Source organism: Pseudomonas sp. MWU12-2029 (assembly GCF_023242425.1).
GTDB classification, from domain to species: Bacteria; Pseudomonadota; Gammaproteobacteria; order Pseudomonadales; family Pseudomonadaceae; genus Aquipseudomonas; species Aquipseudomonas kribbensis.
The window spans coordinates 220,950-270,700 of sequence record NZ_JALJDY010000011.1 but is presented as its reverse complement, the minus strand read 5'-3'; the positions used below and the strand labels follow the sequence as shown (position 1 = coordinate 270,700).

Sequence of the window (49,751 nt, the reverse complement as noted above, 5' to 3'; positions counted from 1 at the left end):
CATTGCATAAAAAGGGGGCAGATTTATTCATAAAAAGTAATCAAAGTAAATCTGCCCCCTTTTCTCCTGATTTCGAACGATTTCGGTATCGAGGTAACATTGAAAGATGACTGAGTAGGTTTTATTTTGCCGCAGATGGTACTCGTTACCGTTGTTCCGCCCCCTTTTCTCTTTTTTAATTTTTAATTTTTAATTTAATTTAGAAAAATATTTCTTACAAACTCCATATCCGACTGAATCTCTCTTAACTCAGCCTCGTCAACACCGATCTCAACAAGGTCCTCGACAACACACTTACTGTATGCATCAGCCAAGATATCCAACATATCCGTTGCATGTGGGCTTTCCTTCGAAAGCTTTAAGCTACGACGATTACCCTCTACATAGATGGCGGTTTGAAGGATTGCATTTGGACCTGGCGCATCTGCTTTCATGAGGCTTTCGACCTCATCCTGAACATATGCAAAAGCTTGTTCCGGCCGAAAACCCCGTTCATCCATTGCATAGCTGTAGAGCCCCTCAACCATTTTTTTAGCCTGATAAAATAGACTATCTACTCGCATACTCAGTCCCCGACCGTAAGCACGCCCAATTGAATTTTCGGATATCTATCACGAAATTGTCTAATAACATCAGTACAATTAGGGCAAACATCCTTCCCAGAAATTAAATCTATCCTACCAGTCGCACCCTTATTACTCCCCAGCCTTTGGGCGACCGTTTTCCAGAACAAAAGGGGACAAGAACAAAAGGAACAAAAGGAACAAAAGGGGCAGATTTATTAAATCAAATAAATCTGCCCCCTTTTTTTCGCTTACTTTTTTATTGTATTTGAAGTCGTACCTTTAACCGAGTCAATTCAAGTCCGACCATTGTGCAAGATGGCTTTCTATTGATGCCATTAAAAAGCCTGAAAAGCTATCCCAAGCTTTAGCGGCCGAACTTTGACCTTCAAAGAATTGAAATACTGGCGGATCATCAGAGACGGGTAGAAAATAATTAATTTCATATCCTTGATGCATGCAGAAGACCTTAGCATCAGCAGGTAAAAGACCAGAGAGACTTAACTCATCAAGCAATTCTTCCGCCTCCAACTTCAGGTCAAGTAATCTCGGATAAAATATATCTACACCACAAAAAATCTTACCAGCCGAGCGTCCCGCAATCGTCAAAAAATCACGATATGCCAACGGAATTTCACAACCAAAATGTTGCTCGACTGATGCAATATCCACTTCGGAGCAACCAACAATATTGGACTCTGAAATCACTCCTCGCTGCACTAACTCGTGAAAAATATCCCGAACGTTCTTCATCTTGGCTTTCCTGTTTCTACGTTAACAATCACTCCAGGGAACCTTTGTTGAAACTGACTTATAACCCCGCTGCATGAAACGCAAACGAAAGGGGACAGATTTATTAAATCAAATAAATCTGTCCCTTTTCCTTTGGCTAATGGCTGTCTTCTTGCTTTTCCCGTTTGCGCTCAATATCCAACGGCAAAACTATGCTAAGAGCTTGCATCGAGGATTGAAAAATACAATGCCTCACTTGACCTGGGAGATCCGACAACTTTAAAGGAACGACCGGCTTAGCGATCAGCTTATATCCTCCATCATTAAAAACATCATAACTAAAGACCCCTCTACCGGCCATTTCAGAAAAAGACTTCAAATAACGTTGACGCTGTATATCGCTATTAAACCCTGGTAGATTTTTCTCAACAACTTCAACACCACAATCAGCAGATATTGAAAGAATATAATCATATATTTCTTCATAGGCTGAAATTGACCGCCTTACAAAATCCGGAACAAAACCGCGCCCACCTGTCGCGAAATGCAATATCGTTCCGTCCAGGCACGATGCAAACCAGTCCAAATCATGGAGCTCCAAAAGTTTCTGATCCATCTCCATCATTTTTCTCCGACCATATTGAAGAACTACCTCATCGATTCCAGCCCCCCTTCTCTTCGAAATCAAATGAAAAAAGGTGAAAAAAGGTGAAAAAAAGGAAAAAAGGGGACAGATTTATTAAATCAAATAAATCCGTCCCCTTTTCTTCGCGTTCTTTACTGGCGTTCCCGCAATGCGTTTTACACCATTTAGTTCACCTTAAACGGGTCAAACAATATATTTTTCCCTAAAGACTTCGCCTTAAGCATCAGATCCTTCATCAACTCAACTCCTTCGAAAACTAGCGGATTTATGCTTGCGACAGAAAACAGCTCACCTAAAAGTGAATCAATCTGCGAACCAGAAAACATATCGTAATCATCAAAGCTTAAGCTGGAAAGAATTGGATATTGCCTGGCATCCAGCCGAAAGAAAAATTTTGCCACATCCAAAGGAATCTCAATCTTATCAAGACAACCGTCTCGCCCGACGGATGCTAAATCTTTATCCCATATCATCAAATAATACATGATTAGAAAGTCTTTCCTGGAAAGGTGTTCACCAAATTCCCCTTTGAATCGGTAATCACCGTCATGAAATTAGTAGACTGCCCCCCGATTTTGGCATCAATTCCCATAGGCCGCCCCATATCAACTGTTCGAATAAAATTACCAGACGTTGGTGATTGGTACGCAGGTGTCTTGACGACCTGTGGGCTCTGCAGAACCCCCTTCAATTCATCCTTAGAGATCGTAAAAGCAGATTTATTCTCACCCCAAGCGCCACCATGCTTTTTCCAAGCGTACTCAAGTCCACTGCCAGTGACGTTTGCAGCGCCAGTCCGCACATTGACCCTCGAGGCAACAACTCCTTTCGCAGCACTGAGAGCGTCATTAGCTTCTGCTGCTACCGCTGCGTTCCCTTTTGCACCACCCGCAGAATAATCCGGAGGCAAATCACAAGGCCCAGTGTTGTGTACCCAGGTCTTGAGCTCGCCAACGTAGAACGTATGCCCCACATCGACCGTCAGATTGTATGTTTTGCCCTCGGGCAGGTACAGCTCAAGCGATTCGACTTCGGACGAGGTGTTTTCGGTGTCGCCATCAGCCAGTGACTGCAGCAGATCACCCCGTTCCAGATCTTTGACAGGAATGAAGTCACGTTTGGCGGGTACATAGAAGGGGTGGCTCGGCGTAACCAGCAGGGTTTCGCCTTCCGCTGCCCCAGCACCACGAACATTTTTGAGCTTGAGGCGGTAGATCGGCTGATCCGAACGCTGATGCGTTGCCAGAATGGCAGCGGCGAACGGTTTACCCCCTTTCTCAGGCTTGCTCCAGACAACATCTCCTACTTTGAGCGACTCAATAACGCGGTCGCCTTGCGGTGTAGAAACTTTCGTACCCGCAGCAAAGCAGCAAGGCCCCTTCGTTACTGGGGTTCCCGCTGTGCCTTTTGCACCAGCCGGATCCTTCCCGTCTGCCAAATGTGTAGCAGTTGTACCTTTTCCAGTAATCCTACCTGGGAAAAGTCCGGTACCCATCTCGATGACTAAGTCGCCCAATTTTGAAAAGAAACCACCCTCCTGTGCTTTCACACCAGAAGCCATTGATACGGCGGAGGTTAAATTCCCTGTTTGAACGGAACCTACCCAATAGGCTTCAGGCCCCTTGCCTTCATTTCTCAGCTTCGTTATGAGCGCCGAAAATTTTGCGTCATCGTCGGCCAGATCGCGTGCGATTTTACGGCAGGTATCGGCTGCTCCTTTACAAAACTCGTCTCGCTCCAACTCTCTTTGCTTGTCGAGCGCTTCGTATCTGTCTCTGACTGCTCGCTTTTCCTCATCGGTGAATTTGCTGTCTATTTCGGCCAGCATCTCTTTCACCTCACGGTGATAAAGATAGTTATACGTCGTCGCATTCCCAGCAATGGAGGCCCCCAGCTGGGTGTTTCCATCCACTGCTGCGGCCGCTAACACGCCCGTCAACTGCGACAGCATCACCTGCATCTGGTCGTTGCCGCCCGCGAACTTCACGAGGACGTTCATTGCCGCCTCGTTCAGTCCGGCCGCAGCCGCACCCGTAGCAAAATCCCCACCCAGCACCTGTGAAATCAAACCACCCATCAACGCATGTGCAACGACTTTTTCTACGCTGCCTTCGGGGAACTTGAGTGTGTTGTCGCCAACAAAATTGAACCCGGTCGCCATGGCAACGCTGCTCGCCTCTCCCAGCAATGCAGCGCCAAAATTGTCACCAAAACTACCGCCACCAATGGTGGTGGAAATGCCACTGGAAATGATTGCCCGGCCAGTCGTGCGGATGGCGACGTCAGTGATGTTGCTAGTGGTCAGAATGTTGGCAGTTTTGCTACCTCCGGCCGCAAACCAGTTTGAGTCCGCATAGTCGAGCATGCCCGCAGTAAACCCTGCGATAGCCGCATTTTTCAGGCTATTGGCGCTGAAGGTTTCCTTGAACGCTGCTCCCAGATTGCCTTTGTTATTGATCGTGCTGGTCACACCAGTGGTGGCCAGGCTTGTGACAAATACACCACCCGCTCCGCCACCGACCAGGCCTAGACCGGCCGGCCCCATAACGAACGACATCATGATCGCAATGGCTATTTGTGCTGCTGGGCCCACTCCAGAGTTTTCATACTTGAACGACTCATGGATTTCCTTGACCCGTCGCCAGTCGACATCACCACGAGACTCGGCATCTTTAAGCCATGCCAACTGCGGATCTGCCTTGACCATGGTGTCAATGGTCTGGCTGACAGACTCCTGGTTAACATCCTTGATATCGATCTTCAGCCCGTCAACGGCTTTGATCACGATGTTGCCCTTGGCAATCATCTGGGTCTGGCGCAGGGTTTCGTCGGTGTTGCCGCGGCCTTTGGCCGATACCCACGCGGCGTTGTTGTTGGTTTTGGTGTGGCTCTCGTCATGCAGATCCTTCACCCCTTCAAAGGTGATGGAACCGCCGCTGTCTAGGATGATGTCCTTGCCGCTGTCGAGCTTGGCTACCTGGTAGTGCTGATCGCCTTTGCTGACCAACGAGAGGTTGCCGCCGGTCTTGATCTCGGTGCCGACGTGGGTGATCTGGGTGACTTCGTCGCGCTGCAGTTTCAGGTTGCCGAAACCGCCCTTCTCCTTCATGTCGTAGAGGGTGTAGTCCTTGTTCTGCGCGGCCAGCAAATTCAAGTCGTTGCCGGCGTAGACGTAGGCTTCATTGCCCGCGCTGATCTTGCTCGCCACCAGCGTCGTGTCGCGACCGGAGCTGGTCTTGACGTCACCACCGGCGATGAACTCGGCGGCTTTCTGGACGGTGTGATTGTCTTCTTCGTGGACGCGTTTCTTGCCGTCCTTGCTGTGGGTTTCGACGTTGTGTTCGTCACCCGCCGAGGACAGGTAGATGTCGCGCTTGGCGTCGGCGGTCAGGTTGCCCTTGGCCTCGGCGGTGCTGGCCACGACGTTGAGGTCGCGGCCGGCGTCGAGCTTCAGGTTGCCACCACTGTTCACACTGGAACCGAGGTTTTCCACGGTGGTGGTGATGACTGAGCGATGGCCGCCCTCGAACGATTCGTGCAGTTCGCTTTCGTTGCGCGTCGCCAACAGGTTGATGTCGCGGGTGGCGCTCAGGGTGGCGTCGCCGCCGCTGCTGATGGACGAGGAGTTGACGAGGTCGTTGCCCGACTTGATGGTCAGCGTGTCGCGTGCGCTGATGTTGCCGCCGTCGTCCACCAGGGTGCGCATGCCGTGACCGTCGCGTACGGCGACGGCGGTGCGATCGTTGACGATGTCGCCCTTGAGGCTGGTGAGGCTGACCTGATTGCCGCGAATCTCGCCGGCCAGCGCGTTGCGGATGCTGTCGGTGGCCATGAGCGTGATGCGCTCGTTGGCTTCGACCAGGCCGCCCTGGTAGAGGCTGCCTTTGACGTCGACGGACAGATCCTTGGTCGCCTGCAACGTGCCGACGCTGACCAGATCATTGCCCGCGATCAGCTCCAGGTCGCGCCCTTGAATCAGACTGCCGCCGCGCACGTTACGTGATTCGGCCTGGGCCAGATAGAGCACCGGCACCAGCACTTTCTGGCCGTCGACGATGCGCTCTTCCATCCACACGATGTCGTGGGTCAGCGCCGCCACTTGCTCGGACGTCAGGCTCACGCCCACGGACAGGTTCAGCTCGTTTTTGCTGGCGAGCGCGTTATCCATCAGATAACGATACTGCTCGTAGTCATTGTTCAGGCCACCGGCGAGGAAGCGCTGGCCGGTCTGAGCCATCACTGCATCGCTGATCAGTCGCGTCTCGTAGCGGCCATCGCCGAGGCGGCGAGCCGCTTCATCGGCGCTGAAACTGAGTTTGCCCAGCAGGTAATCGGAACTCATGAACGGCGCGGACTGGGTCAGCTCCGGGTTGGTTTCGATCAGGTAATGGCTCTGCGGATTCGAGCTCTGCACGAACAGGCCGTAGGGGCCTTTCGGCAGACGGAACGTCGAGGAAGCTGTCGGATCGACTGCGGCAAACGGCACGCCCTTGAAATCGACCGGAACGAAGCTGATCTGCTTCACCCCATCTGCGTCGACGCGTTCGATTCGGGTGACGTCTTTCGGCGCCTGGGCGCTGGCGTCGGTGCTGTGTTTGCCCAGGTTGATGGTGACGCCGCCGACGGCGGTTGTCTGATCGCTGGACAGCTTGCCGGTCAGTTGGTCATAAGTGTTGTCGTAGAGGGTGCCGTTCTGGATGCTGTGAGCGACGTCCAGTTTGACCTTGCCTCCGGCCTGAAGCACCGACGAGTAGACTTTTTCGGGGGTATCGCCCGTCGTGGTGACATCACTTGTCTGCAAAAATCGTTCATCACTCGAACGACTGACCAACTCGTTGAAACGTTCCTCATCAAAGTGACCCGCCGCAGTCGCTGCGTTGAACGCCGGGATGTCGGTGAACTCCATCTTGTCCCAGAGGCTGTTGTCGATGTGCCCCGGTGTACCGATCTTCACTATCCGTTGGCCCGAGCGCGACATTGCGCCCTGGTTCAGCAGGCTGTCGGCCGTCACGGTCAGATCGCCGTTCGCCGCCAGCAGGCTGTAGCGGTTTTCGACGTTATTGGCATGAAGAGTGAGGTTCTTGCCGGCGACAAACCGCGCCGCCCGCGAGTCTTTCAGGACTTTGTCACTGAACTCGGTGGTAATCGTGATGTAGCCACGCTTCCAGCCATCCCCGCCGCCGCAATGCTGGGCGCAGACCCAGCTCAGGCTGCCGGACGATGGCCCCGAAGCGATTTCGAATTCGGCCTTGGCGTTTTCAAACGAAACGGCGTTGATGTCGATATCACCTTCGCCTTCGACGGTGCCCGACAGGTTACTGAACGACGCCGCCCGACCTCCGCCCACGGCGTCGAACGTCAGCTTGCCGCGGCTGTAGATATCGCCATAGAAGTTGCTCAGGCTGTTGCCGTGCAACTCCATGGTGCCGCCGCTGAACAACAGCGTGTCGGGGCCGTTGCTGATGCCATTGGTGGCGTTGAACAGCAGGTTGCCTTGAGCGCCCAACGTGCCTTTGTTGTCGATCCGTGCAGCGGAGACCGTGAGGTTCTGATTGGCTATCAGTCGACCGAGGTTGTCGAGAGTGCCGCGCAGGGTCAGCTCGGTGTCACCACCGCTGACCAGGCGACCGTCCTGCTGAATCAGGTCATTGGCGCCGATAACGAGTTTCTGTTTGGCGGACACGCGTCCGCTGTTGATCAGGTTGCCGCCGAGGTTCAGCGTCAGGTCGCCGTCAGTGGCCAGTTCACCGGCGTTGTTCAGACTGGCGACGTTGAGCTTGAGCGACGAAGCACTGGCGATGCGATCCCCGACATTGAGGTTCAAATCCTGCGCGCTGGTATAGGTCAGGCCACCGTTCAGTTGCCAGGTGCCCACGCCATTGACCGACGCGATATCCCAGACGCCGTTGCCCAGACCGGTGAGGCTGCCTTGAGAGCCAGTCAGGTTGGTCAGGTCCAGATCGAACAGCCCTTTTGCGGCGTGACGAACGCTGCCGCTGAGGTTATTGAGCTGGGCACCGCCAAGTTCCAGATCCTGACTGCCGATCTCGATGACGCCGTTCTGGTTGTTCAGGTTGCCGTTCAGTTTGATCTTGCTGGAGGCACCCCCCAGTGCGCGGATCTGCCCGCCGGCGCTGTTGTTCAATTGGCCGCTGATCAGTTGCAGATCGGTTGCCGATTCGATCAGCCCGCCCTGATTGAGCACCTGGCTGAGCGCTTCGAATGCCAGTCGATTGCCGCTGATCTCTCCGCCCGCGTTATCCAGACTGAAGCCATCAAAAATCACCTGATTTTTGCCGAAGAGCTTGCCGGCATGGTTCGTCAGGCGTGTCACCGTCAGCTTCAAGTCACCCAGCAGGCTGGAAATCAATCCGGCCTTGCCATCGACTGCGCTGTTGTCGAGATCGGCGCTGGTGATGTTCAGGGTGTCGGCCTGTAGCGTACCGCCCTGGTTCTGCAGGCTGCCGGTGCCCAGCGCCAGTTCTGCGTGGCTGCCATTGGCGAGGATCGCACCCTGCTGGTTCAGCAGGGTGTTGCCGACGATTTTCAGGCCATCGCTGCCGGCAATGATCTGGCCCGCATTGCGGTTGTCGATGGACGTACTGGCGATGTCCAGACGTTTGCCGCGCAATGTACCGCCGCGGTTGTCGAGTTCGACCAGTTGCTCGAACAGCAGATGTTGCTCACCGGCGTCGACTACACCCGTGACGTTTTTGAAGACACCGGCAATGTTCAGCGCAATGTCACCGCCCGTGCCGACGATGCCGCCCTTGTCGCTGTTGTTCAGCTGTGTTGCGGTGACTTCGATGGTTTTGCCGAGCAGGACACCGGCGCTGTTGTCGACCGTGTCGCTTTCAATGTAGAGGTCAGCGTCGCTCTGGATCCGGCCCTTTTGATTGAGCAGTTGCGCCTGGCCGGCAACAGCGTGCTTGAGAATCAACCGGGCACCGTCGACACCCGCCGCCAGCAGACCGCCCTCGCCGTTATCCAGGCTGGCGGCTTGCAGGTTGAGGCGATCGCCAATCACCCGCCCGCCACGGTTGTCGATGTGGCCATCGCGAGCGACCAGCAGCAATTGTTGCGCGGCTACCACGCCCTTGCGGTTGTCGATGCTGCCGGCCTGTACGTCCACGTCACCCTTGCTGGCTTGGAGTCGACCCAAGGCATTGTTCAGGTGCTTGTTGACCACCAGCGTGAGCTGGCCGGTTTCGGCGCTGATTGCGCCTTTGTCGTTGCGGGTGAGATTGTCCAGCGTTGCATCGACGACACCGCCGAGCAGTTGGCCGTTGGTGTTATCCAGATCGCGGGCGGTCAGGTTCAGGCTCGTGTTGCCCTGAATCAGGCCCTGGGTGTTGTCCAGGTCTTCGCTGGCCAGCACGCTGTCATCAGATGAAATCGTGCCCTGGGTATTGTCGAGTTTGCCGCGACTGGTGACCTCAAGGGTTTTGCCGGTCAGGCTGGCATTACGGTTGTCGATGCTCCGGGCCGCGACGCTCAATCGATCGGAGGCCTGAATCTTGCCATCGTGGTTGACGAGGTCCTGATCCAGCGTCAGGTCGACCTTGCCGTTTTCGGCACTGATGACTCCTTTGCCGCTGTTATCCAGCCGGGTGCCGGTGATCCGGATCGAATTGGCCGCCAATGTGCCGCCCTGATTGAGCAACTCGGCGCCCGATACAACGAGGTCGGTCTTTGCCTGGATCTTGCCTTTGCCATTGTTCAGACGTTCGTGGGCGACGACTTTGGTTTCGCCCTGGCTGGCAGCAATCAGGCCGCCAGCGTTGTCGAGTTGTCGGGTATCGAGATCCAGACGTCCGGCAATGATTTTGCCGTCGTCGTTTTGCATTGCCCGAGCATTGAGTTTCAAATGGCCGCCGGCGATTTCGATTCGGCCCTTGCGGTTGTCCAGACTGTCGACGGAGAGCGTTGCCGCCTGGCCGTCGGCGAAGCGGATCAGACCACTGAGGTTGACGATTGCCGGGACGTTGAAGGCCAGGCTGGTTTCGCCGTAAATCCGTGCGTCAGCCCCTTGGTTGACCAGTCGAGTGGCGCCCAGCGCAACGGTTTTGGCCTGGACGATACCGTTCTGGTTGTCGAGCAAACCTGCAGCACTGGCGCTCAGGGAGCGACTGGCCAACAGGCTGCCACGGTTGCTCACCGCGCCGCTGTTGATGGCAACATCGCCATTGCCGTTACGGCTGTTGTCCGCGTTCACCCCGGCTTCGATCACGCCGGCGTTGGTCAGCGTACCGCCGCTGGTGAGGCGCACGGCGTCGCGCGCGGCGAGGCTTTGCTGGTTCACCAGATCCTGCGCAGTCTGCACCGCGAGTTGCGTACCGGCGTAAACCGCCTGTTGGGCTTCAAGACTGTTGGCCTTGATGTCGATCGCATTGCTGGCCGTGGCCTTGGCCATTGTCAGCTGGCCATTGGCGTCGATCTGGATATCCCCGGCGCTGGCCGCCAGTTCGCCTGCCAGTTTCACGCCGACACCCGCCTCGGTGCCCACCAGTTTGATCGCGCCGGCATACATCCCGCCGAGTGCCGATGAGTCGATGGCCAGTTGCGGTTTGGCGCTGCCGTCGTCGGCCCGCGCAGTGGCGTTGAGCGTTTCGGCGTTTACATCGTTGCGACCGGTGGTGATGTTCAGGCGTTTGGCGTGGATCTGCGCGTTGATTTGCGCACTGCGGGTGATGATTTCAAAGCTGTCGACAGCGCTGGCGTCCAGACCTTTGCCGTCGATGGAAACGCTGCCCTGATCGACCTGAAAGCGATCCAGACGTCCCGCGCCATCCAGCACCGGTTTGCCGGTGGTCAGGGTCACGCGTGGCGTATTGATGAAACCGCACCCGTTACAGCTGATGCCATACGGGTTGGCGACGATCACCCGCGCCGATTGCCCTGCCACTTCGGTGTAACCGCGCAACTGGCTCGGGCTGCCGCCGTTGACTTCGTTGAGGATGGTTTGCGCTGCCGCTGCGCGCAGGTTCGGGTTGCCGAGAATGATCCCGCCCATCTGCGTCAGTTGAGTGCGACTGGTCGCGTTGTTGAGGATGACGCCTTGAGCGTCCACGTTGTAATCGTGGAACTGGTTGTGCGATAGCCCCGCGCCGTTGGGGGTGGCGATGTTGATGATCGGCACGCCGTTACCGGCCCGGTCGAGCGTGGTGCCGGGGGCACTGACCACGATTCCGTCCGCTTGCGCCCACATTGGCTGCCAGAACATGACGTTGGCCAGCAGGAATGCCAGACCACGTTTGGGCATGCCCCAGAAGTGATCGCGTTTTTCATAGGCAGCAGAAGGCTGCCTGGCCAGGAAGGCCAGGTGGCGAATGTTCATTTCAGAAACTCGAAGCAGGCGGAATTAGAGGAAGAAATCCATGCGGAAATAGATCGGCGCTTCGCGCTCGGTCAGCGCGGCAGGTCGTTCCAGGGAATGGGCGAATGTCACACTGGCTGCCACATGCTGGCCACGAGCAAACAACTCCAGCGAGTTGCTTGACATGCGGCCGTGCTGGTCACCGTTGTAGCGATCATTGCGAATCACGCCTTGGTCGTAGCCCAGGCTGGTGCCGTATTCGGCGAACACCGGACGCAGCCATTCGGCAGTCACCGGGCGAGCCCAGCGCAGGTCGTTGCGCCAGTAGCCGCCGCTGTCGCCGGACAGCGATTGGTCCTTGTAGCCACGGACCGATGACAGCCCGCCAAGGCTGGTGCGCTGCGGGCTGAACAGCACGTCTTCGCTGCGCTGCCCGGTCATCAGGCTACTGAAGGTGAGCGACTCGCCCCACAGCTTGAACGGCTGCAGATAACTCAGGGTCGCGGTGTATTTGCGGTAGCGCGCGTCCGGTTCGCCGGGGCCCGGATCGTGGCTGCCCTGGGCGTCGAATGCGCCGATGCCCTGCTGCATGCCGGCATCGAAGTTGACGAAGGCACTGCCGACACGGCGCCCGTGGTTGAAGCCGAACTGCGCTTCGCTGATACGGTTGCTGCTCAGGCGCAGTTTGCTGTCTTCGATGAAGTTGTTGCTGCGCAGGTACGACAGGCCAGTGCTTAAGGACGTCTTGCTGACGGCGTCGCGGTGGATCACACGCTCGGCGCGAAACTGGTGGTTTTCGCTGTCGCCGGTCTGCTTGAAGTTGTAGCCGTTGGCGGCGATCTGCGAGCGGTATTCGCTCTGGCTGTAGGTGTAGCTGAAGTTCCACCAGCCCCACGGCAGGTTGTAATTGAGCATGGCGTTGTTGGAAGTGTGCTGATGGTCGGTCATCGCATCGTGACCGCCGCGCAGGCTCAACTGGTCGGCCAGGCCCAGCGGGCTGTCCCAGTCGAACGTGGTGCCCCACTGCTGCTCGCCGGTGCTGCGCTGGCCGTCGTTGCTGCGCGACAACCCGACACGCCAGGGCTTTTGCGGGGTGTTGTTGACCAGCACATCACTGCCACCGACGTTCTTGCCCGGTGAAAGCTCCATCTTGGCCTGATTGGACGGCAGGCGATTGAGCTGATCGACCATTTGCTCGATCTCGCGCAGGTTGACCAGTTCGCCGGCCTTGCCGGGAAACGCCATCGACAGCTCACGCTCGGAGAGCTTGCTGTTCTCGGCACCTTTCAGACTTTCGAGTTTGCCTTCGACCACCAGCACTTTCAGGTGCCCAGCGGACAGATCCTGTTGCGGCAGATAGGCACGGCTGGTCACCAGCCCCTTCTCGATGTAGTGGTCGGTGATGACTTTGAGCAGTTCATTGAGCTGCGGCACGCCCAGGCACTGGCCGATGTAAGGCTTGAGCAGGCGCGCCTTGTCGCTCTCTGACAGGCTGTCGGCGCCTTTGAGTTCGATGTCCTTGATCGGGAAGCAACGGGTGTCGGTGGGCGCCGCTGGTTGAACCGGTCTGGCTTCCTTGCCGGGCAGATCCTTGAGTTCTTCAAGACGTCGCTGCTGCTCTTCAAGCAGGCGGTTCTGGCGGTCGCGAATCAGGTCGGTGTCACCGGGGGTGGGTGCAGCGGATACAGCATTAAGTGGAGAAAGGCACAGCAAAGCCAGGCACAACCTCGCCACGAGGGCGGGTGAGGACATGTTCGATCCCTCGAGACGGAAAGCGATATCAGAATAGTGGCGCCATGTTAAAGTGCCACTATTCTGACGTCAATTTAAGGATTTACCGAAATAGTGTTGCCGACGAACGGCATCGGTGAAATCGTCCGACTCCGACAAAGATGCAGGAGGTTTCGCAGATCAACCAAGGAAAACCGGCCACAGCATCGGCGAACGTTCCGAGAAGCGAAACATCCGACAGATCCGGCTCACTTAACCTCAATGCTCAACAGCCTGTTTCGTCGCCACATCCTCCGGCGCCAGTACCCGGCCATCGGCTGACAGCAACTCCAGCTTCCTGATCGGCTTCCCCTTCTGCGCATCGACCATCACCGACCCCGGCTCACCGGGCTCGAACATGAATTCCCCGCCCCACTGCGACAGCGCGACGATCACGGTTTGCAGCGCCCGGCCCTTTTCCGTCAGCACGTACTCCTTGTAAGCACTGCCATCGGACGCCGGCACCAGGTGCAGGATATCGCGCTCCACCAGGCCTTTGAGGCGAACGCTCAAGATGTTCTTGGCGATTTCCAGACTTCTCTCGAAATCGCCGAAACGGCGGATGCCTTCCAGCGCATCACGGACGATCAGCAACGACCACCAGTCGCCGATCAGGTCCAGCGTCCGGGCGACCGGGCAGGCATTGCCGGCAAGGCTTTTGCGCTTCATTTCGGGTTTCTCCAGCAATTCGGCAGGTTCGATTCGGTTGCATCTTACAACCCGCGCTGCAAAACCGATAACGCCATGCGCCCCGAACTTAGCACCTGCGTACAAGTGGCCGAGCTGCTTTGTCGCGATAGTGATTGCTGCCATCACGGCATCCACACAGGCCCATACCCAAGGAGTTTCCATGAGCACGTTCACCACCCAAGACGGTACCGAGATCTATTTCAAGGACTGGGGCAGCGGCAAGCCCGTGCTGTTCAGCCACGGTTGGCCGCTGGACGCCGACATGTGGGAATACCAGATGGAATACCTGAGCAGTCGCGGCTACCGCACCATCGCCTTCGACCGACGCGGTTTCGGCCGCTCTGCTCAACCGTGGACTGGCTACGACTACGACACCTTCGCCGACGACATCGCGCGGTTGATCGAGCACCTCGATCTGCGTGACGTGACCCTGGTCGGCTTCTCCATGGGCGGCGGTGATGTCAGCCGCTACATTGCCCGCCACGGCAGCGAGCGCGTTGCGGGGCTGGTGTTGCTGGGCGCGGTGACACCGCTATTCGGCAAGAAACCGGATTTTGCCGAGGGCGTCGACAAGTCGGTGTTCGACGGGATCAAGGCCGGCCTGCTGAAGGACCGGGCGCAGTTCATCGCTGACTTCAACGCCCCGTTCTACGGCACCAATCAGGGTCAGAAAGTCTCCGACGGCGTGCTGACGCAAACCCTGAATATCGCGCTGCTCGCCTCGCTGAAAGGAACCGTGGATTGTGTCACTGCGTTCTCGGAAACCGACTTCCGCCCGGACATGGCGAAAATCGATGTACCGACGCTGGTGATTCACGGTGACGGTGATCAGATCGTGCCATTCGAAACCACCGGCAAACGCGCCGCCGCGCAGATCAAGGGCGCCGAATTGAAGGTGTATGCCGGTGCGCCCCACGGCTTTGCCGTGACTCATGCGCAGCAATTGAATGAAGACCTGCTGGCGTTTCTCGATCGCTGAGTCCGTGTGATCCGAACACGCCTTGCAAAGGGCCGCCGACAACCCTGTCGGCGGCCCTTTTTTTTCGTTGTCCCGGATTCCGGTGCCATGGCTAGACCCTGCATTTACGGGGCTTTGAAGCCTCTGCATCACGTTTTTATCTTCACATGCCAGCTTAATAATATTTTACCGATAACCACCCCCTCCCTAGTCTGATCCCAAGCACAGAGAACAGGTCGACAGCGGCCTGAATCCAACGGCCTCGTGAGAAGGGATCAGAGATGACCACTGAAATAATAAAAACAGACACGCTTGTTGTCGGCGCCGGTCAAGCGGGTGTGGCCATGAGTGAACACCTGAGCAAACTCGGGGTTCCGCACATGGTGCTGGAGCGCAATCGGGTTGCCGAACGCTGGCGCACCGGGCGCTGGGACTCGCTGGTGGCCAACGGCCCGGCGTGGCACGACCGGTTTCCGGGGTTGGAATTCGATGATGTCGATCCGGATGGTTTTGCCCACAAGGAGCGCGTCGCCGACTACTTCGAGGCCTATGCGAAGAAATTCAACGCGCCGATCCGCACCGGCGTGGATGTGAAAAGCGTGGTGCGCAATGTCGGTCGTCCGGGCTTCACCGTCGAGACCTCCGAAGGCGTGATCGAAGCCGCCCGCGTCGTCGCTGCGACTGGCCCGTTCCAGCGTCCGGTGATCCCGGCCATTGCGCCGAAAGATGAACGCCTGCTGCAGATTCACTCGGCCGACTACCGCAACCCGCAACAGCTGCCGGCCGGCGCGGTGCTGGTGGTCGGTGCCGGTTCGTCGGGCGTGCAGATCGCCGACGAATTGCAGCGTTCGGGCAAGCAAGTGTTCCTCTCGGTCGGTGCTCATGACCGCCCTCCTCGCGCTTACCGCAACCGTGATTTCTGCTGGTGGCTCGGCGTGCTCGGCGAGTGGGATCAGGCCGCAATGAAACCCGGCCGCGAGCACGTGACCATCGCCGTCAGCGGCGCCCACGGTGGCCGCACCATCGACTTCCGTGGCCTGGCTCATCGCGGCATGACTCTGGTCGGCGTCACCGAATCGTTCAGCGACGGCGTGGTGACCTTCAAACAGGACCTGCGCGACAACCTCAAGCGTGGCGACGAGAACTACCTCGCGCTGCTGGATGCGGCCGATGCCTACATCGAACGCAATGGCCTTGATCTGCCGCTGGAACCGGAAGCCCGGGAAACCTATCCGGACCCTGAATGCGTGAAAAACCCGCTGGCCGATCTCGATCTGGCCGCCGCCGGCATCACCTCGATCATCTGGGCCACCGGGTTTGCCGTGGACTATTCCTGGCTGAAAGTCGCCGCTTTCGACGACAACGGCAAGCCGCAGCACCAGCGCGGTGTGTCCAGCGAATCGGGTGTGTATTTCCTCGGTCTGCCGTGGCAGTCGCGACGCGGCTCTTCGTTCATCTGGGGCGTGTGGCACGACGCCAAGCACGTGGCCGATCACATCGCCACCCAGCGCAAATACCTGGCCTATCGCGATGCCGAACAACGCGAAGCCGCATTGCACAACAAAGCCGCCGACACCGTCGACGCTTGATTTCCCTCTTCCATACCGGCGCTCGTCGCGCCGGGTCCGATTTCGTCAGGAGCCCCACATGAGTCAGCCAACCCACACCCGCATCCGCATGTTCAACACCAAGGACACCTACCCGAACCAGACCCTGGACAACGACTTGTGCCAGGCCGTGCGTGCCGGCAACACCGTGTATGTCCGTGGTCAGGTCGGCACCAATTTCGATGGTGAACTGGTCGGCCTCGGCGACCCGCGCGCACAGACCGAACAGGCGATGCGCAACGTCAAGCAACTGCTCGAAGAGGCCGGCAGCGACCTGAGCCACATCGTCAAGACCACCACTTACCTGATCGATCCGCGCTACCGCGAGCCGGTGTATCAGGAAGTCGGCAAATGGCTGAAAGGCGTGTTCCCGATCTCCACCGGGCTGGTGGTGTCGGCCCTGGGTCAGCCGCAGTGGCTGATGGAAATTGATGTGGTTGCGGTGATTCCCGAGTAATTCGACCTTAGCGAAAGGAGGCCACACATGACATTTTCCATCGCCGCCCGCTGCCCGGAAACCGGTCAGTTCGGCATCGCCATCAGTTCCTCCAGCATCGCCGTAGGCGCCCGCTGCCCGTGGCTGCTGCCCGGTGTCGGCGCGGTGTCGAGCCAGAACATCACCCTGCCCTCCCTCGGCCCGGAAGTGCTCGCCCTGATGGAGCAAGGCCTGACGCCCGAGGCGGCGCTGGACAAGGTGCTGACCCGCAATGGCTACAGTCAGTACCGGCAGATCACGGCCATCAACCACCTCGGCCAGACCGCGCATTTCAGCGGCGCGCAAACCCTGGGCGTGCACAACGCGGTGTCGGGCGAACAATGCGTGGCGGCGGGCAACATGCTCGCCGGACGCTCGGTGATCGAAGCCATGGTCAGCGCGTTCGAAGACGGCGAAGGTCAATTGGCCGATCGCCTGCTCAAGGCCTTGCACGCCGCCCAGGCCCTGGGCGGTGAAGCAGGCCCGGTGCATTCGGCAGCCGTGGTCGTGGTCGGCGAACTGACCTGGCCCATCGTCAACCTGCGCGTGGACTGGGCCGATGAAAACCCGATCGGCCAGTTGCAGAAACTCTGGGATGCCTATCGTCCGCAGCTGCAGGACTACATCGACCGCGCCCTCGATCCGGCCAAGGCGCCGGGCTACGGAGTTGCCGGAGACGACCGATGAGCGACAGCGTCGCGTTGCTCAAGACGCTGGTGGGGTTCGACACCACCAGCCGCGAGTCCAACCTGCAATTGATCGACTTCGTGCGCGACTACCTCGAACGGCTCGATGTGCCGTGCGAGCTGATTTACAACGATGAGCGCAGCAAGGCTAATCTGTTCGCCACGATTGGACCGGCGGATTTGCCTGGCATCGTGTTGTCGGGACACACCGATGTGGTGCCTGCCGATGGTCAGCCATGGACCGTGCCGCCGTTCGAACTCAGCGAGCGGGACGGCAAGTTGTACGGTCGTGGCACGGCGGACATGAAGGGCTACATCGCCTGCGTGCTCGCATTGGTGCCGTCGTTGATCGAAACACCGTTGCGCATGCCGGTACACATTGCTCTGTCCTACGACGAAGAGGTCGGTTGCCTCGGCGTGCGTTCGTTGCTCAAGGTGCTGGAGCAGCGTCCGGTCAAACCGCTGCTGTGCATCATCGGCGAACCGACCGAACTCAAACCGGTGCTCGGGCACAAGGGCAAACTGGCGATGCGCTGCGATGTCCAGGGTCACGCCTGTCACTCGGCCTACGCGCCGCTCGGGGTCAACGCCATCGAATGCGCCGCCGAACTGATCGGCGAATTGGGACGCATCGGCCGGCAACTCAAGGATGAACACGTCGACCCGCGTTTCGATCCGCCCTACTCCACGGTGCAAACCGGCGTGATCAGCGGTGGCAAGGCGTTGAATATCGTCCCCGCCGATTGCCGTTTCGACTTCGAAATCCGCGCCCTGCCCTCGCAGGTTCCGGCGATTGTCGCGCAGCAACTCAAGGCTTACGCCGAACAGCAAATGCTGCCGCGCATGCGGGCCGTCAGCGAGCAAAGCGATATCCGATTCAGCGAATTGTCGGCGTATCCGGGGCTGGCGACGGATGCCCGGAGCCAGGCGGCGCAATTGATCGCCACGTTCTGTGGCTCGGACGATTTCGGCACCGTGGCTTTTGGCACCGAGGGCGGATTGTTCGACGCAGTGGGGATTCCCACGGTGGTGTGCGGTCCCGGCAGCATGGATCAGGGCCACAAGCCGGACGAGTTTGTCAGCGTCGATCAGCTCAAGGCCTGCGATGAGATGCTGCAACGGATGCTGACGTCGATTCGCCTTTGAAAAAACGGTCTGGCTGCTGGATAAAAGTCCGCAGCCGAGCCGCAATATCACCGACAGACAGCTGCTCCAATGGAGGTCAGCTGCGTTGTCGTTCATGGCGCTGAAACGCCCGAAACAGAGCGTTTTCAGCTGACCGGAGAGCCTCGTTTTTTTAACGCCTGAAGCAACAAAACTACTAATTTATCTCTCCCCTTTCCTTGCCCATGATCGAACCCAACAAGAAATGCGCCGTCCGTGCCGGCGCTCACTGAAGTACGTCCACGTACTCGTCCTTGCCTTGGAGTTCGTCATGGCCACCTCTGCAACAACGTCCGCACCGCTCATTGAGAAACACACGATCGGCTACGTGCCGCCCGAAGATCGCCACGGAAAGGTTCGGGATCTGTTCACCCTCTGGTTCGGCGGCAACATCGCGCCGTTGCCCATCGTCACCGGCGCCCTCGGCGTGCAGTTGTTTCACCTGAATCTGCTGTGGGGCATCGTCGCCATTCTGGTCGGCCATCTGGTCGGCGGTGTGTTGATGGCGCTGCACTCGGCGCAAGGCCCGCAGATGGGCATCCCGCAGATGATCCAGAGTCGTGCGCAATTCGGCTCCCTCGGCGCACTGTTGGTGGTGTTGATTGCCGGCGTGATGTACATCGGCTTCTTCGCCTCCAACATCGTGCTGGCCGGCAAGTCCCTGCATGGCGTGGTCGACAGCGTTCCGGTGCCGGTCGGCATCGTCATCGGCGCGCTGGGCTCGGGGATCATCGGGATCATCGGTTACCGCTTCATCCACGTGCTCAACCGTATCGGCACCTGGGTGCTGGGAATCGGCATCGTGGTCGGCTTCGGCTACATCCTGACTCACGTGCAGACCGCCGACTTCCTCACCCGTGGCAGTTTCAACCTTTCGGGCTGGCTCGCGACGGTGTCGCTGGCTGCGTTGTGGCAGATTGCGTTTGCGCCGTACGTCTCGGACTACTCGCGTTACCTTCCAGCCAATGTGCCGGTGGCCGCGACGTTCTGGACCACTTACCTCGGCTCCGCGCTGGGCTCCAGCCTGTCGTTCATCTTTGGTGCAGTCGCCGTGCTGGCAACGCCGGTGGGCATGGACACCATGGACGCGGTGAAACTCGCCACCGGCTCGATCGGCCCGCTGATGCTGGTGCTGTTTCTGCTCAGCGTGATCAGCCACAACGCGCTCAACCTGTACGGCGCCGTGCTGTCGCTGATCACCCTGGTGCAGACCTTCGCCTACCGCTGGATTCCGACAGCCAAGAGCCGCGCAGTGATTTCGCTGATCGTGCTGCTCGCCTGCTGCTTCGCTGCGGTGGGTGCGTCGTCGGACTTCATCGGCCACTTCGTCGACATGGTGCTGGTGCTGCTGGTGGTGTTGGTGCCGTGGACAGCGATCAACCTGATCGACTTCTACGCCATCCATAAAGGTCAGTACGACATCGCCTCGATCTTCCAGGTCGACGGCGGCATCTACGGCCGCTACAACCCGCAGGCCTTGCTGGCGTATGCGATCGGCATCGTGGTGCAGATTCCGTTCATGAACACGCCGCTGTACGTCGGCCCGGTGTCGGCGCATATCAACGGCGCGGACCTGTCGTGGCTGGTGGGGTTGCTGGTGACGTCGCCGCTGTATTTCTGGCTGGCCAGTCGTGACAGTGCTTATCGTCGGCGGCTGATGACCGGGAAGCTGGCGGGCAGTCTCTGAGATAGATAAAAAAATGCCCGGTTCGGCAAACCACCGAACCGGGCATTTTTATCGAGTCACGCGTTCGATCAGGCCGGCACACCCAGAATAATGTGCGAAGCCTTGATCACCGCCGTGGCACTGACGCCAGCCGCCAGACCCAGTTCGTTCACGGCGTCGCGGGTCACGATCGAGTAGACCTTAGAACCGCCGGCAAGCTCGATCACCACCTCGGCGTTGACCGCGCCATCGGTCACGCTCAGCACCTTGCCTTGCAGGCAGTTACGGGCCGAAAGGCGAATGTCGCTGGATTCGGTCATCAGCATCACCCAAGGCGCCTTGACCAGGGCAACGGCTTCTTTGCCCACCGCAATGCCGAGGCTCTTGAGGCTGGCCAGGGTCACGACCGCAACCAGCTTCTCGCCGCCCGGCAGGGTCAGGACGACTTCGGCATTGACCGAGCCTTCCTGAACTTGGCTGACCTGACCTTTGAACACGTTGCGGGCACTGACTTTCATGATGGACGTCCTTTTGTTGACTTTTGAGTTAGGAAACGGCCTGCATCATCGAAGCAATCGCTATGTAGTTACAACTACAGCGCTGCACCTCTTTGAACATCGACTCCTGACTCTAGCACCGCCAATGTGAGTCAGATCAACAGGTCTTCATAGAACGCGCCGTAGGGAAGTTCAGGGTGTTCGATCTGGATTTCCAGAATCCACACACCAGCATTCGGCGCCTGATCGAAATCCCCGAGATTGCCGCCACGATAAATCGCATGGGGAAAATCGCTGACCCGGTGGCCCTTGATGTCCAGGTTCAACTTCCAGCCCATGGCCTCCGCCTGATCGGTGGCGTAGCGGTACAGTTCGACACCCGTCACGCCCTTGCGCCAGAAGGCTTCGACCTTGTCGAAGAGTTCCTTGGAGGCTGCCGCACAGGCGATCATTTGCGGATCGGACCCGGTGACGAACGTCGCCCCGGCATCGCCTTCGTGGCCTTCCCAGACCACGCCCATGTCGATGAAGAAAATGTCGCTCTCGCCCAGCACCGGATCGCCGTCGGAGCGCTCCTTGAAAGTCTTCAGCGTATTGGCGCCGAAGCGGATCAGCAGCGGATGCCAGATCCGGTCCATGCCCAGCTCGACAAGAATTTCCTTGCCACGTGCATGGGCTTCGGATTCGCGCATGCCGGGTTTGATCACCTTGGCGATCTCGTCCACGGCCTTCCAGGTCAACTGCTGGGCGTGGCGCATGGTCTCCAGCACAAAACGCTCACCTACTGCTTCTTTACCGCTCAGGGCTGTGGTCATCGCTGATTCCTTCTGGCTAATCGCTTGCGCTGTATAGTTTTTTATATTGCGAAACAGGACGCCTAAGATACAACCATGACACAAAGTGTCAATTCTCTTCTGCACGCACCACGCCGCGCTCCTCGAGCAAGCGCACAAACATACTCAGACTGCGCGACACCGTGCCCCGCCGCCACACCAGCCACGTGGTCAGATAACGAAAATCCGCCGCCAGCGGCCAGACACTTACCGTCGCGCAACCGGGCATGCTCTGCAGCATGCTGCGCGGCATCAGGGCCAGACCCGCCCCCGCGCTGACGCAGGCGAGCATGCCGTGATAGGACTCCATTTCGAAGATCTTGCCGGGCACCGCCGCGTCGGTGCTGAACCATTTTTCGAAGTGATGGCGATAGGAACAGTTCGAGCGGAACGCGTAAATGTTCTCGCCATTCACGTCCGCAGCGCGCTGGATCGGCCCGTGATGCAGCGGCGAGATGATGACCATTTCCTCTTCGAATGCCGGGATGCCCTCCAGCGCCGGGTGCAACACCGGGCCATCGACGAACGCAGCCGCCAGGCGCCCGGAAAGCACACCGTCGATCATCGTCCCGGAGGGCCCGGTCGAGAGGTCCAGATCGACCTTCGGATGCTGCTGGTTATAGGTCGCCAGCAAACCGGGAATGCGCACCGCTGCCGTGCTTTCCAGCGAGCCCAGCGGGAACGCGCCCTGCGGCTCCTCGCCAGCTACCGTGGCGCGCGCTTCCTGCACCAGATCGAGAATCCGCCGCGCGTACTCCAGAAAACTCCAGCCAGCCGGCGACAGGCGCAAACGACTTTTCTCGCGGATGAACAAGTCGACGCCCAGATCCTCCTCCAACTGCTTGATGCGCGTCGTCAGGTTCGACGGCACGCGATGGATCTGCGCCGCCGCCGCACTGATGCTGCCGTGCTCGGCCACGGCCTTGAAGATTTCCAGTTGCACGAGATCCACAGTCATTCTCCAATCGTGAAAGAAACGCTCTTTATTATTCAGTTTCCAGAAATCAAACGCCACCCTACTCTGAGCGCATCCACTGACCTCGCAGGACGATGCCATGAGCCCGATTTCCAGCCAGACCCACGCCATCTCGATCAACCCCGCCACCGGCGAGCAGATCGGTCACTACGCCTTCGAATCCGCCGAGGCCCTCGATGCCGCGCTGACCCGTGCCGCCTTCGGTTTCGGCAAGTGGAAACGCAAGCCGCTGCAGGACCGCTCCCGCGCCCTGACCGCGCTGGCCGGCGCTCTGCGTGACAGCAGCGAAGCCATGGCGACCATGATCACCCGGGAAATGGGCAAGCCGATCGCCCAGGCCCGTGGCGAAATCGAGAAATGCGCCAAGCTCTGCGAGTGGTACGCCGAGCACGGCCCGGCCATGCTCAACGCCGAGGCGACTCTGGTCGAAGGCGGCAAGGCGCGCATCGAATATCGTCCGCTGGGGCCGATCCTCGCCGTGATGCCGTGGAACTTCCCGATCTGGCAGGTGCTGCGCGGTGCAGTCCCGGCGCTGATCGCCGGCAACACCTACGTGCTCAAGCATGCGCCAAACGTGATGGGCAGTGCCTATCTGCTGCGCGATGCCTTCACCCGCGCCGGGGTTGCCGATGGCGTGTTTGAAGTGATCAACGTCACCCCGGAAGGCGTTTCGACTGCCATCGCTGACCCGCGCATCGCCGCCGTGACCCTGACCGGCAGCGTCCGCGCCGGCATGGCCATCGGCGCACAGGCCGGTGCCGCGTTGAAGAAATGCGTACTGGAACTGGGCGGCTCCGATCCGTTCATCGTGCTCAACGACGCCGACATCGATGAAGCCGTACAAGCGGCAGTGATCGGTCGTTACCAGAACTCCGGCCAGGTCTGCGCCGCCGCCAAACGCCTGATCATCGAAGAAGGCGTGGTCGAAGAGTTCACCCGCAAATTCGTCGAAGCCACCCGCCAGTTGAAGATGGGCGATCCGTTGTCCGCCGACAACTACATCGGCCCGATGGCTCGCTTCGATCTGCGCGACGAACTGGATCAACAAGTGCGCGACACCCTCGAAGAAGGTGCCACCTTGCTGCTCGGCGGCGGCAAGGTCGAGGGCGCAGGCAACTACTACGAGCCGACCGTGCTGGCCGACGTCACCGACCGCATGACCTCGTTCAAGCAGGAATTGTTCGGCCCGGTAGCGTCGATTATCACCGCCCGCGATTGCGCTCACGCCGTGGCCCTGGCCAACGACAGCGAGTTCGGTCTGACCGCGACGATCTATACCGCCAACGTCGCCCTGGCCCAGCAACTGACCAGCGAACTGGAAACCGGTGGTGTGTTCATCAACGGCTACTCCGCCAGCGACCCGCGCGTGACCTTCGGTGGCGTGAAGAAGAGCGGTTTCGGCCGTGAGCTGTCGCACTTCGGTGTACGCGAGTTCTGCAACGCGCAGACCGTATGGCTGGATCGCCGTTGATCCAATGAACAAAGCCCGGAAGCGTTTTGCGCTTCCGGGCTTTTTCATTTACGCCGCAGCCTGTTGAGGCTCCGATACCGTCCGGTCCTTGCTCAACAGCCCCAGCACCACGGTTGCCGACGCCAGCGTGATGAGCGTCAGGATGTGCAGCAGATACTGGAACGCCGAAGCGTAGCCTTGCACCAGACGTTCATTGGCCAACCCTGGAATCGTGTTGATTGCGTGAGCCATGTCGCCCGTCGTCACCCGGTGCGCGGTCTCGGCAATCAATGCAACGTCGGCGCTGCCGGCCACCGATTGCAGATCGGTATGCAACAGCGAGGCAAGCATCGCCGCCACGCTGGCCAGTGCAATCCCCTCACCCGCCACCCGCACCGTGTTGAAGATCCCGGCTGCCATGCCGGCGCGTTCTTTCGGCACCACGCTGACCGACAATCCGTCCATCAAGCCCCACGGCAAACCTGCGCCAATCCCGATCAACACCATCGGTACCACCAACGCGAATGTAGGCTCGCCGACGTTGTACAGACTCAGCCAGTGCAGCCCCACGGCGGCAATCAAGAAACCCACGCCCGATAAAATACCGGCCGAAACAAAGCGGGTCATCGAAGCCGCAAGTATCGGCACCACCAGCATCGGCGCCGACAGCGCCAGCAACAGCAGGCCGGCATCGATTTCACTCAAGCCTTCGACGCCGATAAACCGCAGCGGCAGCATCACCACCAGCACGATGTAGCAAAAGCAGGTGCCGATCGGCAGCATCTGCACCCCGATGAAGCGCGGAAAACGGAACAGCGTCAGATCGAGCATCGGGCGTTTGACACGCATTTCGATGATGACGAACAGCGCCAGCAACAACGCCGAAGCGCCCAACAGACCGATCACCAACGGACTGCCCCAACCGCTTTCGGGTGCCTGGATCACACCGAACGTGAACAGCGCGAGCATCGAACTGAACGTCACGGTGCCTAGCCAGTCGAGACCGCTGGCGTCGGGATCGCGGGTTTCACGCATGCGCGGCAGGCCGAAGACCATCGCGATCACACCGATCAGCGCGGTGAAGACAAAGATCGCGCGCCAGTTGAACGCCTCGATCAGCGCCCCGGCCACCAACGGCCCGAACGCCAGGCCGATGCCAAACGTGGTGCCCAGCATGCTGTAGGCACGGGTGCGCGCGTGGCCTTCGAACTCCTGCGCCAGCGCTGCCGAACCACTGGCCAGCGCCGCCGCCCCGGCCACGCCCTGAATCGCCCGAAGCACATCCAGCCAGAACACCGAAGGCGCCAGACTCTGGGCAATCGACGCCCCGGTAAACAGCAGCATGCCGCAGGTGAACAGGCGTTTGCGTCCATAGACATCGGCCAAGGCCCCCGCCGCCATCAGCAAACTGCCGAACGACAACATGAACGCATTGGTGATCCAGGTCAGCGCCACCGGGCTGCCACCCAGGTCACGGCCAATGGCCGGCGTCGCCACTGCGCCACCGGTAAAACTTAACGGAAGGACCAGTGCCGACAGGCAAATGGCCGCGAGGATCAGCAGTTTGTCGCGCGCGTCATGGTATTGGGAGTCGGTTTTCATAATTTCATCCAATGAAAAAAAATGAGGCTGCGATCAACAGAGCGCAGCCTGCGATGGCTTCAACGGGGGTTGTGTCAGTCCTTGAAATCCGTGGACAGCGCCAGCTCATTCCACTGCGCCAGCTCCTGCGCCACCAAGCGGTTCTTCGCCTCGATTCGCGCAATGGTGTCGCTGCCCAGCGCCAACCGTTGCGGCGGGTTCGGTGCATTGACCAGCGCCAGCATGGCTTCGGCAAACTTCACCGGATCGCCCGGCTGTGCATGGTTGGCGGCTTCGGCGAAGGTGCGCATCTTGCCCACGGTTTCGTCGTAATCCGGCAGCACCAGCGCGGTCTTGACCAGCGATTGTTCGTCGAGGAAATCCGTGCGGAAGAAACCCGGTTCGACCACCGTGGCATGAATGCCCAGCGGCGCCAGTTCCTGACGTAGCGCTTCGCTGATGCCTTCGACCGCAAACTTGGTCGAGCCGTAGACACCCCAGCCCATGTAGGCCTGATAGCCGCCGATCGAGGAGATGTTGATCACCCGTCCGCTGCGCCGGGCGCGCATGTGCGGCAGCACGGCGCGAGTCACGTTGAGCAGGCCGAAGACGTTGGTAGCGAACAGACGCTCGGTTTCGCTGGCGCTGGTTTCTTCGACAGCACCCAACACACCGAACCCGGCATTGTTGATCAGCACATCGATGCGGCCGAAACGCTTGATCCCCTCTGCCACCGCTTGGTGGGCCTCGTCTTCACGGGTGACGTCCAGACGCAGCGCCAGCAGGTTCGGGTACTCGCCGAGGCGGTCGGTGATGTCTTGCGGATTGCGGGCGGTGGCAATCACGGCGTCACCCGCACGCAGGGCGTGTTCTGCGATGAGGGTGCCAAAACCACGGGAAGCTCCGGTAATCAGCCAGGTACGCATAGCAACTCCTCCTGTCAGTGACCCTGGCGATATTGCCGGGCCTTCTCGATGAGTTGATGCGACTTTAAAGCCGTGTTACTGATGCGATAATCCCAACAAAATTACATGACTTTGTGAAAGGCGCTCATCAATGAAAAATCCGTCCACGGCGGATCTGTCGATCTTTCTGAGCATCGCCCAGCATCTGAATTTCAGTCGTGCAGCGGTGGATCTGGGCCTGACACCGTCGGCGCTGAGTCACTCGTTGCGGGCTCTGGAAAACCGCCTCGGCGTGCGCCTGTTCAATCGCACCACCCGCAGCGTGGCGCTGACCGAGGCCGGCGAGCGGCTTTACGCGCGGCTGAAACCAGCGTTTCGCGATATCGAAGATGCACTTGAAGACCTCAACCATTTTCGCGACAAACCTTCGGGCAACCTGCGCATCACCTCCGGGCGCCAGGCGTGCGAACTGGTGCTGCTGCCGATTGCCAGCGAGTTTCTGCAGGCCTACCCGGACATTCGTCTGGAAGTGGTCGAAAGCGATGCGCTGCTGGATATCGTCGCTGCCGGATTCGATGCCGGCGTACGTTTCGGCAATCGGCTGGAGGCGGACATGGTGTCGCTGCCCATCGGCCCGAACCTGCGTTCGGTGGTGGTCGGTTCGCCAGCATTTTTCCAACGCTGTCCCGCACCTCAGAAACCGGAAGACCTGCATGCCCTGCCCTGCATCCGCCATCGCTTCCCGAGCGGTTCGATGTACCGTTGGGAATTCGAACGCGGTGGCATTGAACAGGAAATCGAAGTCAACGGCCCGCTGACGCTGGGCGATGTCAGCCTGATGGTCGGCCCTGCGCTGCAGGGCCTGGGACTGGCCTATGTGTTTGAAGACATGGTTAGCGAACATTTGGCCGCCGGACGTCTGGTGCAGGTGTTGGCGGACTGGTGCCCGTACTATCCCGGGCTGCACCTGTATTACCCGAGCCGGCGCCATGTACCGGCGCCGCTCAAGGCTTTCATCGACTTTGCCCGCAATGTTCGCGACGGTAAAACGGGCTAGTTACAGGTACTTCAACCAGGCGATGTCGCGGTGCCGGGCCTTCAGTGCAGAGAACCATCTCACTGCCGGGAACAACGCAATCGCCAGCACCATCGCCGCCAGCCACACCGCCGCCACCGACGAGAAACCGAAATAGCTGCCCTGATTGAGCCCGACCAACGCCACGCCAATCAGGTACAGCATCTTTAGCGCATACAGGTGCAACAGATAGAAAAACATCGGCGCCGAACCGAACACCGTCAGCCAGCGAATCCAGCGTCGCTCCTGTGCACGCTCGAACACCAGCAACAGCAGAAGGCCGATGCTCACCGTCAGCGTGATGAACAACAGCGACGGCGGGTATTTGGTGATGTTGAAGAAACCCATCAGGGTTTGCACAGTGCTGTCATTGATCGACCACGGTTTTTCGCCGTAACCGTTGACCAGTCGCAGCGCCACAAAACCCAGCAGTCCGACGATGCCACCGATCAACAAGCGGCGCTGGCGCACACCTGAATCGGCAGCGCGAGCGAACCACGGCCCCAGCGAATAACCAAGAGCAATCACGCCGATCCACGGCAGCAACGGGTATGACGTACGCAAGCGCAAACTCTCGCTGACTTCGATCCAGCCCCGGTCATGCAGGATTGCCCACGGTACGTGCAGCGCCGACTCCGTTCCGAAATGCAGTCCGTCGAGCAGGTTATGCCCGGCAATGATCGCCAGGCTCAATGTCAACAGCAGCCAGCGTGGCAACCAGACCAGCAACGACAGTGCGATCATGCTCAGACCGATGGCCCAGATCACTTGCAGGTAGATCACGCTCGGTGGCAGCTGGAACGTCCAGGCGAAATTCACCAGGGTGAATTCGAGTACCACCAGGAACAGACCACGCTTGAACAGAAAGGCACTGACGTCAGCCTTGCCGTCGTACTTTTCCCCGAACAGCCACGCCGACAAACCGGTCAGCAGCACGAATACCGGCGCACACAGATGCGCCAGAGTGCGGCTGAAAAATAGCGCCGGCTCGGTGCTGGCGATGTCCATCGGATCGGACACCTGACGATGCAGCAGAAAGGTTTCGCGCACGTGATCCAGCAACATGAACAGAATCACCAGGCCACGCAGCGCATCAATGGACAGCAGCCGGCCAGTCGCCGGCGGGACGTTTCGGGGAACAGCAAGGGTCATGAAGGGTTCGCAATCGAGTGAAGAGTTCGATCGGGCCGCGTGCTGACAGCCCGAATATTTGCGTTACCTTATAACACGAAAAAGCGCCTCAATTGCCAACGGTTCTCAAGCAGAACGTAGCCTTTCAAGCAGCACCTGCAACGGATGACGCACCGTCCGGTCGGCCTGGCGCTTGACCTGGCTGCGGCAGGAATAGCCGGTGGCCAGCGCTTCACCCTTCTCCACCGGCGCCTCGATCTGCTTCGCCCAGGACTGTTCGTAGATCACCGCCGAGGTCTCGCGATTGCGCGCTTCGTGGCCGTAAGTGCCGGACATCCCGCAGCAACCGGTGGCCTGGGTCGTCAGCTTCAAACCGACCCGTTCGAACACCTGCTCCCATTGCCTGGTCGCGGCGGGCGCGTTGGTCTTCTCGGTGCAGTGCGCCAGCAGACGGAAGGTTTCCTCGCGGCGCTGATCGGCTTGCTCCGGCATGACCTTGAGCAGCCACTCCTGCACCAGCGCCACCTCCGGGCATTTTTCCATCCCCGGCACTTTCAGATATTCCTGGCGATAAACCAGCGTCATCGCCGGATCGAGCCCCACCAGCGGCACACCGATCTCGGCCAGTGCGCGCAGTTGCCCGGCATTGCGCAACGCCGCGCGATTGAACGCCGACAGGAAGCCCTGCACATGCAGCGGTTTGCCATTGCCGCTGAACGGTGCCAGATAAACCTGATAGCCCAGTCGCGAAATCAGCTCGATCAGATCCGCCAGCAATGGCGCCTCGAAATACCGGGTGAACGCATCCTGCACCAGCACCACGCTGCGCTCGCGTTGTGCTTGAGTCAGCGTCGAAAGCACCTCGACCGACGCCGGCTGAACCTGCCAGCGGCGCATGGCCGCGTGGAAATCGAAACGGCTGAGCAACGGCACATCGACCATGCCACCGAGTCGCTCGATCAAGCGGCGGCTGAACGAGGCGCCCATCAAACCGTTGTAGAGAAACGGAATCCGCGCCATGTACGGAATCGTGTACTCCAGCGAGGCAATCAGATAATCCCGCGCCGGCCGCAGGTAACGGGTGTGGTACAGCTCGAGGAACCGCGAACGGAAGTCCGGCACATTGACCTTCACTGGGCACTGCCCTGCGCAGGACTTGCACGCCAGGCAACCGGCCATGGCGTCGTACACCTCGTGGGAGAAGTCCTGTTCCTGCGCACGGCTGTTGCGCCAGCGCTGCAGCAACGTGCTGAAAAACGGCGGACGGCGACTGGCATCGGCCAACACATCCACACCCGCCTCGCCCTGCAAACGCAGCCATTCGCGAATCAGCGAGGCGCGGCCCTTGGGGGATTGCGCGCGCTGACGGGTGGCTTTCCACGACGGGCACATCGCATCGTCGGGATCGAAGTTGTAGCAGGCGCCATTGCCGTTGCAGTGCATGGCCGCGCCGTAGTCCTGCCAGACTTTCTCGTCGATCTGCCGATCGAGTTCGCCGCGCAGGGTCACTTCGTCGATCTTCAGTAGTGCAGCGCCAGGAATATTCGGTGTGGCGATCTTGCCCGGATTGAACTGGTTGAACGGATCGAACGCCGCCTTCAACGCTTGCAGCGCCGGGTATAACTCGCCGAAAAAGGCCGGTGCGTATTCCGAGCGCAGGCCTTTGCCGTGCTCGCCCCACAACAGACCGCCGTAACGCTGGGTCAGCGCGGCGACGCCGTCCGAAACAGGGCGCACCAGTGCGGCTTGTTGCGGGTCTTTCATGTCGAGAATCGGCCGCACGTGCAGCACGCCGGCATCGACATGGCCGAACATGCCGTATTGCAGATTGTGGCTGTCGAGGAGGTCGCGCAGCTCGGCGATGTATTCGGCCAGGTGTTGCGGCGGCACGGCGGTGTCTTCGACAAACGGCTGCGGCCGCGCTTCACCGGCGACGTTGCCGAGCAAACCCACCGCACGCTTGCGCATGCCATAAACGCGGTTCACCGCCGCATGACCGACGGCCAGCGTGTGGCCCAGCCGCTCGACCGTGGCATCGGTGCCCAAGTGCTGGATGAAAGCCTCGACCCGGCCTTGCAGCTCCTCGGGATCGTCGCCGCAGAACTCCACCAGGTTGATCCCCAGCGTCGGTCGTTCGGCGCTTTCCGGGAAGTATTCAGCGACGCCATTCCAGACGATGTCCTGCATCGCCAGCAACAGCACTTTGGAGTCAACGGTTTCAATCGACAGCGGCTTGAGCGCCATCAACGCCCGGGCATCGCGCAACGCGTCCATGAAACCGGCGTAACGAATGTTCACCAGCATGGTGTGCTTGGGGATCGGCAACACGTTGAGCTTGGCCTCGACCACAAACCCCAGCGAACCCTCGGCGCCGCACAGCACGCTGTTGAGGTTGAAACGGTTGTCTGCCTCGCGCAGGTGCGCCAGGTCGTAGCCGGTCAGGCAGCGGTTGAGGTCGGGGAAGGTTTCCCGGATCAGCTCGCCCTGCTCATCAATGATCTGCCGCGCGCAGCGATACACCTCGCCGGCCCGACCCTCACGGGAGCACTCCGCTGCCAGCTCGCTTTCTTCCAGTGGGCGGCCGTGCAAGCGCTCGCCACCGCGCAGGACCATGTGCAGTTCCAGCACGTGGTCGCGGGTCTTGCCATAGGTGCAACTGCCCTGGCCGCTGGCATCGGTGTTGATCATGCCGCCGACGGTGGCGCGGTTCGACGTGGACAGCTCCGGGGCGAAAAACAGCCCGGCGGATTTCAGTGCCGCGTTCAGTTGATCCTTCACCACGCCGGCCTGCACCCGCACCCAACGCTGTTCAACGTTGATTTCAAGAATGCGGTTCATGTGCCGCGACAGGTCGACGACGATGCCGTCGGTCAACGACTGGCCGTTGGTGCCGGTGCCTCCGCCGCGAGGTGTTATCACGACTTTCTGGTACGCCGGCTCGGCAATCAGGCGTGCCAGCAGCGCCACGTCGTCGGCGTCGCGCGGGAATACCGCTGCTTGCGGCAAGCGCTGATAGATCGAGTTGTCAGTGGCCAGCACCACTCGGCTGGCGTAGTCGGCACTGATTTCGCCACGAAAGCCAATGGTTTCAAGGGCTTTGAGAAACTGTTGGTAGTCGGTGTTCAGCGTGGTGGAAGGCGACAGCTGGGCAATCATCGGGCGTGCAATCTCGGTCAAAAACGGGCCGTGTGGCGGTGAACAGTTGTGCGCAATGAATGATTGCGTCACGCTCCCGCCATCTCATAGGCCTTATGTTCATTGCAGAGCGATGCCGGGACAACCGTAAAATCGACCCGCAATCCATGACTAAAACGAATGAATCCGCGAACTCTCACTCCCTCGATGTCATTGCTGCTGGCGTTTGAAGCCGCCGCACGCCATGAAAGTTACACCCGCGCCGCCCACGAACTGTCGCTGACCCAGAGCGCGGTCAGTCGTCAGGTGCAGATTCTGGAAAAGATGCTCGGCATGCGCCTGTTCAGTCGCGAAGGCCGGCGGGTGATCCTTACCGACGTCGGGCGCATGTACCAGCGCGAACTGTCCGAAGCCCTTGGGCAGATCCGCAGCGCAACGCTGCAGGCCATGGCGTTTGGCTCGGGCATTCACAGCTTGCGCCTGGCGACTCTGCCGACCTTCGGCTCGAAATGGCTGTTGCCACGCCTGAAGGATTTCTACACCGCGCACCCGGGCATGACCGTGCATCTGCATTCACGCATCGAAACCATCGACTTCGATACCAGCGAAATAGACGCGGCGATTTGCGTGGGTGGCGGTGACTGGCCGGGGCTGACTGCCCACCGCTTGCACACCGAAGAACTGGTAGTGATCGCCAGTGCGCAGTTGTCCGATACCGAACGTCGTGCGGCCGACGAAGATATCGCCGGGCAACTGCTGCTCAACGTCAGCAGCAATGCTCAAGCGTGGTCCGAGTGGTTCAGCCATCACGCCCTGCCCCATCGCAGCATGCGCATCGGCCCTAGCTTCGAGATGACCTCGCACCTGATCCAGGCCGTGCGCGCCAATATCGGCATCGGGCTGGTACCGAGGATTCTGGTGGAGGATGAGCTGCACAGCGGTGATCTGGTGCAACTGGGGGAACCGATCAGCAGTAGGCGCAGTTATTACCTGGTGTACCCGGCGCGCAATGAGTCGCTGGCGTCGTTGAAGGCGTTTCGGGATTGGTTGGTGCAGACGCTCTGACTTGGCGAGCCTGAACTGGAGAGCTGGCAACCGGGGCGAATAAACGCCCCTTGTATCGGCTAACGCTTCAGCGGTGGGGGTGCTTTTGGGCCCTTGATCAATGGTTTTTCCAACTGTTTCCCATCTGGCCCGTAGAACAGGCGCGCGATGTGCGGCGGCATTGGCTGTGGTGCTCTGGCGGTCATGATGAACCCTCTGAAATCGGATTGAATTCAACCCATTTAACCTTCGCGGAATCTATCAACAAAAATTCAGCACCAAAAGGTACGTCAGTTCCATCGCTATTGAGCCAACACGGAGATTGCAACAGAAACTGTCCACTCGAAGATTCGGGCGGCCACTCCACCGGCCAGCCTAGAACGCGCCTTTCATCATCCAGATGCAGGGTGATGACGCGATCATATTTCGCAAATGCGCTGAACCATTGGCTAGGGTAGGAAGATTGTTTCGTTACGTTTCTGCTACGCAACCAACCATGTAAGTTGCCACTGGCGGACACGCAACAAGCCAGCAACCCAAACGTCAGCGAAGCAAAAAACGCCCATGCTGTTTCAGCCTTGGAGTCCCACGTTCCTACAGAAAAGCCCTCCCTCCCCACCCACAAACAGACCTCACCAACGCCCAGAACGGCCCCGTGAATCACAAACGTAAAAATCAACGCCTGCACAATCTGCCCGAACGTATCCGGCCGCTTGAACGCCGTCAGGGTGTAGAAAGTCCAGGTCGAGACAAAACCCGGGATCAGATACTGCAACAGCGGAATCACCTCTTTCACCAGATCATCCATGATCGGTCGCTCCTTGAATCAAAAAACCAATCCTCCAGAAACAGCAATGCCGGCCCGTAATGGGCCGGCATTCAAAGGCTAGCGCAGGCTGGAGATCCGTCTGCGATCAAGTGTCACCGCGCATTACGCATCCTGCAGAATCAGATCCGCGCCCTTCTCCGCCACCATCAGCACCGCGGCATGGGTGTTGCCCGAGGTCACGTTGGGGAAGATCGACGCATCGACGATCCGCAACCCCTCGAGGCCATGCACCTTGAGGCGCTTGTCGACCACCGAAGTCTGCTCATCCGCCCCCATCGCGCAGGAACCGCACAGGTGATAGATCGAGCCGCAGTTGTCACGGAAGTACTGCAGCATCTGCTCGTCGGTTTCCACCGCCGGCCCCGGCAAGACTTCATCGACCGTGATGCCCTTGAGCGCCGGAGCGCCCATGATCTTGCGCATCAGGCGACTGCCCTGGATGACCTCGTCGATGTCCTTTTGCGTGCTCAGGTAGTTCGGGTCGATCAACGCGGCATCGCGAGGATTCTTCGAAGCAATCTCGATGTGACCACGACTGGTCGGGCGGCACGGGTTGAAGCACAGCAGGAAGCCTGAATACGGCTCGGGCTTGAGGCTGGCCTTGTTGTTTTTCGGAATCTGATACGACAGCGGGTTGAAGTACAACTGCAGGTTCGGATGGCTTTGCTCCGAGTTGCCCCGGAAGAATCCACCAGCCTGATTGACGCTCATCGCCAGCGCGCCCTTGCGGGTCAGCAGATATTTCACGCCGAGTTTGAACTGGCCGAACAGCGAGCTGAGCTCATCGTTCAACGTCGGAATATTGGCCTTGTAGTAGTAGCTGACGCACAGGTGATCCTGCAGGTTCTGCCCCACTGCCGGCAGGTGTTTGACCAGCGGAATCTGATGTTTGGCCAGCAAGGCGCGATCCGCTACGCCGGACAGTTGCAGGATCTTCGGCGTGTCGACGGCGCCAGCGCACAGGATCACTTCCTTGCGCGCTGTGAAAGTACGCACCACGCCATGCTGGGTGATGGAAATGCCGGTGGCGCGCTGCTGGCTTTCATCGAACAGGACCCGGTCGACCAACGCGTAATGCTCGACCGTCAGATTCGGCCGGCTCAATGCCGGATGCAAATGGGCAAAGCTGCTGGAGCTGCGCTGACCGTTGCGGGTGTTGACGTCATAGATGCCCGCGCCTTCAAATTTCGGACCGTTGAAATCGTCGCTGCGCGGGTAACCGAGCTCGTCGCAGCCCTTGAGGAACACGTCGCAGATCGGGTGGGTCTGACCGGCCATCGGGGTGATGCTGATCGGGCCGCTGCCGCCGTGGTATTCGCTGTCGCCCAGTGGGTGGTTTTCCAGTTTGCGGAAATACGGCAGCACGTCCTTGAAGCCCCAGCCGTCGTTGCCGTTGGCCGCCCAGTCGTTGAAATCATGGGCCTGACCACGCACGTAGATCATCGCGTTGATCGAGCCCGAACCGCCCTGGACCTTGCCGCGCGGGGCGTAGATTTCGCGATTGCCCAACTGCTTCTGTGGCTGGCTGTAGTACATCCAGTTGAAGGTCGGGTTGTAATACATTTTGGCGAAGCCGACCGGGATCTTGAACCACAGGGAACTGTCCTTGCCGCCCGCTTCCAGCAGCAGCACCGTGTGTTGGCCCGAGGCCGAGAGCCGGTTGGCCAGCACGCAGCCAGCGGCGCCTGCGCCAGCGATGATGTAGTCGTATGTCATGCACGGTTACCGCGTAAGTCTTTTTATCGAACCCGCCCGTTGCCGGGCGGGGAAATCCCGTCAGCCCTTGGCCGGCGATGTGTCTTTGACGTCGGCCGGGGTCGGGGCCATTTGCAGGTGCAGGCGTTCGCCGGTGTAAGGCGAATGCTTGCGCACCACGTCCATGTTCAGCTCCACGCCCAGACCCGGCTCGGTGGACGGGATGATGTAGCCGTCCTCCCACTGCAACGGCTTTTTCAGGACCTCGGCGTGGAAGCCGCCCCAGGTCTCGATGCTTTCCTGGATCAGGAAGTTCGGCGTGCAGGCCGCGAGCTGGAAACTCGCCGCTGCGCCAATCGGCCCGTTGTACAGATGCGGGGCGATTTGCGCGTAATAGGCTTCGGCCATGCTGGCGATCTTCTTGCCTTCGAGCAGGCCGCCGCAGCGCGCCACGTTCATCTGCAGAATCGACGCACCGCCGGCCTGCAACAGCTTGAAGAATTCGTACTTGGTGGTCAGGCGCTCACCGGTGGCAATCGGAATGCTGGTCTTGGCGGCGACTTGCGCCATGGCCTCTTCCTGGCCCGGCGGCACAGGTTCTTCGAACCACAGCGGGTCGTATTTCTCCAGGCGTTTGGCCAGGCGAATCGCCGAGGACGGCACCATTTGCCCGTGAGTGCCGAACAGCAGGTCGCACTTGTTGCCCACCGCTTCGCGGATCTTGCGGCAGAAGGTTTCGCAGCGTTCCAGCACTTCCAGCGAGATCTGGTGCCCGGAGTACGCGGTGTACGGCCCGGCCGGGTCGAACTTCACGGCGGTGAAGCCTTTGTTCATGTTGTCGATGGCGCACTCGGCGGCCAGGTCCGGGTCGTCGTAGTCGTACTCTCCACGGCTGTTGACCGGGTACAGGTAGGTGTAGGAACGCAGGCGTTCGTGAACCTTGCCGCCGAGCAGTTCGTAGACCGGTTTGTTCGCGGCCTTGCCGATGATGTCCCAGCAGGCCATTTCCAGGCCGCTGACCACGCCCATCATGGTCAGGTCGGGACGCTGGGTGAAACCGCTCGAATAGGCCTGACGGAAGAAGCGCTCGATATGGTGCGGATCCTGATTCAGCAGGTAGCGTTCGAACACGTCTTCGATGATCGGCAGCATCGCTTTAGGGCCGAAGGTCGCGGCGTAGATCTCGCCGACGCCTTCGATGCCGCAGTCGGTCTTGAGCTTGACGAACAGCCAGTACATGCCGCCGATGTGCGGTGGCGGTACGGCGACGATATGGGTTTCAAGGGCGACGATTTTCATCTCAGGCACCTGTCTTGTTCAAAGAGGTCTTGTTCAAGGAATTGCGATTGATCCGGGCACGCAGGGTCACGGCAGCCAGAGTGCCGATCAGACCGATAGTGGCGATGTAGCCGAAATAGAGCTTGTAACCGAGGGCGCCAGGGAAATGTTCAGTGAGGTAGCCGTTGATCAACGGGATAAAAGCATCCGGCATGTAACCCACCACCGAGACAATGCCGATGGCCAGGCCGGTGATCCGCAGCGGAATGTTGCAGCTGTCGAGGATCGCCCAGTACAGACCGCGAATCGCGTAGGTCATCAGGCCGATGAAAATCACTGTCGCGATCAGCAGCCCCATGCTGTTGAGCGCCGGGAACACGATCAGCCCGACAATTGCCAGACTCGCCAGCAACAGCGCAACGATCAGCACCGAGATGTTCGAAAACTTGTCCCCCAACCAACCGCCGCCGATGCCGCCGATAGGGCGCATCCACAGTTTGATGGTGGTGATGGTGCCGGCCATGACGGCGGTCAGGCCGCTGCCTTGCAGGTAGTCCGAGAAGCTGTAGGTGGCCCAAAAGATGTGATAACCGCAGAACACGATCGCGGTGACCAGCCACAGTTCGGGAATCTTCACCAGCGTCGCCAGATCAGTGAGCAGGTTGAACTTGCCCTTCTCCACCGGCGGCGTGTCTTCCATCGACTTCGGGTCCTTGATCAGCACCAGCACACAGCCGATGGCAATACAGGTGAAGGCGTAGAGGTAAACCACATGCTTGAAACCTTCGGCGGTGGACTCGCCACGGGTTTCGGTGGCGAAGGCGAACAACGCCAGGGCGACCGTCGCCAGCAGCGCTTCGACCAGCCCGCGACCGCCATCGAGAATGCCGAAGAACCGGCCCTGCTCGGTGTGATGGGCAATCATCTTCACCCGCTTGAGCACCGAGGCCCAGAACGTCAGGCCGGTGGTCAGCCCCCAGCAACCGAAGATGATCATCAACCCGGTCATCGACGGCGCCGTCGAATACCACAGGCCCAACGCGCCGGTTGCCACCAGCGAGAAGAAGATCAGGAAACGCGGCGCGATACGGTCGGCCAGCCAGCCGCTCGGCAAGTAGCTGAGCAGGAAAATCGTCCCCAGCATCGAGTACAGATAACCCAGCTCGCTGTGGTTGATCTGGAACACCTCGAGCATGGTGGTCTGGTAGACCTGGCGCAGGTACAGAATCGGGTAGATCGCACCGGCGGCGAGCACCAGCAACATCAGTTGGAAATAGCGACTTCCCTTGTCGCTGTGGCTTTTCGAAGCCGAATCGGAACCCTGAACAGCGGCAGCAGAGGATGCATGCTTGGACATTGAAGTGACCTCGGGCGACCCGTGCTCCGGGCGCCCCTGATAATTGTTTTTATAGGTGTAGCGTGAGGCGTGAGGCGGTGGATCAGTACTTCATGACCACGAGACGGGTCTGGGTGAATTCGAGCATGCCGTGCTTGCCGTCATCGCCGCCCAGGCCGGAGCGTTTCCAGCCGGCGTGGTAGCCCTGGTACGGATCGGCCGGGGTGCGATTGACGTACAACTCGCCGGCCTCGATGGCGTTGGCGACTTTCTGCGCGGTGCGATAGTTCTCGGTGTACAGCACCGACGACAGACCGAACTGGTGGTCGTTGGCCATAGCCAGCGCTTCGTCGATGTCGCGGTACTTGAGCACCGGCAGCACCGGGCCGAAGATTTCTTCCTGGACGATTTCCATGTCCTGACGGCAGCCGCTCAGCAGCGTCGGCGGGTAGAAATGCCCCGGGCCTTCCGGCAGCACACCGCCGCTTTCGAGGACGGCGCCATCGGCAATCGCGCGCTCGACCATGGCGTGGATGTTCTTCTGCGAACTGGCGTTGACCAGCGGGCCCATCAGGCTTGCATCTGTGGCGCGGTCACCGAACTTCACGGCGGCGATTTTCGCTTTGAGCAGCGCGAGGAAACGGTCGTAGACGCTTTCCTGCACGTAGACCCGCTCCACCGCCGTGCACAACTGACCACAGTGAGTGGTCTTGGAGGCGATGATTGCGCTCGCGGCCGCTTCAAGATCGGCGTCGGCCTCGATGATTGCCGGGGTCTTGCCGCCCAGTTCCAGCGACGGCTTGGCGATGTTGGCCTTGCAGTAGTCGAGAACAATGCGCCCGGCGTTGACGCTGCCGGTCAGGGTGATCAGGCCCACGGCTTTGTGGGTGCAAACTGCAGCGGCGGTGGCGTGATCCATGGTCAGGATATTGATTACGCCGGCCGGCATGCCCGATTGCTCCACGGCTTTGGCGATTTCGAATGCCGAGGTCGGGGTGTTGTTGCTCGGACGCACCACTACCGTGTTGCCGGCAATCAGCGCCGGAGCAATTTTGCGCAAGAGGGTGTAGACCGGGTAGTTGAACGGAATCAGGCACGCGACGACGCCAATCGGCTCGCGGTGCAGGAACAGGTTTTCGTCGGGGCTGTCGCTGGGAATGATCTCGCCTTCGATGCGGCGCGCCCATTCGGCGTGGTAACGGGTGATCTGCGCGGCATAACGGGCTTCGTTGCTGGCGTCGCTCAGGCTCTTGCCGGACTCGGTGGCCAGGGCGGCACCGATGGCTTCGGCGCGATCTTCAAGGGCCGCTGCAAATGCTCGCAGGTGTTCGGCGCGCTCGATGCTGGTGAGTTTGCCCCAGGTCTTTTGCGCCTTGGCGGCGGCGTCGACTGCCGTCGTGGCCTCTTCGGCAGTGGCGGCCGACACCTGGCCGATCAACGCTTCGGTGGCCGGGTTGTAGACCGCGATCAGCGCCGCGCTGGCCGGCTCGATGAAGTGGCCGTTAACAAAATTTCGCTCGACTCGCATGTGCATCGCCCATCGTTTGTTTTTATCGATGCCGCCAGTCTTGTCATCGACAGCGGGATCAACAAACGATTTATCCGGCGATCAAACATTCGAAAAATGCACGTTACTCAGAAAATCGCTTTCGAAGGCTCAAGTTGGCGCTGCGCCAGCCAGATCTCTTCCTGCAGCCACTGACTGAAGGCCTGCAATTGCGGCATCTGCGTCTGTTCCGGGCGGGTCACCAGCCAGTAGGACTGGTGACCTTCCACATGCACGTTGTGCACCTGGGTTAGTTGCCCGCTGGCCAGCTCCGAGGCGACCATGTGCCAGTCGGCAATGGTGATCCCCAGACCATCGACCGCCGCCTGAATCGCCAGGTCCAACAGGTCGAATTCATAACCGCCCTGGGTATCGACACCCGTGATGCGCGCCGCGTCGAGCCAGTGTTTCCAGGTCAGGTAGCGCTGATCCTCCCGGGCCAGCACATGCAGCAGCGTCAGGCGATTGAGGTCGATGCCCTGATCACCGCCCTCCCGCGCATACAGGGTCGGCGCGCACACGGCGATGTGCCGTTCCTGAATCAGCAGCGAACTGTCGAGCCCGTCCCACTCGCCGTCGCCAAAACGGATCGCGCAATCGAGGGTGCTGGTTTCCGCGAGGCTGTCCTGCAAGCGGGTGGTGATGCTCAGTTCCAGTTCCGGGTGCTGCTCGCGCAAGCGTCCCAGGCGCGGCATCAACCAGCGGCTGGTAAAGGTCGGCGGCGCGTTGATGTGCAGGCGGTTGGCGTGGGTTTTCTGCTGGATGCTGCGCACCGTCAGCTCGATCTTGTCGAACGACTGATGCAGCGCCCGTAGCAGAATCTTGCCAGCACCGGTCAGTTCGAGATGGTGATGGCGGCGCTCCAGCAGACTTTCGCCAAGCTGTTCCTCCAATTGCCGCACCTGACGGCTGACCGCGCTCTGGGTGACGTTGAGCAACTCGGCGGCGCGGGTGAAGCTGCCGGTGCTACCGGCCACTTCGAATGCTTTGAGCGCATTCAGGCCGGGCATTTTGCGTTTCATACAGGGCACTCGAAAACCACAGACAAGGTGCGAAGCATCCCACGACACTGGCGAATTGTCCTACAGGATTTTCCGAGTAACATGCATTCGATGCAGGTTTCCCTGACGTTTTTATCGTTTGTTCTGCAGCGGGCGGATGGCAAAACTGCGCGGCATCTCTAATAAAAACAATCGAGAGCCGCTCCATGCCCTTCCCTGCATCTTTGCGCCTGCGCACCACCTCCATCGCTCTGTTCTGCAGCTTTGCCGCCCCGGCCATGGCGGTCCAGGTCACCGACAATCTCGACCTTGGCGGCGCCATTCGTGCCCGTTGGGACGTGGACCCGGATCGCGACATCCAGAAGTTCGGCCTCGACACGGTATTCCTCAGCGCCAAGTACAACTCCGATTCGTGGATCGGCGAAGCGCAATACCGCTTCTACGGTCGCTCCTACCCCTATCAGTACACCAAGAACTACGGCGATATCCGCTTCGCCAAGTTCGCGTGGGTCGGCTACAAGTTCAATCCCGACCAGCAAGTGCAAGTGGGCCTGAACACCGTGCCGTTCGGCTTGCAGCCATACTTCGGCAGCACCTTTTACGAAACCCTGGGCAACGTCATCGGCCTGGAAGACGTGCAACAGATCGGCACCAAGTACATCCAGCAAAGCGGCGACTGGAACATCCAGGCCGGCTACTACCTGCGCCCGGCCTGGCAAGGCAAAGGCACCAGCAAAGGCGTGACGTATTCGAGCGTGGTGTCCGAAGCCGACAGCTATGTGGCCGACGGCAGCAACAACCAGGAACGCAACACCGTGGTGCTGCGAGTGGCCAAGTCGCTGGATCTGGGGCCGTGGAAATCCGAGGTCGGGATCTCCGGCCTGACCTCGAGCATCGAGAACAAAGACACCAACAACGACGGTCGGCGCAACGCCGTGGCCGTGCACTACATGGGCAAGAACGGCCCGTGGGGCGTGCAGTTGCAGGCGGCGCGGCAGCAGATGTCTCCGCGCAATCCCGGCAGTGATGAAGTGGTGACCCTCGGCGGTTACGACGGCACTTACAACGTCGCCAGTCGCGGCAATCTGTACGTGGCCGACCTGAGTTACGACGTCGGCGGCAAATACCTGTTCGACCAGATCAGCGGGATCAAGCTGTACGCCAACTACAGCGCCTTCGACAAATCTGCCAGCGGCTTCAAGACGTCCGAGCGGATGATCCTCGGCACCTCGTTCTCGGTCAGCAAGTTGTGGGTCGCGACCGAATGGCTGTTCGGCAAAAACGATCCGTACATCGGAGGCAGCAGCTACACCCAGAGCCTTGGCGCGGGGGGGCTGGATCAGTGGGAAAACCAGTTGTATGTGAACGTCGGGTATTACTTCTGACGTTCGAAAAAATCGCAGCCAGGGCTGCGATTTTTTTTGCCTGCCCGTTGCGAATTCACCTTGCATCCGCACCGTCCCGATAGTCAGATAGCCCTCACCCCAAAACAACAATAAACCGCCCGTTCCGGAGTTCCGCCTCCATGCGTCAACTGCCCTCGCTCAACACCCTGCGCGTGTTCGAAGAAGTCGCCCGTCATCGCAGTTTCAGTCAGGCCGCCATCGGGTTGAACGTCACCCAGGGCGCGGTCAGTCGTCAGATCAAACAGCTTGAAGACTACCTCGGCGTGGCGCTGTTCGTGCGCACGCCTCAAGGGCTGTCGCTGACCGAAGCCGGCAGCAACCTTTCCCCTCATCTGGCCGAAGCCTTCGACCACATCGAACGCGCCCTGCAAGCGGTGCGCGTGCCTAATCTGCGCCAGCGTTTGAAAGTGCTCGCACCGCCGACCTGGGCCACGCGCTGGCTGTCGCCACACCTGCGCGCGTTCTGTCAGCGCTACCCGGACATCAACCTCAGCGTCACCAACCAGATCGGCCACGACAGCCTCACGGAAGTCGATTGCCACATCCGCTTCGGCCTCGCGGCGGCGCCTCACTGCGTCAGTCAGTTGCTGGTGATGGAGCGCCACATCGCGGTGGCCAGCCCGGAACTGTTCAACGGCGATCAGCCACCGGACCTGCGGCAGTTTCCGCTGCTGCACATCCTGCACGACGGCAAGCGTTTGAAGGTCTGGGAAAACTGGCTGGCGGCCATGGGCCGGGATGACATCGATGCCGGGCAAGGGCTGGAATTCAGCACCCTGGACCAGGTGATCCACACCGCACTGGCTGGCGGCGGTCTGGCAGTGATCGACCGGCAGATGATCGAAAAGGAACTGGCCAACGGCAGCCTGCTGCCGATCACCCCGATTGAGGTGATCGGCCCTTATGGCTATTGGCTGGATGTGGCGAATGACAAGCAAGGGCTGTCGAAGGTGAAGCTGTTTACCGAGTGGCTAGGGGTTGTCAGCAACCCCTGACCTGTATTCCTCAGACGGGCGTGGCGACTTTGCCGACCGGTCCTACCCCGACGTCCACCGAACTCTGCGCCTTGCACGCCTGACTCAACGTCAACGACTTGGTCTCCGGCGCCCACGCCCACGACAACAACGCGCCAATCCCCAGGATCGCCGCAAGAATCCCCATGGTCGGGCTCAATCCGATCCCCGCCACACTCACCGGCAACAGGAACGTACTGACCGCCGACCCCAGACGACTCACCGCCGTCGCCAGGCCAATCCCGCTGGCCCGTACTTCCGTCGGGAAGCTCTCCGCCGGGAACACGCCCACCAGGTTGCTCACCGCCGACAACACCAGCGTGAACACACCGAACACCAGCACCATCAGCCACGCCGCACTACCCGGCAACACGGCCAGCAGAAACAACGCCACCGCCAGAATGATGAACGAGTTGATCAGGAACCCGCGCCGGGTGAATTTGATCGTGCACCAGATGCCGATCAACGCGCCGAGGATCAGCAGCATGTTGAGCATCAGCTCGGTACCGAAACCTTCGGCCAAGCCCATCTTCTGCAGGATCGACGGCAGGAAGGTGTAGATGGCGAAGTACGGCATGACGATGCAGACGAAGAACAAGCAGTTGAACGCCGTGCGCTTGCGGTACTCGGGGCTGAACAGCACCGCGTAGCCCGAGCGGGTTTCGCTGGAGCGGGTTTCATCCAGCTCGACGTTATCGCCGAGATGCTTTTTGACGATGGCACGGGCTTCCGCCACGCGGCCCTGATTGACCAGCCAGCGTGGAGATTCCGGGGTGCCGATTCGGGCGATCAGAATCAACGCCGCCGGGATCGCCGACGACGCCAGCATCCAGCGCCAGGCATCATCACCGAGGCTGAGCATGGCGGTGCCGACAAAGGTCGCTGCGACATAGCCGAAGGTCCAGATCACGCTGAACGAACCCAGCAGCACACCGCGATGTTTCTTCGGCGCGAACTCGGCAAGCATCGCGTGCCCGACGCTGAAATCCCCGCCCAGACCGATGCCGATCAGCACTCGGCAGAGGAACAGACTCATGGCCGTTTCGACGTAAAACTGCATCACCGAAGCGAGCGTGATCAGCACAAAACTGACCAGGAAGATTTTCTGCCGGCCGACCTTGTCCGAGATCCAGCCGAAAAACAGACTGCCGAGAAACAGGCCGATCAACGCCGATGCGCCGATCAGGCCCTGCCAGAACGCATCGAGCTGCATCTGCGGGCTGAGCAAGGTGAACGCGATGCCGATCAGGCCAAGGATGTAGCCGTCGGTGAAGTGCGCGCCGAAAGTCAGGCCGGCGATTTTGATATGGAAGCGCCCGATGGGCAGGTCATCGATCTTTACGGGTTGAGCGGACATGTTCGTCTCCAATTGTTGTTATTGACGGAGAAACGGAAAGCTCTGGGAGAAAACTGCGGGAGCGAACTCCCACAGGTTTCGGGGAGGCCTAGAGGCCGCCCATCAACAGGTATTTGATCTCCAGATAGTCATCCAGACCGTACTTCGAACCTTCACGCCCAAGGCCCGATTCCTTGATGCCACCGAACGGCGCCACCTCCGTGGAGATGATCCCTTCGTTGATGCCGACCATCCCGGCCTCCAGCCCTTCGGCCATGCGCCAGACCCGACCGATGTCGCGGCTGTAGAAGTACGCCGACAATCCGAACGGCGTGTCATTGGCCCGCGCCAGCACTTCGGCTTCGTCCTTGAAGCGGAAACATGCAGCCACCGGGCCGAAGGTTTCGTCCTGGGCAATCAGCATGTCGCCGGTGGCTTCGGTGAGGATGGTCGGCTCGTAGAACGTGCCGCCCAGCGCATGGCGACGACCGCCGCACAACAACGTGGCGCCCTTCTCCAGCGCATCGCTGACGTGGGCTTCGACCTTGGCCAGCGCGGCGGCGTTGATCAGCGGACCTTGCTCGGTCTCACCCTCCAGCGCACTGCCCACGCGCATCGCCGCCACGGCTTCGGCAAGTTTGCCGGTGAAGGCTTCGTAGACGCCGTCCTGAATAAAGAAGCGGTTGACGCACACGCAGGTCTGCCCGGTGTTGCGGAATTTCGAGGCCATTGCGCCTTTGACGGCCGCATCGATGTCGGCATCGTCGAAGACAATGAACGGCGCGTTGCCGCCCAGTTCCAGCGAGACCTTTTTCAGGGTGTCGGCGGCCTGGCGCATCAGCAGTTTGCCGGTGCGGGTCGAGCCGGTGAACGACAGCTTGCGCACCACGCTGGACGCCTGCAGTGCACCGCCGATAGCCACTGCGTCGCCGGAAACGATGTTGAACACACCCGCCGGAATCCCGGCCTGCTCGGCCAGTACCGCGAGGGCAAATGCCGACAGCGGGGTTTCTTCGGAAGGTTTGAGAATCATCGTGCACCCCGCCGCCAGTGCCGGGCCGACCTTGCGAGTGACCATCGCAAGCGGGAAGTTCCACGGGGTAATCGCCGCGACCACGCCGATGGCTTCCTTGGTCACGATGATCCGCGCATCGGCCTTGTGGCTCGGAATCACATCGCCGTAGGCACGCTTGGCTTCTTCACCGAACCACTCGAGAAAACTGGCGGCGTAGACCACCTCGCCTTTCGCCTCGGCCAACGGTTTGCCTTGTTCGCGGCTGAGCAGAGTCGCCAGTTCCTGCTGGTTGGCGAGCATCAGATCGCTCCAGCGCTTCAGGCGCTGACTGCGCTCCTTCGCGGTGAGTTTTCGCCAGGCCGGCAAGGCACGATTGGCCGCCTCGATGGCGAGATTGGTTTCCTCGGCGCCGGCCTTTTGCACGTCGGTGATCAACTCGCCATTGGCCGGGTTGCGCACCGGATAAGTCGCGCCACCGCTGCCCCACTGGCCGTCGATGAAGTTGCCGTGACGAATCAACCCGCTCATGCCACCGCCCCCTGCAACGTGAAGCGTTCCTGCCCCGGACGGGCCGTGCGCAGGATGCGTTTGCCGGCGGTGTAATCGTTGATCACGTCGCACGGAGTGTAGTTGCGCTCCAGCTCGTGCAGCTCTTCGGCGTCGAGCCTGGTTTCCAATGCCGCCAGTGCGCTGTCGAACTGCGCCGTAGTGTCGGCACCGACCAGCATGCAGTCCACGCCCGGATGGTTGGCGACCCAGGCCTGGGCGATCTGTGCGTTCGACACGCCACGGGCGCGGGCCACGCGCTGTACCGAATGAGCGATCTCGAACGAGGCTTCGTCGCTGTACATCTGCTGGGTGAAGAAGTCGGTCTGGTTGCGGGTCGACTGCACGTCACCGGTCAGCAGGCCACGGGCCAACGGGCTGAACACCGACACGCCGATACCCTGATCGCGGCAGAACGGGATCATCTCGCGCTCTTCTTCGCGGTAGGCGCAGTTCAGTTGCAGCTGCATGTTGATCGGCTTGACCCAACCGTTGCGCTCGCACGCCATGAGGATTTTCGCCAGTTGGCCGGTGAGCATGGTCGACACGCCGATGTAGCGCGCCTTGCCGGATCGCACGATGTCGTTCAGTGCGCCCATGGTTTCTTCGACCGGGGTGTTCACGTCGAAGTAATGCAGCATGAATACGTCGACGTAATCCATGTCCAGACGCTTCAGCGAGGCATCGATGCTGTCCATGATGTGCTTGCGCGAATGACCGCTGGCGTTGATCGCGTTGCGGGTGCCGTAACCGACTTTGGTGGTGATCACCAGGTCTTCGCGACGGGCCAGACGCTTGACGATGCGCCCCACCACTTCTTCGCCGACACCGGCGGAATAGAAGTCCGCCAGGTCGATGAAATTCACGCCGTTGTTCAGCGCATGAGCGACGATCGGCTCGCTTTGTTTTTCATTGAAGATCCACGGTTTCCAGTCCGGGGTGCCCATGTTCATGGTGCCCAGGCACAGGCGGGAGACTTGCAGGCCGGAGTTGCCCAAACGGATGTATTGCATGGCGCGGACCTCAGGCTTTTGGCGTGTAGAAAGGGTTGCTGATGTGGTTGACCACATCCTTGAGCTGCGCGGTTTCCGGCTTGCCGGTCAGGGCGGCGCGGATCGCGGTACGGCAGGCGTTGTAGTTGTTCAGGTAGACCGCATCGAGGTCATCGCAGGCCGGGTTGACCCAGTTGGCGGTGACGATCGCCCACTCGTCTTCGGCTTCCGGTGGCAGCGTGCCGTCGAGCAGCGCTTCGAGCACAGCCTTGGCGATACCGGCCTGGGAAGCGCCCCAGGTTGCGTTGCCGTGCAGGTCGCTGCTGATCGCAGCCTTGTTGACGTACAGGGTCATCGGCTTGACCGGGATGTTCGGCTGGGCGATCACCATGAACGGGCAATGACCCTGGCTCGGCGACGCCAGACTGTTGGCGAACGCCTGCCCCGCCGGACCGTTACGCGGGCCGATCAGGATATTGATGTGCGCGGCGTTCACGCCCGGGCCTTCGAAACCTTCACCGATGTACAGGTCGAGTTCTTTCATCAGTCATTACTCTTTGCGATGCAGAGGGATTTTTTGGGGTGATCGACAGCTCACGCGGGCCGGATGGCCAACGGGATCAATAACGGACACGGGGAGACGCGAAGGGAGAATCGGGACATGGCTGCAAACGCTCTCTGGTTGTTATTGATGAGCTGTGTTTGCGATTTTTTAACACCGGGTATCAGGGCACCCGTAACCATTAAAAATCATGGGGCAATGACTTTTAGTCATAGCCTTTTGTGATGACGAAAAAAATCCCGCACGAGAGCGGGATTTTCGAAGTGCGTCGATTACGCGACGACGGGGATCATCGGATCAGCAGCCGCCAGCGCAATGGCACGGTCAGCGGCCGGCGGGTAGATCCACTGGGTGTTGATCTGGGTCTTGAGCGACTTGCCCTCCTCCTTGACCAGTTTCACCTGACGATCCCATCCTTCGGTGTACACCGCACCCCAGGCGCCGAGGTCAAGGCAGGTCACGTATTTCGGCTGGCTGTACGGCGTCGGCTCGACACCGAGAATCTGTGCCGCCACGTTGTTGCCGGCATGTCGGCCGAGGGAAATCGCATGCTGGCAGGTCATCAAGGCGAAGTTGCCGATATCGTCGGTGGCCGCATAAGCCACGTCGCCGGTGGCGAAGATATCGTCCTGGCCAATGACTTTCAGGTGCGCATCCACATGCAGACGACCCTGACGATCGCGCTCGGCCGGAATCTGCTCGGTCAAGGAGCTGGCGCGCACGCCGGTGGTCCAGACCACGGTTTTCGCCTCGATGCGCTGGCCGTCCGACAGGGTCACGCCGCCTACATCGACCGACAGCACCGACACACCCAGTCGCCATTCGACGCCGAGTGCTTCGCTCGCTTCGGCAATCGACACGCTGATGGCCTCGCCCATGGCCGCGCCGACTTTCTGCCCACGGTCGACGATGATCACTTGGACGTCAGCCTGCTCGCCCAGCACTTCCCGCAGACGTGCCGGCATTTCGGTGGCGGTTTCGATGCCGGTGAAGCCGCCGCCGGCGACCACCACGGTGTTGCGTGCCTGGCTGACAGGCTGATCGGCCAGGGATTTCAGGTGGTTTTCCAGGCGAATTGCGGCCTCGATCTGGTCAACGTCAAAGGCGTGTTCTGCGACGCCCGGGGTATCCGGCAGCGCCAGGCCACTGCCGGAAGCCAGTACCAGTTTGTCGTAATGGAAAACCTGAGCGGCGCCGTTGGCGTCGGTGTAGCCCACGGTTTTGGCGTTCACGTCGATAGTGTTCGCGGCGCCCTTGATGAAGTTGACACCCACCGCGTCGAACAGGTCGCCCAGCGGCGCAGCCAGCGTGTGGGCATTCGGCTCGTAGAAACGCGGACGTACACGCAGTTCAGCCTGCGGCGCCAGCACAGTCACGTCGATGTTGTCACGGTTGTGAATGTCGACCAGACGAGTCGCACTCAGCGCCGTCCACATGCCACCGAAACCTGCGCCGATTACCAGAATGTGCTGTTTCATTGTTGTCTCCAGGCCCGAAGCCAAGTCGTAGAAAGAGGTTCCAGAATTCACGTTTATCGGGAGTCGGCACGCTTGGGGTTTCTGAAAGCGTTGAACACTGCTCACCGGATAACGGCGACTTTATTGGTCGCCGTTATATCCAACAAGTCAGATTATCCGATCATTCGAATCGAAATATTCGATAGCTGACCTGACCCCTTCTGAGGATTTCGAAACCATAGAATTCGCTGCATACCGAGCAAATACGGGTTTCAAGGCAAAGATTCAGGCACTTATCAGATTTGTCCGCCACGCATTACCCTGCTAACATCTGCGACAACTACAGTCGGAGATAGCTATGTCGCTTTACAGTGCGGGCGTCGAGTACGGCATCCATTGCCTGGCGTTTCTGGTGGGCAGCGGTGGTGACAGTCGCGAAGCGAGCGTGCGCGATCTGGCTGACCTGCAAGGGGTGCCCCTGGATTACCTGGCGAAGATCTTCACCAAACTGGCCAAGGGCAAACTGGTGGTGGCCACCGGCGGCGTGCGCGGTGGCTTTACCCTGGCGCGCCCGGCGGACGAGATCACCCTCCTCGATATCGTCAACGCCATCGATGGCCCGAAGAATATTTTCGAATGCCGGGACATCCGCGGGCGTTGCGCGCTGTTTGACGGCTCGCCGCCGGAGTGGGCCGTGGACGGAACCTGTTCGATCCACGGGGCGATGATGGTTGCGCAGAAGCGCATGGAAGAAGCCCTCGCCCAGCAGACCATTCTCGACATCGCCAGAAAGGTCGGACGCAAGGCGCCGGCGGAGTTCAACAGCCAGGTGGAAAACT

Annotated in this window: 38 protein-coding genes (1 of these 38 only partly in view); 12 read left to right on the top strand and 26 right to left on the bottom strand. The window is 59.9% G+C overall.

Annotated features, from left to right (window positions below; genetic code table 11):
• Positions 1-194 precede the first annotated feature (194 nt).
• The 8 genes from M5B44_RS25435 to M5B44_RS25405 all read right to left on the bottom strand — a co-directional run bounded on the left by M5B44_RS25435 (position 195) and on the right by M5B44_RS25405 (position 13,696).
• A complete protein-coding gene (locus M5B44_RS25435; RefSeq protein WP_248740916.1) occupies positions 195-563 on the bottom strand; it encodes a hypothetical protein in 369 nt (122 codons plus the stop codon).
• A gap of 2 nt (positions 564-565) precedes the next feature.
• The gene (locus M5B44_RS29110; protein ID WP_412546980.1) at positions 566-733 is read right to left on the bottom strand and encodes a deaminase domain-containing protein; all 168 of its coding nucleotides are present in this window, start codon (positions 731-733) and stop codon (positions 566-568) included.
• A gap of 121 nt (positions 734-854) precedes the next feature.
• Positions 855-1,316 (bottom strand): SMI1/KNR4 family protein, encoded by a 462-nt coding sequence (locus M5B44_RS25430; protein WP_248740915.1) that lies wholly within the window; start codon positions 1,314-1,316, stop codon positions 855-857.
• Positions 1,317-1,452: 136 nt separating this feature from the next.
• On the bottom strand, positions 1,453-1,911 hold the full coding sequence (locus M5B44_RS25425) for a hypothetical protein (RefSeq protein ID WP_248740914.1): 459 nt from the start codon (positions 1,909-1,911) through the stop codon (positions 1,453-1,455).
• Positions 1,912-2,105: 194 nt separating this feature from the next.
• Positions 2,106-2,426 (bottom strand): hypothetical protein, encoded by a 321-nt coding sequence (locus M5B44_RS25420; protein ID WP_248740913.1) that lies wholly within the window; start codon positions 2,424-2,426, stop codon positions 2,106-2,108.
• Positions 2,427-2,428: 2 nt separating this feature from the next.
• The gene (locus M5B44_RS25415; protein WP_248740912.1) at positions 2,429-11,278 is read right to left on the bottom strand and encodes a DUF637 domain-containing protein; all 8,850 of its coding nucleotides are present in this window, start codon (positions 11,276-11,278) and stop codon (positions 2,429-2,431) included.
• 24 nt (positions 11,279-11,302) lie between these two features.
• Positions 11,303-13,009, bottom strand: coding sequence for a ShlB/FhaC/HecB family hemolysin secretion/activation protein (locus M5B44_RS25410; protein WP_248740911.1), 1,707 nt, complete (start codon positions 13,007-13,009; stop codon positions 11,303-11,305).
• Positions 13,010-13,246: 237 nt separating this feature from the next.
• Complete coding sequence (locus tag M5B44_RS25405) at positions 13,247-13,696, bottom strand: winged helix-turn-helix transcriptional regulator (protein WP_248740910.1); 450 nt, start codon at positions 13,694-13,696, stop codon at positions 13,247-13,249.
• 181 nt (positions 13,697-13,877) lie between these two features.
• On the opposite strand from M5B44_RS25405, the gene M5B44_RS25400 reads away from it, so the two are divergent.
• From M5B44_RS25400 to M5B44_RS25375, 6 genes are all read left to right on the top strand, one after another.
• Positions 13,878-14,696 (top strand): alpha/beta fold hydrolase, encoded by an 819-nt coding sequence (locus M5B44_RS25400; protein ID WP_248740909.1) that lies wholly within the window; start codon positions 13,878-13,880, stop codon positions 14,694-14,696.
• A gap of 260 nt (positions 14,697-14,956) precedes the next feature.
• Positions 14,957-16,264, top strand: coding sequence for a flavin-containing monooxygenase (locus M5B44_RS25395; protein ID WP_248740908.1), 1,308 nt, complete (start codon positions 14,957-14,959; stop codon positions 16,262-16,264).
• A gap of 58 nt (positions 16,265-16,322) precedes the next feature.
• Complete coding sequence (locus M5B44_RS25390) at positions 16,323-16,739, top strand: RidA family protein (RefSeq protein ID WP_007950460.1); 417 nt, start codon at positions 16,323-16,325, stop codon at positions 16,737-16,739.
• A 27-nt stretch (positions 16,740-16,766) separates the two neighbouring features.
• The gene (locus tag M5B44_RS25385; protein WP_248740907.1) at positions 16,767-17,444 is read left to right on the top strand and encodes a DUF1028 domain-containing protein; all 678 of its coding nucleotides are present in this window, start codon (positions 16,767-16,769) and stop codon (positions 17,442-17,444) included.
• Complete coding sequence (argE, locus tag M5B44_RS25380; protein ID WP_248740906.1) at positions 17,441-18,589, top strand: acetylornithine deacetylase; 1,149 nt, start codon at positions 17,441-17,443, stop codon at positions 18,587-18,589. The genes M5B44_RS25385 and argE overlap by 4 nt, the downstream gene beginning before the upstream one ends.
• A 289-nt stretch (positions 18,590-18,878) precedes the next feature.
• Complete coding sequence (locus M5B44_RS25375) at positions 18,879-20,294, top strand: purine-cytosine permease family protein (protein WP_248740905.1); 1,416 nt, start codon at positions 18,879-18,881, stop codon at positions 20,292-20,294.
• A gap of 68 nt (positions 20,295-20,362) precedes the next feature.
• Here the strand turns inward: M5B44_RS25375 and M5B44_RS25370 are convergent, their stop codons facing one another.
• The 3 genes from M5B44_RS25370 to ptrR all read right to left on the bottom strand — a co-directional run bounded on the left by M5B44_RS25370 (position 20,363) and on the right by ptrR (position 22,555).
• Positions 20,363-20,791 carry a TOBE domain-containing protein gene (locus M5B44_RS25370; protein ID WP_007950468.1) on the bottom strand — a complete coding sequence of 143 codons (429 nt, stop codon included), beginning with the start codon at positions 20,789-20,791 and terminating at the stop codon, positions 20,363-20,365.
• 131 nt (positions 20,792-20,922) lie between these two features.
• Positions 20,923-21,585: a M24 family metallopeptidase gene (locus tag M5B44_RS25365; protein WP_248740904.1), complete on the bottom strand. Its 663-nt coding sequence runs from the start codon at positions 21,583-21,585 to the stop codon at positions 20,923-20,925.
• A gap of 88 nt (positions 21,586-21,673) precedes the next feature.
• Positions 21,674-22,555: a putrescine utilization regulator PtrR gene (ptrR, locus tag M5B44_RS25360; protein WP_039767672.1), complete on the bottom strand. Its 882-nt coding sequence runs from the start codon at positions 22,553-22,555 to the stop codon at positions 21,674-21,676.
• Between the two features lie 103 nt (positions 22,556-22,658).
• Here ptrR and M5B44_RS25355 point away from each other — a divergent pair, with 103 nt between their 5' ends.
• On the top strand, positions 22,659-24,050 hold the full coding sequence (locus M5B44_RS25355; protein WP_248740903.1) for an aldehyde dehydrogenase family protein: 1,392 nt from the start codon (positions 22,659-22,661) through the stop codon (positions 24,048-24,050).
• Positions 24,051-24,098: 48 nt separating this feature from the next.
• Here the strand turns inward: M5B44_RS25355 and M5B44_RS25350 are convergent, their stop codons facing one another.
• Positions 24,099-25,631, bottom strand: coding sequence for an MFS transporter (locus M5B44_RS25350; protein ID WP_248740902.1), 1,533 nt, complete (start codon positions 25,629-25,631; stop codon positions 24,099-24,101).
• 74 nt (positions 25,632-25,705) lie between these two features.
• Positions 25,706-26,536, bottom strand: a complete 831-nt coding sequence (locus tag M5B44_RS25345; protein WP_248740901.1) for an oxidoreductase — start codon at positions 26,534-26,536, stop codon at positions 25,706-25,708.
• Between the two features lie 130 nt (positions 26,537-26,666).
• On the opposite strand from M5B44_RS25345, the gene M5B44_RS25340 reads away from it, so the two are divergent.
• On the top strand, positions 26,667-27,572 hold the full coding sequence (locus tag M5B44_RS25340) for a LysR family transcriptional regulator (RefSeq protein WP_248740900.1): 906 nt from the start codon (positions 26,667-26,669) through the stop codon (positions 27,570-27,572).
• On the opposite strand, the gene M5B44_RS25335 is transcribed toward M5B44_RS25340, so the two are convergent.
• A complete protein-coding gene (locus M5B44_RS25335) occupies positions 27,573-28,742 on the bottom strand; it encodes a DUF1624 domain-containing protein (RefSeq protein WP_248740899.1) in 1,170 nt (389 codons plus the stop codon).
• Positions 28,743-28,847: 105 nt separating this feature from the next.
• Positions 28,848-31,877 carry an FAD-binding and (Fe-S)-binding domain-containing protein gene (locus M5B44_RS25330; protein ID WP_248740922.1) on the bottom strand — a complete coding sequence of 1,010 codons (3,030 nt, stop codon included), beginning with the start codon at positions 31,875-31,877 and terminating at the stop codon, positions 28,848-28,850.
• Positions 31,878-32,036: 159 nt separating this feature from the next.
• Between M5B44_RS25330 and M5B44_RS25325 the strand changes: the two genes are divergently transcribed.
• On the top strand, positions 32,037-32,921 hold the full coding sequence (locus tag M5B44_RS25325; protein WP_248740898.1) for a LysR substrate-binding domain-containing protein: 885 nt from the start codon (positions 32,037-32,039) through the stop codon (positions 32,919-32,921).
• Between the two features lie 181 nt (positions 32,922-33,102).
• On the opposite strand, the gene M5B44_RS25320 is transcribed toward M5B44_RS25325, so the two are convergent.
• The 6 genes from M5B44_RS25320 to M5B44_RS25295 form a co-directional block, all read right to left on the bottom strand.
• Entirely contained in the window at positions 33,103-33,708 is a 606-nt protein-coding gene (locus M5B44_RS25320; protein ID WP_248740897.1) for a DUF6338 family protein, read from the bottom strand.
• Between the two features lie 123 nt (positions 33,709-33,831).
• A complete protein-coding gene (locus tag M5B44_RS25315; RefSeq protein WP_248740896.1) occupies positions 33,832-35,445 on the bottom strand; it encodes a GMC family oxidoreductase in 1,614 nt (537 codons plus the stop codon).
• A gap of 60 nt (positions 35,446-35,505) precedes the next feature.
• Complete coding sequence (locus tag M5B44_RS25310; RefSeq protein WP_085731929.1) at positions 35,506-36,723, bottom strand: mandelate racemase/muconate lactonizing enzyme family protein; 1,218 nt, start codon at positions 36,721-36,723, stop codon at positions 35,506-35,508.
• Between the two features lies 1 nt (position 36,724).
• Positions 36,725-38,059, bottom strand: a complete 1,335-nt coding sequence (locus M5B44_RS25305; protein ID WP_248740895.1) for an MFS transporter — start codon at positions 38,057-38,059, stop codon at positions 36,725-36,727.
• Positions 38,060-38,141: 82 nt separating this feature from the next.
• Positions 38,142-39,566 (bottom strand): aldehyde dehydrogenase, encoded by a 1,425-nt coding sequence (aldA, locus tag M5B44_RS25300; RefSeq protein WP_248740921.1) that lies wholly within the window; start codon positions 39,564-39,566, stop codon positions 38,142-38,144.
• Between the two features lie 107 nt (positions 39,567-39,673).
• Positions 39,674-40,606 (bottom strand): LysR substrate-binding domain-containing protein, encoded by a 933-nt coding sequence (locus tag M5B44_RS25295; protein ID WP_096820112.1) that lies wholly within the window; start codon positions 40,604-40,606, stop codon positions 39,674-39,676.
• 185 nt (positions 40,607-40,791) lie between these two features.
• On the opposite strand from M5B44_RS25295, the gene M5B44_RS25290 reads away from it, so the two are divergent.
• Together M5B44_RS25290 and M5B44_RS25285 are read left to right on the top strand one after the other, a co-directional pair.
• Positions 40,792-41,970 carry a hypothetical protein gene (locus M5B44_RS25290; protein ID WP_248740894.1) on the top strand — a complete coding sequence of 393 codons (1,179 nt, stop codon included), beginning with the start codon at positions 40,792-40,794 and terminating at the stop codon, positions 41,968-41,970.
• A gap of 140 nt (positions 41,971-42,110) precedes the next feature.
• A complete protein-coding gene (locus M5B44_RS25285) occupies positions 42,111-42,986 on the top strand; it encodes a LysR substrate-binding domain-containing protein (RefSeq protein WP_114883683.1) in 876 nt (291 codons plus the stop codon).
• Between the two features lie 10 nt (positions 42,987-42,996).
• Here M5B44_RS25285 and M5B44_RS25280 read toward each other — a convergent pair whose 3' ends face one another.
• The 5 genes from M5B44_RS25280 to M5B44_RS25260 form a co-directional block, all read right to left on the bottom strand.
• Positions 42,997-44,361: an MFS transporter gene (locus M5B44_RS25280; RefSeq protein WP_248740893.1), complete on the bottom strand. Its 1,365-nt coding sequence runs from the start codon at positions 44,359-44,361 to the stop codon at positions 42,997-42,999.
• Positions 44,362-44,449: 88 nt separating this feature from the next.
• The gene (locus M5B44_RS25275; RefSeq protein ID WP_248740892.1) at positions 44,450-45,883 is read right to left on the bottom strand and encodes an NAD-dependent succinate-semialdehyde dehydrogenase; all 1,434 of its coding nucleotides are present in this window, start codon (positions 45,881-45,883) and stop codon (positions 44,450-44,452) included.
• Complete coding sequence (locus M5B44_RS25270) at positions 45,880-46,914, bottom strand: aldo/keto reductase (RefSeq protein ID WP_119427374.1); 1,035 nt, start codon at positions 46,912-46,914, stop codon at positions 45,880-45,882. Before M5B44_RS25270 ends, M5B44_RS25275 begins: the two co-directional genes overlap by 4 nt.
• Before the next feature lie 10 nt (positions 46,915-46,924).
• Complete coding sequence (gene fae / locus M5B44_RS25265) at positions 46,925-47,437, bottom strand: formaldehyde-activating enzyme (RefSeq protein WP_007950493.1); 513 nt, start codon at positions 47,435-47,437, stop codon at positions 46,925-46,927.
• A 290-nt stretch (positions 47,438-47,727) separates the two neighbouring features.
• On the bottom strand, positions 47,728-48,933 hold the full coding sequence (locus tag M5B44_RS25260) for an NAD(P)/FAD-dependent oxidoreductase (RefSeq protein ID WP_248740891.1): 1,206 nt from the start codon (positions 48,931-48,933) through the stop codon (positions 47,728-47,730).
• 337 nt (positions 48,934-49,270) lie between these two features.
• On the opposite strand from M5B44_RS25260, the gene M5B44_RS25255 reads away from it, so the two are divergent.
• Positions 49,271-49,751, top strand: the 5' portion of a protein-coding gene (locus tag M5B44_RS25255; protein WP_248740890.1) for an RrF2 family transcriptional regulator. The gene runs 68 nt beyond the window's last position; 481 of the gene's 549 nt are visible here — the first part of the coding sequence; the start codon lies at positions 49,271-49,273; its stop codon lies off the right edge, out of view.

Coding starts and splice junctions, on each gene's coding strand:
- M5B44_RS25435 (WP_248740916.1), bottom strand. CDS start 563: ATGCGAGTAGATAGTCTATTTTATCAGGCTAAAAAAATGGTTGAGGGG.
- M5B44_RS25430 (WP_248740915.1), bottom strand. CDS start 1,316: ATGAAGAACGTTCGGGATATTTTTCACGAGTTAGTGCAGCGAGGAGTG.
- M5B44_RS25425 (WP_248740914.1), bottom strand. CDS start 1,911: ATGGATCAGAAACTTTTGGAGCTCCATGATTTGGACTGGTTTGCATCG.
- M5B44_RS25420 (WP_248740913.1), bottom strand. CDS start 2,426: ATGTATTATTTGATGATATGGGATAAAGATTTAGCATCCGTCGGGCGA.
- M5B44_RS25415 (WP_248740912.1), bottom strand. CDS start 11,278: ATGAACATTCGCCACCTGGCCTTCCTGGCCAGGCAGCCTTCTGCTGCC.
- M5B44_RS25410 (WP_248740911.1), bottom strand. CDS start 13,009: ATGTCCTCACCCGCCCTCGTGGCGAGGTTGTGCCTGGCTTTGCTGTGC.
- M5B44_RS25405 (WP_248740910.1), bottom strand. CDS start 13,696: ATGAAGCGCAAAAGCCTTGCCGGCAATGCCTGCCCGGTCGCCCGGACG.
- M5B44_RS25400 (WP_248740909.1), top strand. CDS start 13,878: ATGAGCACGTTCACCACCCAAGACGGTACCGAGATCTATTTCAAGGAC.
- M5B44_RS25395 (WP_248740908.1), top strand. CDS start 14,957: ATGACCACTGAAATAATAAAAACAGACACGCTTGTTGTCGGCGCCGGT.
- M5B44_RS25390 (WP_007950460.1), top strand. CDS start 16,323: ATGAGTCAGCCAACCCACACCCGCATCCGCATGTTCAACACCAAGGAC.
- M5B44_RS25385 (WP_248740907.1), top strand. CDS start 16,767: ATGACATTTTCCATCGCCGCCCGCTGCCCGGAAACCGGTCAGTTCGGC.
- argE (WP_248740906.1), top strand. CDS start 17,441: ATGAGCGACAGCGTCGCGTTGCTCAAGACGCTGGTGGGGTTCGACACC.
- M5B44_RS25375 (WP_248740905.1), top strand. CDS start 18,879: ATGGCCACCTCTGCAACAACGTCCGCACCGCTCATTGAGAAACACACG.
- M5B44_RS25370 (WP_007950468.1), bottom strand. CDS start 20,791: ATGAAAGTCAGTGCCCGCAACGTGTTCAAAGGTCAGGTCAGCCAAGTT.
- M5B44_RS25365 (WP_248740904.1), bottom strand. CDS start 21,585: ATGACCACAGCCCTGAGCGGTAAAGAAGCAGTAGGTGAGCGTTTTGTG.
- M5B44_RS25355 (WP_248740903.1), top strand. CDS start 22,659: ATGAGCCCGATTTCCAGCCAGACCCACGCCATCTCGATCAACCCCGCC.
- M5B44_RS25350 (WP_248740902.1), bottom strand. CDS start 25,631: ATGAAAACCGACTCCCAATACCATGACGCGCGCGACAAACTGCTGATC.
- M5B44_RS25345 (WP_248740901.1), bottom strand. CDS start 26,536: ATGCGTACCTGGCTGATTACCGGAGCTTCCCGTGGTTTTGGCACCCTC.
- M5B44_RS25340 (WP_248740900.1), top strand. CDS start 26,667: ATGAAAAATCCGTCCACGGCGGATCTGTCGATCTTTCTGAGCATCGCC.
- M5B44_RS25335 (WP_248740899.1), bottom strand. CDS start 28,742: ATGACCCTTGCTGTTCCCCGAAACGTCCCGCCGGCGACTGGCCGGCTG.
- M5B44_RS25330 (WP_248740922.1), bottom strand. CDS start 31,877: ATGATTGCCCAGCTGTCGCCTTCCACCACGCTGAACACCGACTACCAA.
- M5B44_RS25325 (WP_248740898.1), top strand. CDS start 32,037: ATGAATCCGCGAACTCTCACTCCCTCGATGTCATTGCTGCTGGCGTTT.
- M5B44_RS25320 (WP_248740897.1), bottom strand. CDS start 33,708: ATGGATGATCTGGTGAAAGAGGTGATTCCGCTGTTGCAGTATCTGATC.
- M5B44_RS25315 (WP_248740896.1), bottom strand. CDS start 35,445: ATGACATACGACTACATCATCGCTGGCGCAGGCGCCGCTGGCTGCGTG.
- M5B44_RS25310 (WP_085731929.1), bottom strand. CDS start 36,723: ATGAAAATCGTCGCCCTTGAAACCCATATCGTCGCCGTACCGCCACCG.
- M5B44_RS25305 (WP_248740895.1), bottom strand. CDS start 38,059: ATGTCCAAGCATGCATCCTCTGCTGCCGCTGTTCAGGGTTCCGATTCG.
- aldA (WP_248740921.1), bottom strand. CDS start 39,566: ATGCGAGTCGAGCGAAATTTTGTTAACGGCCACTTCATCGAGCCGGCC.
- M5B44_RS25295 (WP_096820112.1), bottom strand. CDS start 40,606: ATGAAACGCAAAATGCCCGGCCTGAATGCGCTCAAAGCATTCGAAGTG.
- M5B44_RS25290 (WP_248740894.1), top strand. CDS start 40,792: ATGCCCTTCCCTGCATCTTTGCGCCTGCGCACCACCTCCATCGCTCTG.
- M5B44_RS25285 (WP_114883683.1), top strand. CDS start 42,111: ATGCGTCAACTGCCCTCGCTCAACACCCTGCGCGTGTTCGAAGAAGTC.
- M5B44_RS25280 (WP_248740893.1), bottom strand. CDS start 44,361: ATGTCCGCTCAACCCGTAAAGATCGATGACCTGCCCATCGGGCGCTTC.
- M5B44_RS25275 (WP_248740892.1), bottom strand. CDS start 45,883: ATGAGCGGGTTGATTCGTCACGGCAACTTCATCGACGGCCAGTGGGGC.
- M5B44_RS25270 (WP_119427374.1), bottom strand. CDS start 46,914: ATGCAATACATCCGTTTGGGCAACTCCGGCCTGCAAGTCTCCCGCCTG.
- fae (WP_007950493.1), bottom strand. CDS start 47,437: ATGAAAGAACTCGACCTGTACATCGGTGAAGGTTTCGAAGGCCCGGGC.
- M5B44_RS25260 (WP_248740891.1), bottom strand. CDS start 48,933: ATGAAACAGCACATTCTGGTAATCGGCGCAGGTTTCGGTGGCATGTGG.